44 protein-coding genes and 3 tRNA genes (2 of these 47 only partly in view) are annotated in these 57,671 nt (G+C 33.8%); 23 read left to right on the top strand and 24 right to left on the bottom strand.

Annotated features, from left to right (window positions below; translation table 11 throughout):
- From L0669_RS22820 to L0669_RS22835, 4 genes are all read right to left on the bottom strand, one after another.
- A protein-coding gene (locus L0669_RS22820) for a 2TM domain-containing protein (protein ID WP_263760148.1) crosses the window boundary here: on the bottom strand, positions 1–1,322 show its 5' portion. Its footprint begins 37 nt before the window's first position; 1,322 of the gene's 1,359 nt are visible here — the first part of the coding sequence; it begins with the start codon at positions 1,320–1,322; its stop codon lies off the left edge, out of view.
- A 23-nt stretch (positions 1,323–1,345) separates the two neighbouring features.
- Positions 1,346–1,969 carry a hypothetical protein gene (locus L0669_RS22825; protein WP_173972695.1) on the bottom strand — a complete coding sequence of 208 codons (624 nt, stop codon included), beginning with the start codon at positions 1,967–1,969 and terminating at the stop codon, positions 1,346–1,348.
- A gap of 50 nt (positions 1,970–2,019) precedes the next feature.
- Positions 2,020–2,427, bottom strand: coding sequence for a DUF2141 domain-containing protein (locus tag L0669_RS22830; RefSeq protein ID WP_263760150.1), 408 nt, complete (start codon positions 2,425–2,427; stop codon positions 2,020–2,022).
- 249 nt (positions 2,428–2,676) lie between these two features.
- Positions 2,677–4,842 (bottom strand): TonB-dependent receptor, encoded by a 2,166-nt coding sequence (locus tag L0669_RS22835; RefSeq protein ID WP_263760152.1) that lies wholly within the window; start codon positions 4,840–4,842, stop codon positions 2,677–2,679.
- A gap of 141 nt (positions 4,843–4,983) precedes the next feature.
- Between L0669_RS22835 and L0669_RS22840 the strand changes: the two genes are divergently transcribed.
- From L0669_RS22840 to L0669_RS22880, 9 genes are all read left to right on the top strand, one after another.
- Positions 4,984–5,442, top strand: a complete 459-nt coding sequence (locus tag L0669_RS22840; protein WP_173972698.1) for a DinB family protein — start codon at positions 4,984–4,986, stop codon at positions 5,440–5,442.
- 13 nt (positions 5,443–5,455) lie between these two features.
- Entirely contained in the window at positions 5,456–5,914 is a 459-nt protein-coding gene (locus L0669_RS22845; protein WP_263760154.1) for a YciI family protein, read from the top strand.
- 8 nt (positions 5,915–5,922) lie between these two features.
- Positions 5,923–6,498, top strand: coding sequence for a sugar O-acetyltransferase (locus L0669_RS22850; RefSeq protein WP_263760156.1), 576 nt, complete (start codon positions 5,923–5,925; stop codon positions 6,496–6,498).
- A complete protein-coding gene (gene gloA2, locus L0669_RS22855) occupies positions 6,498–6,887 on the top strand; it encodes an SMU1112c/YaeR family gloxylase I-like metalloprotein (RefSeq protein WP_173972702.1) in 390 nt (129 codons plus the stop codon). The genes L0669_RS22850 and gloA2 overlap by 1 nt, the downstream gene beginning before the upstream one ends.
- Before the next feature lie 389 nt (positions 6,888–7,276).
- Positions 7,277–8,557, top strand: coding sequence for a chloride channel protein (locus L0669_RS22860; protein ID WP_263760158.1), 1,281 nt, complete (start codon positions 7,277–7,279; stop codon positions 8,555–8,557).
- 62 nt (positions 8,558–8,619) lie between these two features.
- Positions 8,620–9,219 carry an HPP family protein gene (locus L0669_RS22865; RefSeq protein ID WP_263760160.1) on the top strand — a complete coding sequence of 200 codons (600 nt, stop codon included), beginning with the start codon at positions 8,620–8,622 and terminating at the stop codon, positions 9,217–9,219.
- 201 nt (positions 9,220–9,420) lie between these two features.
- Complete coding sequence (locus L0669_RS22870) at positions 9,421–9,960, top strand: IS1096 element passenger TnpR family protein (protein WP_173972705.1); 540 nt, start codon at positions 9,421–9,423, stop codon at positions 9,958–9,960.
- 117 nt (positions 9,961–10,077) lie between these two features.
- A complete protein-coding gene (locus L0669_RS22875; protein ID WP_263760162.1) occupies positions 10,078–10,437 on the top strand; it encodes a four helix bundle protein in 360 nt (119 codons plus the stop codon).
- A 45-nt stretch (positions 10,438–10,482) separates the two neighbouring features.
- The gene (locus L0669_RS22880) at positions 10,483–11,541 is read left to right on the top strand and encodes a nucleoid-associated protein (RefSeq protein ID WP_055095663.1); all 1,059 of its coding nucleotides are present in this window, start codon (positions 10,483–10,485) and stop codon (positions 11,539–11,541) included.
- An 89-nt stretch (positions 11,542–11,630) separates the two neighbouring features.
- Here the strand turns inward: L0669_RS22880 and L0669_RS22885 are convergent, their stop codons facing one another.
- Both L0669_RS22885 and L0669_RS22890 read right to left on the bottom strand, forming a co-directional pair.
- Positions 11,631–12,212: a TetR/AcrR family transcriptional regulator gene (locus L0669_RS22885; RefSeq protein WP_263760164.1), complete on the bottom strand. Its 582-nt coding sequence runs from the start codon at positions 12,210–12,212 to the stop codon at positions 11,631–11,633.
- A gap of 71 nt (positions 12,213–12,283) precedes the next feature.
- Positions 12,284–13,036 (bottom strand): SDR family oxidoreductase, encoded by a 753-nt coding sequence (locus L0669_RS22890; protein WP_263760166.1) that lies wholly within the window; start codon positions 13,034–13,036, stop codon positions 12,284–12,286.
- Positions 13,037–13,264: 228 nt separating this feature from the next.
- On the opposite strand from L0669_RS22890, the gene L0669_RS22895 reads away from it, so the two are divergent.
- The gene (locus L0669_RS22895; protein WP_263760168.1) at positions 13,265–15,634 is read left to right on the top strand and encodes a GAF domain-containing protein; all 2,370 of its coding nucleotides are present in this window, start codon (positions 13,265–13,267) and stop codon (positions 15,632–15,634) included.
- A gap of 358 nt (positions 15,635–15,992) precedes the next feature.
- Here the strand turns inward: L0669_RS22895 and L0669_RS22900 are convergent, their stop codons facing one another.
- A complete protein-coding gene (locus L0669_RS22900; protein WP_263760170.1) occupies positions 15,993–17,171 on the bottom strand; it encodes a Pycsar system effector family protein in 1,179 nt (392 codons plus the stop codon).
- A 26-nt stretch (positions 17,172–17,197) separates the two neighbouring features.
- Between L0669_RS22900 and L0669_RS22905 the strand changes: the two genes are divergently transcribed.
- Positions 17,198–20,932, top strand: a complete 3,735-nt coding sequence (locus L0669_RS22905) for a metallophosphoesterase (protein WP_263760172.1) — start codon at positions 17,198–17,200, stop codon at positions 20,930–20,932.
- Positions 20,933–21,130: 198 nt separating this feature from the next.
- Here the strand turns inward: L0669_RS22905 and L0669_RS22910 are convergent, their stop codons facing one another.
- The gene (locus tag L0669_RS22910; protein WP_263760174.1) at positions 21,131–21,994 is read right to left on the bottom strand and encodes an SdiA-regulated/phytase-like domain-containing protein; all 864 of its coding nucleotides are present in this window, start codon (positions 21,992–21,994) and stop codon (positions 21,131–21,133) included.
- Positions 21,995–22,038: 44 nt separating this feature from the next.
- On the bottom strand, positions 22,039–23,091 hold the full coding sequence (locus L0669_RS22915) for a hypothetical protein (RefSeq protein ID WP_173972713.1): 1,053 nt from the start codon (positions 23,089–23,091) through the stop codon (positions 22,039–22,041).
- Between the two features lie 95 nt (positions 23,092–23,186).
- On the opposite strand from L0669_RS22915, the gene L0669_RS22920 reads away from it, so the two are divergent.
- The 4 genes from L0669_RS22920 (at position 23,187) to L0669_RS22935 (ending at position 29,921) form a co-directional block, all read left to right on the top strand.
- A complete protein-coding gene (locus L0669_RS22920; RefSeq protein WP_263760176.1) occupies positions 23,187–24,098 on the top strand; it encodes an ABC transporter ATP-binding protein in 912 nt (303 codons plus the stop codon).
- Between the two features lie 3 nt (positions 24,099–24,101).
- Positions 24,102–24,938, top strand: a complete 837-nt coding sequence (locus L0669_RS22925; RefSeq protein ID WP_263760178.1) for an ABC transporter permease — start codon at positions 24,102–24,104, stop codon at positions 24,936–24,938.
- Between the two features lie 15 nt (positions 24,939–24,953).
- Complete coding sequence (locus L0669_RS22930) at positions 24,954–27,299, top strand: T9SS type B sorting domain-containing protein (RefSeq protein WP_263760180.1); 2,346 nt, start codon at positions 24,954–24,956, stop codon at positions 27,297–27,299.
- Between the two features lie 174 nt (positions 27,300–27,473).
- A complete protein-coding gene (locus L0669_RS22935; protein WP_263760182.1) occupies positions 27,474–29,921 on the top strand; it encodes a T9SS type B sorting domain-containing protein in 2,448 nt (815 codons plus the stop codon).
- A gap of 132 nt (positions 29,922–30,053) precedes the next feature.
- On the opposite strand, the gene typA is transcribed toward L0669_RS22935, so the two are convergent.
- The gene (gene typA / locus L0669_RS22940) at positions 30,054–31,850 is read right to left on the bottom strand and encodes a translational GTPase TypA (protein ID WP_263760184.1); all 1,797 of its coding nucleotides are present in this window, start codon (positions 31,848–31,850) and stop codon (positions 30,054–30,056) included.
- A gap of 168 nt (positions 31,851–32,018) precedes the next feature.
- On the opposite strand from typA, the gene L0669_RS22945 reads away from it, so the two are divergent.
- Both L0669_RS22945 and L0669_RS22950 read left to right on the top strand, forming a co-directional pair.
- Complete coding sequence (locus L0669_RS22945) at positions 32,019–33,728, top strand: PAS domain-containing sensor histidine kinase (RefSeq protein WP_263760186.1); 1,710 nt, start codon at positions 32,019–32,021, stop codon at positions 33,726–33,728.
- A 6-nt stretch (positions 33,729–33,734) separates the two neighbouring features.
- Entirely contained in the window at positions 33,735–34,139 is a 405-nt protein-coding gene (locus tag L0669_RS22950) for a response regulator (protein ID WP_173972720.1), read from the top strand.
- Between the two features lie 355 nt (positions 34,140–34,494).
- Here the strand turns inward: L0669_RS22950 and rpsT are convergent, their stop codons facing one another.
- From rpsT to proS, 5 genes are all read right to left on the bottom strand, one after another.
- Positions 34,495–34,746: a 30S ribosomal protein S20 gene (gene rpsT, locus L0669_RS22955; RefSeq protein WP_041517133.1), complete on the bottom strand. Its 252-nt coding sequence runs from the start codon at positions 34,744–34,746 to the stop codon at positions 34,495–34,497.
- Between the two features lie 154 nt (positions 34,747–34,900).
- Positions 34,901–34,972: transfer RNA gene (locus L0669_RS22960), tRNA-Glu, on the bottom strand.
- 44 nt (positions 34,973–35,016) lie between these two features.
- Positions 35,017–35,088 (bottom strand) — tRNA-Glu (locus tag L0669_RS22965).
- Positions 35,089–35,133: 45 nt separating this feature from the next.
- A tRNA-Glu gene (locus tag L0669_RS22970) sits at positions 35,134–35,205 on the bottom strand.
- A gap of 77 nt (positions 35,206–35,282) precedes the next feature.
- Entirely contained in the window at positions 35,283–36,761 is a 1,479-nt protein-coding gene (gene proS, locus L0669_RS22975) for a proline--tRNA ligase (RefSeq protein WP_263760188.1), read from the bottom strand.
- 101 nt (positions 36,762–36,862) lie between these two features.
- Here proS and L0669_RS22980 point away from each other — a divergent pair, with 101 nt between their 5' ends.
- The 5 genes from L0669_RS22980 (at position 36,863) to L0669_RS23000 (ending at position 42,497) form a co-directional block, all read left to right on the top strand.
- A complete protein-coding gene (locus L0669_RS22980; protein ID WP_263760190.1) occupies positions 36,863–37,873 on the top strand; it encodes a hypothetical protein in 1,011 nt (336 codons plus the stop codon).
- 46 nt (positions 37,874–37,919) lie between these two features.
- Positions 37,920–39,425, top strand: coding sequence for an OmpP1/FadL family transporter (locus tag L0669_RS22985; RefSeq protein WP_263760192.1), 1,506 nt, complete (start codon positions 37,920–37,922; stop codon positions 39,423–39,425).
- Positions 39,426–39,638: 213 nt separating this feature from the next.
- On the top strand, positions 39,639–40,952 hold the full coding sequence (gene rimO, locus L0669_RS22990; protein ID WP_263760194.1) for a 30S ribosomal protein S12 methylthiotransferase RimO: 1,314 nt from the start codon (positions 39,639–39,641) through the stop codon (positions 40,950–40,952).
- Between the two features lie 43 nt (positions 40,953–40,995).
- Positions 40,996–41,559, top strand: a complete 564-nt coding sequence (locus tag L0669_RS22995) for a hypothetical protein (protein ID WP_263760196.1) — start codon at positions 40,996–40,998, stop codon at positions 41,557–41,559.
- Positions 41,560–41,591: 32 nt separating this feature from the next.
- Positions 41,592–42,497 carry an N-acetylmuramoyl-L-alanine amidase gene (locus L0669_RS23000; protein WP_173971071.1) on the top strand — a complete coding sequence of 302 codons (906 nt, stop codon included), beginning with the start codon at positions 41,592–41,594 and terminating at the stop codon, positions 42,495–42,497.
- Between the two features lie 504 nt (positions 42,498–43,001).
- On the opposite strand, the gene L0669_RS23005 is transcribed toward L0669_RS23000, so the two are convergent.
- From L0669_RS23005 to L0669_RS23045, 9 genes are all read right to left on the bottom strand, one after another.
- Positions 43,002–44,096 carry an outer membrane beta-barrel protein gene (locus L0669_RS23005; protein WP_173971072.1) on the bottom strand — a complete coding sequence of 365 codons (1,095 nt, stop codon included), beginning with the start codon at positions 44,094–44,096 and terminating at the stop codon, positions 43,002–43,004.
- Between the two features lie 602 nt (positions 44,097–44,698).
- The gene (locus tag L0669_RS23010) at positions 44,699–45,667 is read right to left on the bottom strand and encodes a glycoside hydrolase family 5 protein (RefSeq protein ID WP_263760198.1); all 969 of its coding nucleotides are present in this window, start codon (positions 45,665–45,667) and stop codon (positions 44,699–44,701) included.
- 3 nt (positions 45,668–45,670) lie between these two features.
- Positions 45,671–46,909: a glycoside hydrolase family 27 protein gene (locus L0669_RS23015; protein WP_263760200.1), complete on the bottom strand. Its 1,239-nt coding sequence runs from the start codon at positions 46,907–46,909 to the stop codon at positions 45,671–45,673.
- Between the two features lie 135 nt (positions 46,910–47,044).
- On the bottom strand, positions 47,045–48,007 hold the full coding sequence (locus L0669_RS23020; RefSeq protein WP_263760202.1) for a T9SS type A sorting domain-containing protein: 963 nt from the start codon (positions 48,005–48,007) through the stop codon (positions 47,045–47,047).
- A gap of 207 nt (positions 48,008–48,214) precedes the next feature.
- A complete protein-coding gene (locus L0669_RS23025) occupies positions 48,215–49,468 on the bottom strand; it encodes a fasciclin domain-containing protein (protein ID WP_263760204.1) in 1,254 nt (417 codons plus the stop codon).
- Between the two features lie 84 nt (positions 49,469–49,552).
- Complete coding sequence (locus L0669_RS23030) at positions 49,553–50,617, bottom strand: IPT/TIG domain-containing protein (protein ID WP_263760206.1); 1,065 nt, start codon at positions 50,615–50,617, stop codon at positions 49,553–49,555.
- Positions 50,618–50,636: 19 nt separating this feature from the next.
- Positions 50,637–52,199 carry a RagB/SusD family nutrient uptake outer membrane protein gene (locus L0669_RS23035; RefSeq protein WP_173971078.1) on the bottom strand — a complete coding sequence of 521 codons (1,563 nt, stop codon included), beginning with the start codon at positions 52,197–52,199 and terminating at the stop codon, positions 50,637–50,639.
- Positions 52,200–52,209: 10 nt separating this feature from the next.
- Positions 52,210–55,377: a SusC/RagA family TonB-linked outer membrane protein gene (locus L0669_RS23040; protein WP_263760208.1), complete on the bottom strand. Its 3,168-nt coding sequence runs from the start codon at positions 55,375–55,377 to the stop codon at positions 52,210–52,212.
- A 313-nt stretch (positions 55,378–55,690) separates the two neighbouring features.
- Positions 55,691–56,569: an AraC family transcriptional regulator gene (locus L0669_RS23045; protein WP_173971080.1), complete on the bottom strand. Its 879-nt coding sequence runs from the start codon at positions 56,567–56,569 to the stop codon at positions 55,691–55,693.
- 305 nt (positions 56,570–56,874) lie between these two features.
- Here L0669_RS23045 and L0669_RS23050 point away from each other — a divergent pair, with 305 nt between their 5' ends.
- Positions 56,875–57,671, top strand: the 5' portion of a protein-coding gene (locus L0669_RS23050; protein ID WP_263760210.1) for a glycoside hydrolase family 26 protein. Its footprint extends 334 nt past the window's final position; 797 of the gene's 1,131 nt are visible here — the first part of the coding sequence; its start codon is at positions 56,875–56,877; the stop codon falls past the right edge of the window.

Consider the following 57,671-nt stretch of genomic DNA (forward strand, 5'->3'; position numbering starts at 1 on the left):
ATCTCTCTAATTTTTCGTTCTTCCCAATCTGAGCTGTAACCAAACACTTTAAAAGCATGCATTACGACTCCAAACCCCCAGCCTAAAGCTGAAAACCAAAACCACTGAAATCCAGGAGAATACCTCAAATTTATAAAAATTAAGAATGGAATTACACAACAATATGAAATAACATTCCCGTAAAAACCTTTTAATTCTTCTACTCTTTTTTTAGCTCTGAAATAAGCCTTATTTTCATCGCTATATTCTGCACTTGTTTCCATAACTGTTATTTGTTTGGTCAAAATTGGAATTTTAACTGTAAACGTTTTTTCATTTTGTTCGATCAAAACTTTTCGGTTTGTTATAATCCCGTATCGGTTTACAATATTTTGCAATCCAACTCCCTGCCTGTCCTGCAAAACTTCTTTCTTCTGATAATCATTCTGAATTGCTAAATAATCTCCGTCAATAAAAATTCTGATATGCAATGGCTTTTGTTCGCTTACGATATTATGCTTCACTGTATTTTCCAGCAAAAGCTGCAAAGACAATGGAACCACTTTTGCATCAGGGTTTATATTTGTAGTGGGCAATTCGTAAAACAAACTATTTTCGAAACGCATCTTCAGCAAATTCATATAGGTTTTTGCGAACGACAATTCATCTTCTACAGATACTAATTCTTTGTCTTTTTGCTCTAAAACGTAGCGGTAAATTTTAGATAATGAAGTTGTAAATCGTTGCGCATTATCCGGATTTTCTTCGATTAAAGAACTTAATACATTTAAACTATTAAAAAGAAAATGCGGATCTATTTGATTTTTTAAACTTTCGAATTTAGCATTTGCCGTTCCTGCAATAATTTTTTGTTGTGTAATCTCGAATTTTGATGCCTGTTTCCACTTTACCATAAAGCTTCTGGCCTGCATAAAAGTCGAAACTCCCAGAGCGAGTATGATATAAAACAAGTGTACCCAAATCATCTTATCGCTAAAAAAAACTTCCAGAGATATATCCTGCAAAATAACATAGATGTAATAATTAATCCCTAAAACGATCGGAACTGTATACAAAACGGTAACTAAAATTCCGTAATATACTCTTAAGTTCGTTTGCTCTAACCAATCCCATTTTTTGTCTAAGTAAACATTAATATATCCGTTACCAAAACCTACAAGGAAGGAATAAAGACAGCTGATAAAAAAAGTAATAAGAACGTTTCGGATATTTAAATCACCACCTAAACAAGCTGAAAATATTACCGTAAAAATCATAGAAATCTTGAACGAAACTATTGTTCCACTTTTTAAATCTCCATAAATAGCTCCGCGATCTTTCATTATATTATCAGCTTAAATTAATTTTATTTTTTACAATTCTTTTGAGTTTCTAAAGCTCTTTCTAATCCCCATTTTGGCGAAAAAGGAGTTTCTGGTTTAAAAGTAGCAAAAAGTTCAACAGCTTTATCAACTTGTGCACAAAGAGGTTTTGTATCAACTCCTGTCCATTTTGCCCCACCTAACTGGTAATCAGCCTCACCAAAAACAATTCTTGGGTTATTTGGATCTATCGCTTTTCCTTTTGCGTAAGCTTCCATCACTTTAGCCGAATATTTCATTCCATTTGTCATAGGATCTGCCACAACCCAGGCCGTGTAAATCAAAGCCTGCATGGCATATAACTCCGCATTATTTTGATCTTTTATCAATTCTACATCCAATGCGTCTTGTGCTTTTGTCAGTAGCAAATCAATTTTTGTTTTGTCTTTTTCAGTAAATGCAGATGTAGTGTTGATTAAAGCGATATAATAATTAGGTAAATAACTTGTTTTTTCTGCCGCCGCGATTCTTTCAAATAAAGCAGACGCTTCTGTATTTTTTCCTTCTTTCCAAAGCCCAAAAGCTTTTCCCATTCCTTGTTCAAACTGTGTTTGTGCAGAACTTATTGCGACTACGAATAATGCGACTAAAGTGATGATTTTTTTCATTTTTTAAGTAATTAAAAAGGTTATTTTTTAAGTTGTTTTGTTCGTTATTATTATAATGTAATTTCAATTTTTGAATCTTTAACTAAATCAAATTTAGCATCTTTATAAGAAGGTGGTCCCATAAATCCTTTTGCATTATTTGAAGCTGCATAATCTTCAGATGGAATTCCCATCATATTTTTATCCAGTTTTCCGTTATTATTTTCATCGTGATACGTTGAAATTGCATAATCTCCCGCCGGAAGATTGTCGAATACTACGACTACTTTGTTGTTTTTAATTTCAGATCCAACACTTTTATAAGTTGTTTTAAGAAATGTACCTTCTGAGTTGTACAAACCTACTTTTACAGTTCCAGCATTATTTTTTATACCCGAAACAGAAACGGTTAGCTTTACATTTTGAGCAGATAATAAACTGCAGATAAATAATGTGATTATGGTAATAATTTTGGTCATGGGTTCTTTTTTTTTTAAGGTTCTAAGTTGCTAAGGTTTTGAGGTTCTAAGTTTTGTTGATTGACGATTGAAGCTCTCTTTGTTAATTTCTATTTCAAAAGTATGTTGGTTTTTAATGTTTTAAAATTAAATGCTACTGAGTTGTTGATTTTTATGACTGAATTGTTTTCTTTTTGAGATTCTAAGGTTCTGAGTTACTAAGATTCTAAGTTTTTACCTTAGTAACTCAGAACCTTAGCACCTTAGCAACTACAAGTTTTTCAATTGATTCTCATTTTTATTATCACTAATCGTCCAGAAGAAACCTACGAAAAAGAATCTGTCTGCGGTTGGTACGACGGCTTGTCTGTTATAAACCCCGTTTGGATCCGGTAATTTTGCATAATCGTAGCCAAAAACATTTTGAGTTCCTAATACATTCGAAACAGAGAAATAAAGGATTTTTTGTGTTGTTAATAAATACGCCCAGTTAAAACTCAAACTGTTGTATGATTTTGTTTTTCCGTTCATGAATTGCGTTTGATTCGGATCATTATACGGGCGACCTGAACTATAACTATTCGTGAAACCAATTTGCGATTTCCAATCGGTGATAAAATATTTGGTTACAATTGATAAACTATGATTGGCTACGAAATTTGGAGTGGCCATAGTCGGGAAATTCTTATACTGTCTTTCTGAATCTATATATGAATATGAAATCCAGTATTCTAAGTTTTTGTACAAATTGCTGTCTCTCCAAAACAAATCCAGTCCTTTTGCATATCCTGAACCATTATTATTGAAAATCGAATTGTACTGAATATCTCTGGTATTATATTGAACCAAATTGCTGTAATCTTTATAATAAGCTTCGGCTCTAAAAGTTTGTCCCGGTTTTGTAAACTGATAGTTTAAAATGTAATGTCTCGCCTTCTCGCTTTCGAACTGATGGTATTTTGAATATTTAATATAATCCACAACAGGAGTTTGAGAAAAATCTCCGTAAGCAAATGAAAACTGACTGTTTTTAGAAACTTTATAAGCGATGGAAGCTCTTGGTGCGATATTCGTTTCGTCAAGCAAACTATTGTTCGAAAGTCTGAAACCTATTTTCATTGCCAGCTTTTTCGAGAATAAAATATCTCCTTCAGTATAAAAAGCAGCAATATTAGAATCGTAACCGTTTGCTGTTTTTATCGCAATATTGTCATCAAAATTTTCATTGTATCTGGTTATAAAATAATCGGCTCCAAAAGACAATTTAAAATAGTTTGAGATGTTTTTTCTTAATTTCAATTTTAGTTGTGCTGCATTTTCATTGCTGTCAACATCATTGATATCGTATTTAACTTTGTTTTTGCTGTACCCGTAACTAATTCCTGAAGTTAATTGCCATCCGGTTCCAAAATCTCCTTTGTAAGAGGCATTCAAATAGAAATTATTATTGTTTAAATCGGTTCTTACAGGATCAACAAAATTGACATTCTTCTGATTCAGATCGAATTTTTCGGCATCAAAAGCAGCGTATAATTTAAAAATTCCTCTTTCAAAATGATATCTGTAAACCGCTTCTCCACCTAAAGATTGATACGGATTATTCCAATCTACATTTTGCGGAATTACAGCCTGATAAGGCGCCAGATTAATATAATTGGTATTAATACTAAAAGAGCTTTTTTTCCATTTTTGTGTATTTCCAACCCCTAAACCTACTGTCATTAAAGCAATATCTGTTTTATTCTGATCAGGTTCATCCTGTGTATTCAATAATAAAACACTTGATAAAGCTTCTCCGTATTCAGCAGAATATCCTCCGGTTGAGAACGCAATTCCGCTAAACAAAAAAGGCGAAAACCTGCTTCGGGTTGGTAAATTATTTGTGGTTGCTCCGTAAGGTTGCGCTACACGAAGTCCGTCTACAAAAGTCTGAGTTTCGCTGGCTTCTCCTCCACGTACAAACAAACGACCATCTTCGCCAACAGTTTGTGTTCCTGGTAAAGTTTGCAAAGCGGCAATGATATTTCCGGCAGATCCTGCAGTAGTAACAATATCAAGAGGTTTTAAAACTGAAACTCTTGCTTTGTCACCAGATTCTAATGTTCCGGCCGTGATTACAACAGCGTCGAGTGCGTTTACATTTTCTCTCAGCTTTACAATTTGATCTTTATAATTGGTAACATCAATTTCTTTTTTGAAGGTATCGTATAATAAAAAACTCACTACTAAAGTCTTATTTCCTGTTTCTGATGTTTCAAACGAAAAATCTCCGGTATCAGAACTTGTCGCTCCGTCGTAGGTTCCGTCGATATAAATATTAGCGCCCGGAACTGGTTTTCCTTTTTGATCTACAACTTTACCCGAAATGGTGTTTTGAGCAAAAATGAATGTTGTAAAAAATAAAAAAGTAATAGTAAAAAGTAATTTGGTTGTCATGGTATTTGATTTTGATGGAGCAAATATATTTTAACAGTTTTTGTTAAAAAATATTAAATAACCCAATTGTAGATTTTTTAGGATGAGTTGTAAATTACTTTTATTTGTATCTTAGCTTTTAAGTTTTAAAAACGATCTATCATGTCAGAAAGCAAAAGAGTTTCGAATTTATATCAATCCATTTATAATGGAAATCCATGGCTGGAGGTTACTTTGGCTCGTACTTTAGAAAATGTAACCGCTGAGCAGGCTTACAGAAAAATAAACCCAAAATTAAATACGATCTGGGAAATTGTCAATCATTTGATACAATGGAGAAGGAATATTTTAAGACGTGTGCAGGGAGAAACAATAACTACTCCTGATCATAATTATTTTGTTCCTATTTTGGATTCGTCCGAAGCATCTTGGGAACAATCGCTACAAAGTCTCGCTAAATCTCAGGAATTATGGAGTGCCTTTTTGAGTGATTTTGATGATGCCGGCTTTGATAAAATAGATCCAAATAACAATCATAATTTCTACGAAGATATTCACGGAATAATTCAGCATGATGTATATCATTTGGGACAAATCGTTATTTTGAAGAAGTTACTTTAAAACACATTTTCATATGAAAAATTCTATATTAAAACTTGCATTTTTATTGATTACTACTATAGGATTTTCTCAGGAAACTGAAATCAAATATGACGAAAATCTGGCTAAATCCCTGAAAGCAGATGAATACGGAATGAAAAAATACGTGTTTTGTCTTTTAAAATCCGGAACCAATACAACCGCATCAAAAGAGGAGAGCAAAAAATTATTCGAAGGTCATATGGCGAATATCGGCAAACTTGCTCAGGAAGGAAAACTGGTTGTTGCCGGACCTTTTATGAAAAACGATCGAAATTATCGGGGTATCTATATTTTTAATGTAGAAACAATAGAGGAAGCAAAAGCCCTTGTAGCAACAGATCCTGCCATAAAAGCCAATTTACTCGAAGCCGAATTAACGCCCTGGTACGCCACGGCCGCTTTGCAGGAAACATTAAAAATACACGAAAAGATAGCGAAGAAGAAAATATAATATCTAATATGAAAACAGAAAAAGAAAAAATGATTGCGGGAGAATATTATATTGCCGGAGATCCGGTTTTGGTAAAAGACCGTCGAAAAGCAAAAAACTTATTGCATCGATTAAATGTTACTGAATACCGCGTAACCAAAAAAGCAAAAGAAATTTTAAAAGAACTAATTCCAAATACAGGGCCGGGTTTTTATATCGAACCTCCTTTTCATTGCGATTATGGTTATAATATTACTTGCGGCGAAAATGTTTATTTTAATGTTAATTGTGTTGTTTTAGATTGTGCTCCGGTAAATATTGGATCGAATGTATTTATTGCACCCAATGTTCAAATTTATACCGCCTCCCATCCGCTTGACGCTGAATTAAGAAAAACTCTAGAGAATGCTTATCCCGTAACTATTGGAGACGATTGCTGGATTGGCGGAAATTCTGTTATTTGTCCAGGCGTAACCATTGGCAAAGGTTGTGTTATTGGCGCCGGATCTGTTGTAACAAAAGATATTCCGGACAATTCACTGGCTGTTGGAAATCCTGCAAAAGTAATTCGAAAATTAAATCAAGAACCTGAATCAAAATCATAATGCTTACCTTAAATAAAGTACATCATATCGCCATTTTATGCTCTGATTATCAAAAATCTAAAACTTTTTATACCGAAGTTTTAGGTTTAACTATTATCAGAGAAATCTACCGAGAAGAACGCCAGTCGTATAAATTAGATTTGGCTTTGAATGGAAGTTACGTCATTGAGCTATTTTCATTTCCTAATCCGCCGCAAAGACCTTCACGGCCAGAAGCTGTTGGTTTGCGTCATTTGGCTTTTGAAGTAATTAACTTAGAAGAAACCATTGCCTTTTTGAATACCAAAAACGTAGCATCAGAACCTATAAGAATTGATGAAACCACAGAAAAGCGATTTACTTTTATTGCTGATCCTGATTTGTTGCCTATCGAGTTTTATGAAAGATAAAGTTTTAAAATAATCTCGCAATCCCGATAGCTATCGGGAGCAGAGTTGCAAAGTTTTTCTTTAAAAATATTGATTAAACGTCCAATTTGTCATTTCGACGAAGGAGAAATCTTCGTGAGTAGCTCCGCAATCAAAATCGCCAATCTTTGTAGAGTTTCTTGCGAAGATTTCTCCTTCGTCGAAATGACATAAAAATGAGAAAAATCCTTTGCACCATCGTGTCTTAGTGGCAAAACCACACCCTAATATTCACAAAAACCAACTGAAAGAATTTTCCTGTTTTTATACGTTTTAACACATTATATTGCATATTTTTCACAAAAAACCGATTTTGATTCTTAATTTTGTAACCCGCATAAAAAAAATGCGATCCAAAAAATCCACATCTGATGAACAAAACGGCGAAAATCAAAAAAAATCATCAATTTATTGTCCTTCAAAAATTAGTTATCGTTTCTATCTTAATTGGCTTTCTTTCGGCCTTTTTAGGAATTTCACTCAAAAAAATCACCGAATATTACGAAGAAATCTTCTTTCATGAAGTCTCGGTAAATCCCATTTTTTATATCATTTTTCCGGTCTTCGGATTATCAGTAATTTATTTCTTAAGGCAATATTTATTCAAGAAAAAAGAAAACAAAGGCATTAAGGAAGTTTTTGAAAGCACCAAATCAACTTCAAAAAATTTACCTTCTTATAAAATTCCATCACACTTTATAAACGGATTACTAACGGTCGCTTTTGGAGGTTCTACCGGAATCGAAGTTTCGACTGTAGTTGCCACCGCCACAATTGGATCTGTAGCACAGCAAAAAGAAAATGTATTTCGTAAATACAAAACCGAATTGATTTGTGCCGGAGTTGCAGCTGGCGTAACTGCCTTATTTAGCAGCCCAATTGCCGGAATTTTATTTGCACTCGAAGTAATTTCCAGAAAAGTAACCCGCGCATTTGTAATTTCAAACTTAATTGCGGTTTCAGTGGCTTTTGGATTACTTACCATATTAAAAGAAGAACCTTTGTTTGCCGTTTCGATTACAACCTGGCATCTAAAAGCGATTCCGTATTTCATTCTTTTAGGAATCCTGGCCGGAATAAATTCGGTTTATTTAACCCGTTGCGTATTATTTTTCAAATCGCAATTCGGAAGAATCGATACCCATTATTACAAAATTTTAATTGGGTCAGTAGTTTTAAGTGTTTCGCTATTTGTTTTCCCTCAATTATATGGCGAAGGTTATCACGCAATAAAAGGGATTTTTAGCAATTCAGCCGAAATTCCGTTAACGCTAACTTTAGCTTTTACGTTTGTTGGAGTTTTATTGCTTAAACCTATTGTAACCTCAATAACATTAGCTTCAGGCGGAGACGGAGGAGTTTTTGCTCCAAGTCTTTTTATTGGCGCTTTTTTAGGATTATTGTTAGCATCAATTCTAAACACATTTTTTCAGGTTCACGTACTTCCGGTTAATTTTATGATTATCGGGATGGCAGCTGTTTTAAGCGCCAGCATACACGCGCCTTTTACCGCAATATTTTTAGTTTGCGGATTAACAAATGATTACACTTTGTTTTTACCCATTTTAGTTGTCTGTTTAATATCAAAATATACAGCAAAAATGATTTACCCTTACACCGTATATAGTTACGCCCCAAGCTTAACTAAATAACATTTTAACAAACAAATCTAAGTATTAATCTTAAACTTATATTCAAGCAAAATACCACACTTATGCCCACTCCTAAAATAAAAAGAAGCTACCGCAAAACACGATATATTCTTTACAAAGAAACTTTAATTGACTCTAAAGAACATTTTTGGTCCTTTGTAGGTTCCTTTATCGGAATTGGAATTCTGGCTTATGTCCAGTCAATTCACTTTTCAGGAAATGATGCCGTTTATTTAATTGGTTCTTTTGGCGCTTCGAGCGTATTGGTTTACGGTATTATTCAAAGTCCGTTCTCACAGCCAAGAAATTTAGTTGGAGGACATGTAATATCAGCATTTATAGGGGTTACAGTTCATAAACTCGCACCAGATATTATTTGGATCGCAGCACCATTAGCCGTTTCGCTTGCCATAATTGCTATGCAAATTACAAAAACACTGCACCCTCCCGGAGGCGCAACTGCTCTAATCGCAGTTATTGGTACAGAAAAAGTAAAGGCTTTGGGATATATGTATGTGATTTCGCCGGTTTTAGTGGGTACTCTGATTTTACTTTTAACTGCTTTAATCTTCAACAATATGACTTCTACAAGAAGTTATCCAAGCCATAGTACTTATCATAAACGTTACCATAAGATTAGAAAAAGATTGATTGGGAGGTAATTTTGACTGTCATTGCGAGGAACGAAGCAATCTCACTTGCTGAATCATTTTACGTTTCTTTGTAGTGTGGTTGCTTCGTTCCTCGCAATGACAAACTAGCCGTCGATATCTCTTTTTAAAATCTTTTCAACAAATCGTAATTCGCAATTCGTATTTCGTTTTTTATATTTTACCTTTGACCTTTCAATAAAAACAAAGATTATGGTTTATAAATTTAGAGTAATTCTAGACGCCGAAGAAGATATTTTTAGAGACATTGCAATTCTTGAAGATGATACGCTTGAAGATTTACACAATGCGATCTTCAACGCTTTTGGTTTTGACGGAATGGAAGTAGCTTCGTTTTATACCTGCGATGAAACTTGGAATCAGGAAGACGAAATTGCACTTTTTGATACCGGAGACGTTCCCGGAGAACAAAAAACCATGAGCGATTATCAATTATCTGATATCTTAGATAAAGATAACACCAAAATCATCTATGTATATGACTTCATCAATATGTGGACTTTCTTAGTTGAACTAGCTGCTATTGAAGATCAAATTTCAGGAGTTCCTTACCCGGAAACGTTATTCTCTCACGGAGAAATGCCTGACGAAGCCACAGAAAAAAACTTCGAAGCCGATATGCACGACGATATCTATGGCGAATTTGAAGATGATCTTGACGAAGACGATCTTGACATGTTCGAAGGAGATGACAGTTTTGAAGATTTTGGATTTGAGGAGAACTGGAATTAGAGGAAAGGTACAAAGGTTCAGAGTAGCAAAGGCTCATAGGTTTTTATTTTTAAATCTTTGATTTAAAAATGTAGGAATATTTTTATTTTTGTATTTATTTTTTTAAATGCACTAAATATGAATACTTTTCGAGACCTTTTAATCTGGCAAAAATCAATGAACTTAGTAACTGAAATTTACCAATTAACAAATTCATTTCCCAAAGAAGAAATTTATGGACTATCTTCACAAATCAGAAGAAGTTCTATATCAATACCTAGTAATATTGCAGAAGGTTATGGCAGGGATGGAAATAATGATTATTTGAGATTTTTAAATATTTCAATGTCATCCTTATTCGAAATCCAAACCCAACTTGAAATCTCATTCAATTTAAAATATTTAAGCGAGAATCAATTTAATAAAATAAATGGAGAAAGCAGAGAAATAGAACGAATGTTAAGTTCTTTTATCAGAAAGATAAAAGACAGAAAATAAACCTTTGTACCTTTGAACCTCTGTCACTCTGAACCTAAATAAAAAATGATCAACCTTTTCAACACCCACATCGAGACGCTTGCGATACACCGCGTAGGAAACAAAAGCAGAAACGAAGCTATTTTTTTATCAGAACAACCATTTAATCTAAATGATGAAATCGTTCCTTTGATAAAAGAGTACTTTTTTAAGCCTTTTAGAGAGAAAGAAGAAAACTATTATCAGTTTGCGCACGAAGTCGATTTGGATTACAACGACATGTTTAAATATGCGACTGAGATTTTTGACAATCCGAATAATTTGCAGGAGATTTCAAAAAGAATCACAACGCATTTATTTGAGCAGTCCAATCACCCGCACATTAAAAACGGAGAGGTTTACGTAACGTATTTAACAAATCTAAGTATTGATAACAACGTTGTCGATGCAATCGGAATTTTTAAAAGTGAGCTACAAGCTGACTTTTTACAATTCGAAGAAAAAAACAGTAACCTTGAAATGATTTTGCAACAAGGTATCAACCTGAGCAAATTAGATAAAGGTTGTTTGATTTTTAATTATAAAAAAGAAGAAGGATACAAAATTCTAACCGTTGATAGCAACCGTTACGACGCGCGTTATTGGTTAGAGCACTTTTTATCTGTTGACGCTTTTGAAGATGAAAACTTCATCACTAAAAAATACTTGAAATTCTGTCAAAACTTCGCAAAAGATGTTGTTTTGCCAGCAGAAGACAAAAAAGAAGAAGTAATGTTTATGAACCGTTCTGTGAATTATTTCGCTAAGAATGATCAGTTCGAAGAGCAAAACTTCCTGAATGAAGTATTAGACAATCCTGACTTGATTCCTGAATTCAAAAACTATAAAGTTGATAAAGGAGAAAAATACAGCATCGAAGATGTAACCTCATTCCCTATTGCCAACGCAGCAGTATCTGACGCCAGAAAATCGATTAAAAACGTTATTAATCTGGATACTCACATTCAGATCAAAATGGATTTTATCAATCCTGAAAGTGCAGAGAAATTTGTTGAAAAAGGCTGGGATGAAGAAAAACAAATGTATTACTACTTAGTTTATTTCAATAAAGAAGAAAAAAGCTAAGAGTCATTCATTTTCTATTACTTACTTAAAACAAAAAACGGCAACTACATTCGTAATTGCCGTTTTTTTATTTCAGAGCTTTTTCTACATTATAACATAGAAAATAAAGCTTTCACAATATCATCGTAAACTTGTTTGTCTCTTTCGCCGCTTCTTGCTAAAACCCTGATTCCGGAATAATTGTTAAAAATAAACCGTGCTAAAACTTTTGCGCTATTTGCTTTCGAAATATCTCCTGAATCCTGCCCTTTCTGTACAGCCTTTGTAAAAACTTCCTCCATTATCTGGCTGTTGTTTTTTACAATTTTGGCAATTTCTTCATCATGCATTGCCAATTCTACAGAAGAATTTACCATAAAACAACCTTTTGTAATTCTGTCTTCCAGGCTTTCTATAACCGCTTGTTTAAAGATATCATGCAAAGTTTCTTTGATATTTTCAGACTGATCAAACAATTCCATGACTTGCTTTTGTGCATTCTTTTGATAGCGCTGCAACGACTGGGCAAAAAGTTTTTGCTTATCGCCAAAGGTATCATACAAACTAGAACGGCTTAAGCCTAAATGCGTTACCAAATCCTGAGCCGATGTTCCGTTATATCCTTTGTGCCAGAAAATTTCGATCGCTTTATCTAAAGCCTGATCTTCGTTAAATTCTTTCGTTCTTGCCATAACTTCAAAATTAAATTCTTTTGCAAAGATACTAAAAATACGGAACGATTGTTCCTGAATTAGTCAAAAAATTATAATACTGTGTTTACAGTAAGTCCACCATCTACTACGATTTCTGTTCCTGTAATGAATGAAGCATCATCTGAAGCTAAGAAACTAACTGTTTTTGCTACTTCTGAAGCCTGTCCAAAACGTTTCAATAAAATCTTTTGTCCTAAAGCAGCTCCCAAACCTTCTACTTCTTCTTTTTCTAAACCAACTTTACCATACAAAGGAGTTTCGATTGGACCAGGAGAAACCGCATTTACTCTGATTTTTCTTGGCGCCAATTCTCCGGCAAATATTCGGTTTAAAGATAAAACAGCTGCTTTACTTGCTCCGTATACACTTGAACCCGGCATTCCTAATTGCGCATTTACTGAAGTATTAAAGATAATAGAACCACCATCGTTTAAAATTGGCAGTACTTTTTGAACTGTAAAATAAACTCCTTTTACATTCACATTCATAATACTGTCATAATGTTCTTCTGTAGCCACATCAACTGGAGCGAAAGCTGCAATTCCTGCATTTAGAAATAAGATATCTACTTTTCCAAACTGAGCTTTTACTTGTTCTACCAAACTATCAATAGATTTTAGATCCGATTGGTCTGCTACAATTCCGGTAACATTCAATTCTTTTTCGGCTTGAGCCAAAGCTTCTTTGTTTCTTCCTGTTACAATTACTTTTGCCCCTTTTGCTACTAAATCTGCAGCAGCTGCGTAGCCAATTCCGCTATTTCCACCAGTTACAATTGCTACTTTGTTTTCTAAATTTTTCATTTTTATTATTATTTAAATTATTGATTATTGAATTATTATGGTACAAAGATACAATAACGGAACGATCGTTCCGTTATTATTAAAGTTAATATTTCGTTAAAATAAAAAATAAACCTGAAAGCACTGATTTACAGACAATAAAACCTATCGAACTATAGAGGAAAGAAATAATAAAATGTCGTACATTCTTAATATTTGCTTAATTTTGTAGTTCAAAAAAAACTTAACATGGATATTCATTTACCTAAAGAAAGTCCCTTTAAAACCATAATTTCATTTCATAAATTAATCGAATCTCTTGAAGAAATTGCTTTATCAAATGTAGATTACCGAGCAAACTACGCCAAGGCCTTATTAAAACAAATAGAAACCATCCCGGAATTTAGAACCGGTATTCAGGATTTTTCGATCATTAAAAACAATGAAGCTTTAATCAAAAATTTATTAGCCGATTTGTTCCCGACTGCTTTAACAAATAATGAAATTAAAGCCGTTACGATTCCGTTTCAAAATGTATCTTTCAATTATACCGACCGTTTCAAAAAAATCCTGCGCAATGCCGGTGATGAGTTTTATATGGAAATTCGTGATTTTGATGATCATCAATTCTATATCAATAATTGCTGTCTTATTTTAGGAGTATATTACAAACAAAGAATAGATTTTAATAAACCATTCTTTTATGATATTCCGGATGAAGAAGGAGTCGAAAAGCATTATCGCATTTTGTACAATGCTGATTTTATGGAAATCATTCCAAATGAAAATTCTATAGATCTTACTCAGGATGAAATCAACTTATTGATTGATAATTATAATGACATTGACCTTTGGAAAGAGAAATTCCCTCCGGGAAGCTGGACTTTAAAAGGATTCGGAATCGTTTCTTTGTTTGACGCAACAATAGAAAGTGCTATTTCAAATTTAAAAAGTAATTTATTAAAACCTGATTCTAAAACCGTTGCAACAGATGAAATTGTTACAAACATTTTTAGATCAATATTTAAAGTTCCAGATTTAAGAGTTGGTTTTATAGTGTATAATCCGGAAGAAGAAAAATTTCTAAGACCGCTTAAATTCGATCATCAGCTACAAAGTTTTCTGCTTACCAGCGATCAGGAAATCGACTGTAAAAATGCTTTTTTTGGCTGTTCATTCGAAAATCTTCTCGACAATAAAGAGCTATTTGTAATTTCTGATGTAAAAAAATTCATCGAAGAATCGTCTAACAAAAAACTGGGCGAACATTTATTAAAACAAGGTATTCAGAGTTGTGTTTTTGCGCCTGTTATAAAAGACGATCATTTATTGGGTGTTGTAGAATTGGTTTCTTCGACTGTTAGGGATTTAAATAGTATAAATGCGACTAAACTCGAATTGGTACTTCCCTACTTAACCGATACCATCGATCGCTATAATACAGATATGCAGCATCAGATTGCATCAATTATTCAGCGTGAATATACTACGATTCACCCAAGTGTGTATTGGAAATTCAAGAAAGAATCTCAAAACTATTTTCAGAATACCAATCAAACAAAAGATTATATTTTTAAAGAAATTGTCTTTAAAAATGTATATCCGTTATACGGTCAGATCGATATCAAAGGTTCGTCTGAACATCGAAATGAAACCGTAAAAAGAGATCTTAAAAATCAATTAACGGCTTTATTGAAGATTTTTGAATCTCAGGATCCTAACACCAACTTAGTCCTTTTAGAACAAAGAAAATTTGAGTTAGAATCGTTCCGCGACGAATTAGATGCTCCGTTAAAAGCGGATACTGAACAATATATTCAGCGTTATATCGAAGAAGAAATTCACCCTCTTTTAAAGAATACAAAAGAAACTCAAAAGAGCGAAAAACTGGAACGTTTGTATTTTGAAAGTCTCGACGAAAAAAGCGGATTGTTCTATCAGGAAAGAAAGAAGTTTGACAACGCTATGTCTATCATCAACAAAAGATTAGCAACTGTACTGGATAAAAAACAAGTTGAAGCGCAGGAAATATATCCGCATTATTACGAGCGTTTTAAAACCGATGGTGTAGAACACAATCTTTATATAGGAGCATCAATTGCGCCAACAAAACCTTTCGATATTATGTATTTGCACAATTTGCGTTTGTGGCAATTACAGACTTTATGCGAAATGGAGCTGGAACATCATCAACTAAAAGAATCGTTGCCTTATGAACTCGATGTAACTTCGCTGATTTTAGTATTTAGTGCGCCGCTTTCTATTCGTTTTAGAATGGATGAAAAACGTTTTGATGTAGACGGAACTTATAATGCAAGATATGAAGTCGTTAAAAAACGTATCGACAAATCGAACATTAAGGGAACAAACGAGCGTATTACAGAAAAAGAAAAAATTACAATTGTATATTCTCAAAACAGCGAAGAAGCCGAATATTTAAAATACATTAAATACCTGCAACATAAAAAAATCCTGGAACCATCAATAGAACAATTTGAGGTCGAAGATCTTCAGGGGGTTTCCGGATTGAGAGCGATTCGCGTAAAAGTGATCAATAACAATGCAAATCCGGTAAAACAAAAAATTACCTATCAGGATTTATTAGACGAGCTTAATTAACTATTGAAGCATATTTAATATGCTCATTTTTGTCATCTCTTCGAACAAGGACAAGGTTTTCGCAATCTTGTCATCCTGACGCAGGAAGGATCACACTAGAAACTCGAAAGAAAATCAACAATCTTTATCGAGTTTTTTGTGTGATCTCTCGTTCCTCGAGATGACAAGATTGTGGTTGTCTTGCGAAATTAATTTTAACACATAGAAACATAGTTTCTGAAACTTAAAAAAGGCGTTTTACTTACCTAAACAAACATAGCTATGTGTTAAGAAACTTGTTTCTTTTTTAAATTCTCTTTTTTAATCTTTAAAAATAAATCTATGTTTCTATGTGTTTAATTGTTCAAAGAATAAGAAATTAAATTGATTTAAAAGCGATTACAAAAGCAATTACCGTAATAATAATTCCTATCATAAAAAAGTTGTAGGCAATGCGCAGTAAATTGTATTTACGCTGCAAAACCAATCCCAGATAATATAAATCTTTAATCATGGTCGAATAAAGATAATCGCGGTCTTTCATCATTTCGTTCATTGCCCAATCGTATTCTTCGAGTGGCATTTTATAGAAATTTCCAAAAAACAATAAGTTTATCTTTTTTGCCTCTATATCTTCACGTGTAAAAACCCCCGTAGTAACTTTTGGTCTTGTAGAAAGAATGGCAAAAATAATAGTGATCACACTCGAAATAAGCATTATAAAAGTCGGAATAACCAAATGCGCATTCTTTGGACTATCTAATTTCGGAATAATCGATGAAAGTGCAATCGAAATAATAATCGCATTTACAGACAATAAAATATTGGCTTTACTATCGGCAATTCCGCTTAAGCGTGTATGATTTCCTAAAGTTACGCGAAACAAAGTATCAACACCACGATCCGGTTTTTCGATCTTATCTTTCTTTTTATTTTCTTCTTCTATTTTGTCTGCTTCTTTCTTTTTTTGCTTTTCGATTTTCTTTTGCACAAGAAGCAAATTTTTCTCTTTTAAAGGCTGCCATTTTCTAATCGCATAATCGGTATAAAATCGATGTTTGTTCATTAAAAAATTAAAATTCTCTTTTGCCCATTCAACATTAGAAAAATTCAAATCCCAGGTATTTTTCAATTCAATACGCAATAACTCACAAGTTGTTTCATATTCTGCTCCCATAATATGGGCAAAATCAGCATCTTTAATAATCTTCTCTAAATGCGTTTTCGGAATATATTCTTTTACGGTAGCCAAAATCAAACTCGAAACCGTTGCGATAAATTCGTCTGATTGTTCTTTTTCTTTCAAAAAAGCTGTGGCAATTTTTACACTTTCTGCTTCGTGATTTTCATAGCCTACTATATAACCTGTATCATGAAACCAAGCAGCAACAAGAAGCATTTCTTTCTCATCTCCTTTAACATCTTCCTTTTTACACAGCTCTTTTACCGCATTTACTACAGTTAAAGTATGGTTAAAATTATGATAAGAATATAGATTAGAAAGTTTATCTTTGAGTAAATTACTGACGAAATCTTCGGATTGTTCTATTAGATTCATGGAGATTTTTTTTATACTACTAAATTATGAAATTGTTTTTGGATAATCATTTTATTACTAAAATTAAAAACCGGTCTTTAGCAATTGTTGCATTGTTACTGGTTTATTCGTGTGCGACGCATAAAGCGCAATACGGAAAAAATGTTAGTGCCAACGAAACGGAAAACGCAACTGATACTATAAAAATTGCACATACCATTTATTTAGTTGGTGATGCCGGAAATGCAGATGAAGAACAAGCGCAGCAAACGCTTGAACTATTGCATCAAAAATTAAAGAAATCGAACAAAAAAGCGACCTTATTATTTTTGGGAGATAACATTTATCCTAAAGGTTTCCCGAGTGATGATAATGCCGCAGAAAAAGCTTTGGCTGAAACAAAACTAACGAACCAACTAAAACTTACTAAAGATTTTAAAGGAAAAACAATCTTTATTCCGGGAAATCATGATTGGTACAACGGTATAAAAGGCCTAGAACGTCAGGCTAGTTTTGTAACGAAATATCTAAACGATAAAAAAGCTTTTTTACCCAGAAAGAGTTGTGCTATAGAAGATGTAAAAATTGACAGTACCACTACGTTGATTACGGTTGATAGCGAATGGTTCCTGGAAGATTGGGACAATCACCCGACTATCAATGACGATTGTGATATTAAAACAAGAGAAGATTTTTTTGATCAATTAGAAAATCTCTTAAATAAAAATCAGGAAAAAACAGTTGTTCTGGCTATTCATCATCCTTTAATGAGTAACGGAACTCACGGCGGGCAATTTTCATTAGAAAAACAATTATTTCCTTTAGAACAAAAAATTCCATTACCCGTAATTGGATCATTTATCAACTTGCTTAGAAAAACATCCGGAGCAAGTCCGCAGGATATTCAGAATAAGCAATATACTATTTATGCAAAGAGAATTAAAACCCTTTTACAAAAACAAAAAAATGTAATCGTTGTTTCCGGACATGATCACAACCTTCAGTATGTAAACAAAGAAAATATTCAGCAAATTATTAGTGGCGCAGGATCGAAATCTGAAGCGGCAAGAGCCATAAATCCTACTGAGTTTTCGTATGGAGGAAATGGATATGTGACGTTAACTTTGTTTAAAAGTGGTGATGCAAAAGTGTCCTTTTTTGGAAATGAAAACAATAAAGAAAAATTACTTTTTGAACATGAAATTATAAAGGCAAAAGAAATTAATTGGGCAGCCACGGTAGATAATAAATTTCCCGCTACTGTAGATACTTCTATTTATTCTGCAAAAATGACCCATAAAAGTATGTTTCATAAATTTTTATTCGGAAATCATTACAGAAAATATTACAGCTTACCAATAGAAGCCAAAACCGCTACTTTAGATACTTTAATGGGCGGCCTGAAACCTATTCGCGAAGGCGGAGGACATCAATCTGTATCCTTAAGAGTATCTGATCCTAAAGGAAGAGAATACGTAATGCGTGCCTTGAAAAAAAGTGCCACCGTATTTTTGCAATCGGTAGCTTTTAAAGATCAATATGTGGTTAATGATTTTGAGGATACGTATGCTGAGAACTTCTTGTTTGATTTTTACACTACTTCTCATCCGTATACTACGTTTGCGATTGGCAGTATGTCGGACCAGATTGGTTTGGCGCACACCAATCCGGTTTTATATTACATCCCAAAACAAAATGCATTAAAAGAGTTTAACTCGAACTTTGGAGATCAGCTTTATATGGTCGAAGAAAGACCAGCTGATAATCATTTGGATGCTAAAAATTTTGGTAATCCAACCAATATTATCAGTACGGAGGATATGATGAAAAATCTTCATAAAGATGAGAAATACAGCGTTGATGAAGATGCATACATAAAAGCACGTTTGTTTGACATGCTTATTGGCGATTGGGACAGACATAGTGATCAATGGCGTTGGGCAGAACATAAAAAAGGCAATAAAGTGATTTATGAGCCAATTCCTCGTGACCGTGATCAGGCTTTTGTAAAATATGACGGAACTTTACTTTCGCTTTTAATGAATATTCCGGCGCTACGCCACATGAGAACTTTCAAAAATAAAATTGATAACGTAAAGTGGCTCAACAGAGAACCTTATCCTATGGATTTGGCTTTTTTAAGAACTGCCGAAGAGAAAGACTGGATTGCTCAGGCGAAATACATTCAGGAAAACTTATCGGATAGTGATATCGACAAAGCTTTTAAAAATTTACCAAAAGAAGTTCAGGACGCCACAATTGACGATATCAAGAACAAATTAAAAAACAGAAAGAAAGATCTTCAAAAATATGCTTCAGAGTATTTTGATGTTTTAAGCCATACGGTAATGATTGCCGGAACGGATAAAAAAGATAAATTCGTCATTAACCACAATGCTAAAAAAAGCATCGAAATTCAGGTTTACCGAGTTAAGAAAGAAGGCGATGAATTAGTATACACAAAAACGGTAACGGATTCTAAAACTAAAAATCTTTGGATTTATGGTTTAGATGATAATGATGTTTTTGAAGTAATTGGCGATCAGAAATCAAACATAAAAATTCGTCTGATTGGTGGTCAGAACAATGATACGTACAACATCAAAAACGGAAAAAGGGTTATTGTTTATGATTTTAAATCAAAAGAAAACACCTATAATCTGGATGCTAAAACGAGAACGCAACTAACAGATGATTATGACGTAAACTTATACAATTACGAAAGACCTAAATACAATGTTGTGTCCGGATTACCAAATATTGGGTACAACCCTGATGATGGTGTAAAAGTGGGTATTAATTTAAATTATACGGTAAACAACTTCAAACAGAATCCTTATACGCAAAGACACGTTTTAAACGCTTTCTATTATTTTGCAACTGGAGGTTTAGAGTTTAATTATGTAGCACATTTTCCTGGTTTGTTAGGTAAATGGGTGATTGATGTTGAATCGCAATATACTACGCCAAATTTTGCCGTAAACTATTTTGGATACGGAAATGAATCTGTAAATAATACGGAAGAATTTGGAATGGATTATAACCGTGTTCGCATTCAGAGATTTAATCTTTCGGGAGCTATTAGACATGTTGGCAGATACGGAAGCGAATTTAGTATTCAGCCAATGCTACAACAAATGAGAGTGGAAGAAACGGATAACAGATATATTGATACTCCAAACATTATTAACCCGATCGTTTTTGATAGTCAGGTTTATGGTGGTGCAAAAATTAAATACCTGTTTAAAAATGCCGATTTTGCTGCTAAGCCTACTTTAGGCGTTGCTTTTATGGCTTCGGCAACATGGTTGTCTAATTTAGATAATACGAAACAAAACTTCCCTACGATTGAAAGCTTTTTAGGATTTACTCATAAAATTGACCATAACGGAAAATTAGTTTTGGCTACAATTTTAAAAGGGAAAGCGATCTTAAACAACAATTACGAATTTTATCAAGGGGCTACTTTAGGTGGAGATACTGATTTGCGTGGTTATAGAAATGAGCGCTTTTTAGGAAGTTCTTATTTCTCTCAAAGTACTGATTTACGATTAAGTCTTGGAAAAATACGCAAGACAATTGCTCCTCTAACTTACGGAATTCTTGGTGGTTTTGATTACGGAAGGGTTTGGCTTGATGGCGAAAGTTCAAGAAAATGGCATCAGGATTATGGTGGCGGAATCTGGATGAATGCCATAAATGTTTTAACCGCAAGAGTTTCGTACTTTAAATCTCCTGACGAAGAAGGAAGAGTTATTTTTGGAGCGGCATATAGTTTTTAAGAAAGGCACTAAGGTTCTGAGGCGCCAAGAGGCTAAGATTCTTAATAAAGGTTCAAAGTAGCAGAGGCTCAAAGGAACAAAGCTATAGCCACGAAATCACGAATTATTTGTAATTAAAATTCGTGAATTCGTGGCTATTTTTTTTTAGATTTCTTAGTTTTCAAATTAAAAAACTTAGCAACTTAGTATCTTAGACACTTAGCGGCTTAAAGTAAACTCATAAACATTCCCTCCTACTTTATTTGTTTTTTCGTCGGCAATCAATAATGTGTTGTTGTCTTTGAAAACTATTGCTTCTTTTTGCGAAAAGTGATTCAGTTTTATTTCGGTTTGAGATCCTTTATGAAATAAATCTCCTTTGTAACCTTTAAATAAAACAATTTTATCGTGACTTAATAAAACTACTTTTTTCCCGTCAGGGCTAATGGTAGCACTTGTCAGAACACAATGATTGTAATTATTACAAGTTTTAAATTCGCCTATTTTAGTTGCTTTTTGAGTTCCGGGAGCGTTTAGAATTTTGTATATAAAAGCTGTTCCGTCGAAACCTTTACTTCTGTTTTTTGTAAAAAGGTAAAAGTAATTTCCGTGTTCAAAAAAACCTTCTACATCATAGAACATTTCTTTTTTCTTTGGCGGAAATTCGGTTTGTTCCGGATAAGAAAATGAGATTTTATATTCGGCTACAGCCGCATCTTTATTCAACTGATTTTTATTGACTTTGTAAATACACAAATCTTTACGTTCGTTGTCATTATTTCCAAAATCTCCAATATAAATATTACCGCTTTTATCTTTGGTAATATCCTCCCAATCTACGTTTGTAGCGTTTGTAATGGTAATAGTTTTAGCCACTTTACCTTGAGAATTTATAGCATAGATTGCGTTTTTATTTCCGCTGTCTTCTAAGGTATGAATGAGATTTGTTTCCGGGAAATACGTAATTCCTGAAACCTCTTTTAACTTTTTAGGTAGCGAATAAAGCGTTTTAAAATTATCATTTGATTGTTGCTGACAAGCTAGTAAAGCAATAGAAACTCCAAGTAAAAAAAACTTTTTCATATGATTATTTTTATTTTTTCAACCACATATTAAATGATTAAAAACTAGATTAAATGTGTATTTTTAAAATTGCGCGTGATAAACTCAAATGCTGCGAACATAACGTGCCCCATTGATTTGGCATTTTTAAATTTCATATCATTGGTATAACGGTATAATTCCATTTTTAGTTGATTTAAATGATCAACTGTCGAAATGGTATCATGACACATAATGTTCAATAATTTTGTAATTCTGGCTTCGGCAGAATGAATTCGTTTCGCCAAAATAGCTCTTTCTTCGTCTTTATATTGAATAACGGAACGATCCTCTAATTTCTCTTTAATCAGTTTCATCATTTGATAGTTCTCCTTAAAAAACTGCGGACGATACACTTTAAAATTCCCCTCATAACATTGCTGATCAAAATCTATCGCGCGAATTCGATACACGACCTGGTCAAAATCATGAATAGGAACAATTACATAATTATACGAACGCATATCGCCTAAAAGCCTGATCATGCAGCGTTCGTTAAATTTTACAAACTCTTTTGCTATTTGTGATTTTTCGGTTTCGGTAGAAGTATGCAGCAAAGTTTCCATAAAAATATCACCCGGAATCCCTACGATATGTTCTTCTATCAAAGTATCTCCAAAAACCAAAAAGTTTATTTTATCAGGCGATAAAATATCTTCCAGTTCCAGTCCGTAAATTCGGGAAGCATCTGCTTTTTTTATATAAAAATGAACGTAGTTATCATTGAGAATATTACGCACTTTTACTCTGAAGGGTTTTGAGTTTCCAAACGTACAAAAATCGATAGCATCAACATTTAAGTACTGAATGATATCATTATTTCCGTCAGAATGCAGCAGCGAATAAATCTTTTTTAAATTCAAATCAATTTCCTCACGGTCAAATTCCCCGTAATAAACACGAGTCCATAAAGTATCTTCTCCGTTTTTATCATATAAATTGATAGCACCAGAAAATCGTAATAAATCATCATAGAACACTGATACTTTCGAAATACGCTCATATCGATCTAAATAACTTATAAGAGCTGGTGTCAAAGGGTACGATGGTTTTTTTAAAACCATTAAAGGTTCGCTCATTTTGAATATCTTTATTACAAATTTACATTAAATAAAATTTAGCGTAACAATAAACAACTTGAATCGTCATACTTAAAACTAAAACCGAAATAAATTTGGAAACCATACTTACTATTGAGAATCTTCATAAAAGATACGGGCGTATTCAGGCCTTAAAAAATGTTTCTTTTGAAATACAAAAAGGCCGTGTTTATGGCATTTTAGGTCCTAACGGAAGCGGAAAATCGACTACTTTAGGAATTGTCCTGAACGTTGTAAATCGTACCTCCGGGAACTACAGCTGGTTTGGAGGGAAAGTTCAGACTCATGAAGCCTTAAAAAAAGTGGGCGCAATTATCGAAAGACCTAACTTTTACCCGTACATGACGGCCGAAGAAAACCTGAAACTGGTTTGTAAAATAAAAAGCATTAATTATGCTAAAATCAACGAAAAACTGGATCTGGTTGGTTTAACTGAAAGAAAAGACAGCAAGTTCAGTACTTTTTCGTTAGGGATGAAACAGCGTTTGGCCATTGCATCGGCGCTTTTAAACGATCCTGAAATTTTAATTTTAGATGAACCTACCAATGGTTTGGATCCGCAGGGAATTCATCAGATTAGGGATATCATTAAAAAAATTGCTTCACAAGGAACAACTATTTTATTGGCTTCGCACTTATTAGATGAAGTCGAAAAAGTATGTTCGCATGTAATTGTTTTAAGAAAAGGAGAAATTTTATATTCAGGTTCTGTTGATGGAATGTCAGCAAATGAAGGCTTTTTTGAAATTATGGCTGATGATAATCTAACACTTAAAAATGCTTTACCCCTACATCCTTCGATAGACAGAATAACTGAAGAAGACGGGAAAATTTTAGTTTATTTAAAATCAGATTTATCAGCAGCAGAACTTAATCAGTTTTTATTTTCTAAAAACATTACGTTGAGCCATTTAGTAAAACGTAAAAATAGTTTAGAAGCTCAATTTTTAGAATTAACCAAAAACGCCACTACCCAAAACAACTAAACCATGAACAGACTTATCTCTATAGAATTACAAAAAATCTGGAAAAACAAAGCCAGTCGTGTCCTTACTTTAACCTATTTCATTTTACTTTCGTTTATTGCATTAATTGCTTCTATAAAATTTGATATAGGACCAATTCATATCGATCCTTCAGAAATGGGAATTTTTAATTTTCCGTTTATCTGGCATTTTAATACTTATTTTGCCGCCTGGCTTAAATTTTTCCTGGCCATTGTTATCGTATCAATGATGGCAAATGAATATAGTTACGGCACTTTAAAACAAAATTTAATTGACGGTTTAAGCAAAAAAGAATTTATTTTATCCAAATTCTTAACTGTTGTACTTTTTGCATTAGGCTCTACAGTTTTCGTTTTCATCATGACTTTAATTCTGGGATATTCTTTTTCATCTTACACTGAATTTGGTATCGTTTTTAGTGAATTACAATACTTACTAGCCTTTTTCGTAAAATTACTAGGATTCTTTTCTTTTTGTCTATTTTTAGGTATCTTAGTAAAACGATCTGCTTTTGCCTTGGGTTTTTTATTAGTGTGGATTTTTATTGAATCGATAATAAAAGGTCTTTTAGTATTTCAAATCTTCCCGGAAAGCAATATAGGGTATAAGATTATCCAGTTTTTACCGTTAGAAGCGATGTCTAATTTAATTGTTGAACCCGTTTCAAGATTATCGTTAATAAAAAGTATCGGAACGCAAATGGGAGTAGAAAACACTAAAGATTATGGCGTACACTTTCTTTCGATTTTGATCGTTTTAGTATGGACTTTCTTATTTATATATTTTTCTTACAAATTACTAAAAAAACGGGATTTGTAGTATATTTGTCGGGCTATGAATTATTTTAAAATTTGTTTTTTTGTTTTATCTATGTGCTTTATATCCGTAAAGATAAAAGCACAGAATATAACTATTGACGATACAAAAACTCCTCAGCAGCTAATTGAGAATATTTTAATAAATAGCTCATGTGCTGCTGCTTCAAACTCGACAGGCAATGGAGATACATTTAGACCCGGCAGACAAAGTTTTGCTTATTTTAATCGAAACGGAAGCAATTTCCCATTTGAAGAAGGTATAGTCTTAGTATCATCAACAAGTCAAAGTGCAATCGGACCGTTTATTAGTGACCCCAACGAGGGGCAGAATGACAGTGATATGTGGAGGGGCGACAGCGATCTCGACGAAATACTTGGTATTACTTCTTTAAATACAACAGTCTTAGAATTTGATTTTATTGCTTATACAACTTCATTAAGCTTTAACTATATTTTTGCTTCGAATGAATATCAATACAATTATCCTTGTGAGTTTTCTGATGGATTTGCATTTTTAATCAAAGAAGCCGGCACTACTGATCCTTATAAAAATTTAGCTGTACTACCTAATACGAGTACCCCTATTTCTTCTATAAATATTCGCCCAAAAATTGAACCTGGAACAAGACCTGGTGGTCTTAAATACACAGGATGTGATGCTTCAAACCTCAATTATTTTAATGGCACAAATAATAATAACAGCCCTGTAAATTATGCTGGGCAAACTGTCATTATGACTGCAGAAGGCACAGTTGATACGGGAAAAACATATCATGTAAAGCTAGTAATAGGAGATGCTTCATATAAATTTCAGAATTCAGCAATTTTTCTCGAGGCCGGAAGTTTTGCATCAAAAATTGTTCTTGGTCAAGACCGTACAATTGCCACCGATAATCCTGCTTGTTTTGGTGAAAAAATTCTATTAGATAGCAAATTAACAACTGCTGATTACACTTTTAAATGGTATAAAAAAGATGACCCAAGCACTATCTTGAGTACAAATTCAACTTTTGAAGTCACAGAGTCCGGAAATTATAAAATTGAAGCTACGGTAAAAGGTACCACATGTATATTATCTGGACAAATTAAAATTGAATACGCACCGGAAATATTAACAACTAATACTCCTTTATTACAATGCGATGATGATACTGACGGGATTACTGTTTTTAACCTGACAAAAGTTAATGACATTGTAAAAAACAATGTTGCAGAAATCTTAAACAAAGGTTATTACGAATCATTAGCAGATGCTCAAACCAAAACAAATCCAATTTTAGTACCTGAAAAATATACGAATAAAACGCTTGATCAAATTGTTTTTGCAAGAATTGAAAATAAATACGGCTGTTTTGCAACTGCCGAAGTAACACTAAAAGTATCTACCGAAATAATTCCGGATCAAAATCCTATTGAAACTTGTGATCGTGATGATAAACAAGACGGACTCTATCAATTTGATCTGAATGCACAAGTAACGCCTCAAGTCTCAACAGGGTTACCTGCAGGGTTAGTTTTTAATTATTTTTTAAATACTGATGATGCGTTGAACGACGCCAATAAACTACCTAATATTTTTAAAAACACTGTCGCTTTTAGCCAGACTATTTACGCTAAAGCTACAAACGGAGCCGACTGTTTTGACATTGTTCCTGTTACTCTTGTTGTAAATACTTTTGATCCTCCTAATTTTGAAGATGAAGCAAAAATATTATGCAAAGGAGACCAAATCACCTTAAGTGTTGCTATAGGCTTTGTAAGTTATTTATGGAACACAGGAAGCACCGATACTTCTATAGAAGTTAATACTGCGGGAGATTATTCTGTAATCGTTACCGATACAAAAGGTTGCGAAAAAACAAAGAAATTTAAAGTCATTTTATCTGAACCTGCCTTGGTAACCGATGCCGTTGTTAAAGACTTTTCAGGAGTAGATAACTCTGTATTAATAAAATATACAGGAGTTGGTAATTATGAATTTTCATTAGACGGAAATGTTTTTCAGGACGATGCGTTATTTACTGGTGTCAGACCAGGAATTTACAACGCAATTGCCCGCGATAAAAACGGATGCGGATTGTCGAATACATTTTTATTCTATGTTGTAGATTATCCCCGATTTTTTACCCCTAACGGAGATGGATATAATGACTTATGGTTTATTACCAAACTAATTGAACTTCCTGACTACAAAATTTTAATTTTCGATCGCTACGGAAAATTACTAAAAGAAACGAATCAAAACAGTGCAGGATGGAATGGCATCTACAATGGTCAACAACTACCAGCAGATGACTATTGGTTCACACTTCAATTTGTTGATGGCAAAATTGTAAAAGGTCATTTTAGTTTAAAAAGATGATACTAAATATCAGTCGCAACAAAGAAATAAGATTCATTTTTAACACAAATAAAAACTTATAACAACATAAAGCTTGTTTTTAAAATAAAATTCGCAAAAAACAAGAAAAACAAAACGCTTTATAAATAATAAAAAACTGGATATTATCTTATATTTACCTCTTAATCCTATAAGATGAATCTAGTTAAAATTGCATTTGTTTTATTTTTATTTTCTACTAATTTTTATGCCCAAAATGATTGTAAAGATGCAATTATAGTATGCGGTAATTCAGGATTTCAAGGCCTGAACGCAAATGGTCCGGGTGAAATTGTAGAATATACCCCATCAGACAATAGTTGTTTCGCTACTGAAAACAATAGCATTTGGTTAAAACTCTCTATAAAAACCTCTGGTACTTTAGGTTTTATTTTAACCCCCGAAAGCCATAATATTGTTGTCGATTTTGATTTTTTGGTTTTTGGTCCAAATGCAAGTTGCAATTTTTTGGGTCAATCTATTCGTTGCTCAACAACAAATCCGGCTGCAGCCAGATTGCCAGATAATACCACCGGTATGACAGGCGAATATTTTGACACAGTCGAAGGTCCGGCAGAAAAGGGAAATGGTTTTGTAAAATGGCTGGATGTTAATGCCGGCGAAAGTTATTTTATTGTAATTGACAGATTTACAGGAAACAGTAACTTTTCGTTAGAATGGTTGGGTACAGCAACATTTGACGATCCTCCGAGTATTAATGTGCCATCCGCAGATGCAATGAATCTTGAAAAGTCAGATTTCAGCGGAGAAACTAATCCAGAATTAAGTTTTGATTTAACCCAAAATACTCCCACAATAATAGGATCTCAAAATGACGTGGAAGTTACCTACCACACTTCTTCTAATGATGCGATACTTAATTTGAACGCAATCGAAAATCCGGCAGATTTTAAAAATACAAGCAGTCCGCAAATTGTATATGCCCGTATCACTAATACCAAAACAAAATGTTATAATTGGACTTCATTCAATCTAAAAATAAGTGACAAACTAGTTTTCCCGAATACAAAAATAAACATCTGCGATAACAACGATTCAAACTCAACTGATGGGAAAACAGCATTTAATTTGAATGAAGTAACTACTGGCATTTTTGGCAATCAGAGTACAAAAGAATTAACGTTCAAATACTACCTGACAAAAAATGATGCCGAAACTGATACAAATTCATTAGCAAGTCCTTTCTTAAACACAATACCGTACCAACAGTCGATATTTTTAAAAGCAGCAAACAGCAAGACCAATGTTGCAATACAAGAAATTCAGATCATTATAAATACTCCTCCGGAAATAACTAATACAACTTTAATTCAGTGTGATGCAGGCAAAAACACGAATGGTTTGGTATTATTTAATTTAAAAGAGGCTAACGCATCTCTAACAAATAATAATTCTGATCTCGAAACACTTTTCTTTTTAACTAATGACGACGCAGCAAATAACAACAATTCATTAGCAACTGAATATAAAAACATTAGCAACCCTCAAAATCTTTTTGTCAGGGTTACGAATACAAAAACAAAATGTTACAGCATAAGTACTTTAACATTAAAAACTAATGTAATTACGGAATCAATATACAATCTCGATGCAGTTTGCGATGATGACGGAATTGAAGATGGAATACATTTATTTAATTTAACAAATGCCAACATTCCATTAGCAGCTTCACAAACTATAAAATATTACGCCAGTGAAGACGATGCATTATTAGAAAAAAATGCTATCGAAACACCCGCTTCTTATTTAAACCAAATACCGTACAATCAAGATGTCTATGCAAGAATAGAAGAAGGAAATGATTGTTATGGTATTAATACCATAAAATTACAAGTAAACAAATTACCAAAAATCGAACCTGACACTGTAACCAATGTATGCGAAAATCTTCCGTTATATAAAGCGCATTTAAAAGCAGGAATAACTGATATTGCCTCTATTACTGATTTTACCTTTAAATGGTATAGAGATGGCATAAATATACCTGATGAGATCGCTTCTGTATTAGATGTCAACCAAATTGGTAGTTACGCAGTAGAAATAACCAACAAAACAAATTGCACAAAAACCAGAACCATTGAAGTAACTGCATCAAACGCGGCAAGCATTAAAAATATAGAAGTAATCGATTTATTAGAAAGCGATTCAAATCAAATAACGGTTAATGTATCAGGAAAAGGCGATTATGAATATAGTTTAAATGAGCCAAACGGCCCTTTTCAGGAGTCAAATACTTTTAGCAATCTTAAACCCGGATTTTATGAAGTATATGTCAATGATAAAAAAAATTGCGGAACGGTACATAAAACCGCTGCACTTATAGGCGCCCCGAAATTCTTTACTCCAAATGCCGATGGGTACAACGATAACTGGAATTTAATAGGCCTGGATACCTCTATTAACAAAAATGCAATTATTTATATATACGACAGATTTGGAAAACTATTAAAACAAATAGGTACTTCTGATACAGGTTGGGATGGTACGTTTGCAGGAACTCCTCTTCCATCAGATGATTATTGGTATACTATAAAATTAGACGATAACAGAGAAGCTAAAGGTCATTTTAGTTTAAAAAGATAACACTTTAAACAAACTTCAAATTTTTAAAATTCCAAATTCCAAATTATCACTTAGAACTTATTTTATAGAAAAAATCCCAAACTTCTGAAGGAATTTGGGATTTTTATATTGAATTATTCCGAAATTTCGAAATTAGATTTTAAATCTTTTTCTATCAGTTTCTGTCAAATAGATTTTTCTCAAACGAATAGATTTTGGAGTTACCTCTACATATTCATCTTTTTGAATGTACTCTAAAGCTTCCTCTAATGAGAAAATAATTGGAGGGATAATTCTTGCTTTTTCATCATTTCCAGAAGAACGAACGTTAGATTGTTTTTTCTCTTTCGTTACGTTTACACACATATCATCAGCACGAGAGTTTTCACCAATTACCTGACCTTCGTAAATTTCGGTATTTGGTTCAACAAAAAACTTACCACGATCTTGTAATTTATCGATAGAGTAAGGAATAGCTTTTCCTTTTTCCATAGAAATCAACGAACCTTTGTTACGTCCTGCAATTTCTCCTTTGTAAGGCTCATATCCAATAAAACGGTGTGCCATAATAGCCTCACCAGCTGTTGCAGTAAGCAATTGGTTACGTAATCCGATAATTCCACGAGATGGAATATTAAATTTCACAATCATACGGTCACCTTTAGTTTCCATAGAAAGCATTTCTCCTTTACGAATTGTAACGAATTCAACTGCTCTACCTGAAAGTGATTCTGGTAAATCGATTGTTAATTCCTCAATTGGCTCACATTTTTTACCATCAATTTCTTTGATGATAACTTGTGGCTGACCAATTTGTAACTCATACCCTTCTCTTCTCATTGTTTCAATAAGAACAGATAAGTGAAGTACTCCACGACCAAAAACCATGAATTTATCTGCAGAATCAGTTTCACCTAACTTCATCGCTAAGTTTTTCTCTAATTCTTTTGTCAATCTTTCTCTAATATGACGAGATGTTACAAATTTACCCTCTTTACCAAAGAAAGGAGAGTCATTAATTGTAAACAACATACTCATTGTAGGCTCATCGATATCAATCGTTTTTAGACCTTCTGGATTTTCAAAATCAGCGATAGTATCACCAATTTCAAAACCTTCAACTCCAATGATTGCACAAATATCTCCAGCAATTACCTGAGATACTTTCTTACGGCCTAAACCTTCAAAAGTATGTAGTTCCTTGATACGAGATTTAGATACAGTACCATCTCTTTTTACTAATGAGATTGGCATCCCTTCGTTAAGAACTCCTCTTTCAAGACGACCAATAGCGATACGACCTGTAAAAGCAGAGAAATCTAAAGATGTAATCAACATTTGTGGTGTTCCTTCAGAAACTTTAGGAGCTGGTACATTTTCAACAACCATATCCAATAATGCTTCAACATTATCAGTTACGTTTTCCCAATGATCAGACATCCAGTTATTTTTAGCAGAACCATAAACTGTTGGGAAATCCAACTGCCATTCTTCAGCACCTAATTCAAACATTAAGTCAAAAACTTTCTCATGAACTTCTTCAGGAGTACAGTTTTCCTTATCAACTTTGTTGATAACTACACAAGGCTTCAAACCTAAGTCAATCGCTTTTTGTAATACAAAACGCGTTTGTGGCATTGGACCTTCAAAAGCATCAACTAGCAAACATACACCATCGGCCATGTTTAATACACGTTCTACTTCACCACCAAAATCGGCGTGGCCAGGAGTGTCAATAATATTGATTTTTGTTCCTTTATATTGAACTGATACGTTCTTTGAAGTAATTGTAATACCTCTCTCGCGCTCTAAATCGTTATTATCAAGAATTAAATCACCTGTGTTTTCGTTGTCACGAAATAATTGACAGTGATACATAATTTTATCAACCAAAGTGGTTTTACCGTGATCGACGTGGGCAATAATTGCAATGTTTCTAATAGATTCCATCTGTGATTTTTAATGGGTGCAAAGGTACACTTTATTTTGATATAAAAAACGTTTCTGCGATAGTTTGCGTATAGACAAGTAATTAGTTCGTTAAAACAATGTAAATTTTACCCTCAAATTGAACTTTCGTTATTGTTTAATTATAGTTAATTTAACTATATTTGAGTAATGAAAAGTAAAACTCTCCAAATTACTCTAGTTTACGTTATCATATCGCTAATTATGGCAATTCTCTGTCATAAAATACTTACTACCTACTTTTCTAAAATAGAATATTTTTATTTATTCTTCGTAAAAGACATCCTTTTTATACTTGCTACAGGATTTATTTTCAAATACATATTAGCTAAAAACGAGAACAGAAATATTTCTATTTTCGAAAAATTAAAGAGAACGAACGAAGAAATTAAAGAATCGAACGAAAAATACGACATAGTTGCAAAAGCAACAAGTGATACCATTTGGGATTGGAAAATTCAGGAAGACAGCATTAACTGGAACAAAGGAATCGAAAGTGTATTTGGTTATAATCCGGCAGACGTTGGAAAAACATCAAAATGGTGGTTTGACAAAATACATCCCGAAGACAGCATCAGAATGTCTATTAAACTATACTCCTTTATCGAGCAAAAAACTGAAAAATGGCAAGATCAATACCGCTTTAGATGCGCAGACGGAACTTATAAATATGTTCTTGACCGGGGATTTTTATTAAAAGACGAAAACGGAAGAGCCATAAGAATGATTGGAGCCATTCAGGATATCACCAAACAAAAAGAAGAAGAACAGCGACTAAAACTTCTTGAAACTGTAATTACACAATCTAAAGATTCTATACTAATTACTGAGGCAAACTCAGTAGATCGCAGAATTCCTAAAATTGTTTACGTAAATCCTGCCTTTTCGCACATGTCCGGATATCTTTCTCATGAAATAATCGGAAAATCTCCAAACATTTTCAAAGGACCAAAATCAGATTCAGAAGAATTAAAAAAACTATTAAGAGCCATAAAAAATAAAGAAGAGTGCTTAATAGAAACCATTAGTTATACCAAGAAAAAAGAAGAATATTGGGTTCGTTTTTCGATGATTCCTATTTTCAACAACGAAGAAAATATTTCACACTGGATCTCTATTCAAAGAGACATCACCGACGAGAAAAAATTAGAAACAGAAAAAGAACATCTTATTCGTGAACTTACCCAAAATAATAAAGACCTAAAACAATTCTCGTATATAACATCACACAATCTCAGAGCTCCTTTATCTAATTTAATCGGACTTCTCAATCTAATAGAAGATATTCCTGTAGAAAATCCGGAACTTCAGGAAATTCTTTCAGGCTTTACAAAATCAACTCATTTATTAAATGAAACTATCAATGATTTAGTAAAAGTTATTATCATCAAAGACAATCCTTCAATGCAAAAAGAGGAAGTCTCATTAAAAGAAGTTTTTGAAAATGTTTTTAGCCAATTATCTTTTCAAATCGAATTACACAAACCCATTATTAAACTCAAATTCGACAGAGTTCCGTTATTAAATACCAATAAAGCTTACATCGAAAGTATTTTACTTAATTTACTAACGAATTCTATAAAGTACAAATCAGAAAATAGAAAACTAAAAATCTCTATTACTGCCGAACAAGTAGACCATAAAGCAATCTTAACTTTTAAGGATAACGGAATTGGAATTGATCTGGAAAGAAACGGCGATAAAGTTTTCGGGCTATATCAAAGATTCCATAATTATCCCGACAGCAAAGGCTTAGGTTTGTATTTAGTAAAATCTCAGGTCGAAACGATGGGAGGAACAATTAGTATCGAAAGCGAAGTCAATAAAGGAACAACATTTACAATAACATTTAAAAATTAATTTATCATGCTCGAGCAAATTTTATGCATTGACGATGACCCAATCACGTTAATGTTATGCAAAAAAGTAATTTCGAAATCTTCATTTTCTAAAGAAATTATCACTGCTCAAAATGGCGAAGAAGCATTACACCATTTCAACACCTTAAAATACAACAAAAATAAGGCAAGCAAACCCGAATTAATTTTTTTAGATTTAAACATGCCGGTTATGGGCGGTTGGGAATTTCTAGATCATTTTACCTCTTCAGATTATACTGAATTCAACAGCGCTCGCGTAATTGTACTTTCTTCTACAATTGACCCTGATGATTTAGCCAAAGCAAAAAAGTACCCGATTATTATCGATTTCCTTTCAAAACCCATCACGCAACCAATGCTTGAATATCTTAAAAAGAAAATGGATCTTTAAAATAATAATGGCGTTTCCCTCCGGGCCGGGCTGTCTACTAAATCTTTTGTTCCGGAAAATCCGGCATAAGCCAGAACATTTTTTCCAATCACAAAAGGATACCGTTCCCATCCCTAACGCAAATAACAAAACTTAAAAAAAAATTAAAATTCCAAATCCCAAAAAACAGCACTCATAAATATAAAAAAACGCTACTCCACTAAGCTATTACGACAAAATAAAAAAATCCAAATTCCAACAACGCAAAGCTATTGGAATTTGTTTTTTTTTTATTTGGAATTTCTCCAGTTTTGTTCAAACGCAAAAAAGTCCTCTAAAAGAGGACTTTTTATATATTTTAGGAAATTGTAATTAATTACAATTTAGCAACATGCTTAGTTAATTTAGACTTCAAGTTAGAAGCTTTATTATCATGAATGATGTTCTTTTTAGCTAATTTATCAATCATAGAAATTACAGTTGATAATTTTGAAGCTGCATCAGATTTATCAGTAGCTAATCTTAATGCTTTAATAGCGTTACGAGTAGTTTTATGTTGGTATCTGTTAAGAACTCTTCTTTTTTCGTTACTTCTGATTCTTTTTAATGCTGACTTATGATTTGCCATTTTGTTTTAATTTTAGATGTAATAATTATTATAAATACTAGTTAAAAAAGAAAAACCTCCCACAATTGTAAAACAATCACTTTGGTTTTAACTAATAAAACAAAAATCGAGACACCAATTTTTATTTTACAAAACTTATTTACAACTAATTTTGTAGTCTGTAAGGGAATCGAACCCCTGTTACCAGGACGAAAGCCTGGAGTCCTAACCCCTAGACGAACAGACCATTATCGTTCTAAGTTTTTCTATATTTAAATAGAGGTATTATTGTAGCCCGTAGCGGAATCGAACCGCTCTTACATGGATGAAAACCATGCGTCCTAACCGATAGACGAACGGGCCATTTTAATTCTCATTATTTAAAGAACAATTTCGCAAAAAAAGTAGTAGCCCGTAGCGGAATCGAACCGCTCTTACATGGATGAAAACCATGCGTCCTAACCGATAGACGAACGGGCCTGCTTCTCTAATGCGGATGCAAAAATACAACTATTTTTAAGATGTACAATACCTGATGCAAAAAAAATTAAAAAAAATTAATATGCCTTTGCAAACAACACTCTTTTTGAGGATGGATTACCAGTAAACACACAGGTTCCCGCCTCTTCTTTACTATCCAAAGGAATACAACGAATTGTCGCTTTTGTCAAGTCTTTTATTTTCTCTTCAGTCTTAGCAGTACCGTCCCAATGAGCCGATACAAACCCTGCTTTACCGTCTAAAACTTCTTTAAATTCCTCAAAACTATTTACTTCCGTAATATGTGTATTACGATAGTCTAATGCTTTATTAAATAAATCAGTTTGAATCTGCTCTAACAAGTCATTTATATAAGTAACAATTCCTTCGCCGGAAACCGTCTCTTTTGTCAACGTATCTCGTCTTGCAACTTCAAAAGTTCCGTTTTCTAAATCTTTTGGTCCTACGGCAATTCTAACAGGAACTCCTTTTAATTCCCATTCAGCAAATTTGAATCCGGGTTTTTGAGTTGTTCTGTCGTCATATTTAACAGAGATTCTTAATTTCTTAAGTTTAGCCGTTAAATCATTTACTGCAGCTGTAATTTCAGCCAATTGCTCGTCTGTTTTATAAATAGGCACAATTACAACTTGTATTGGCGCTAAATTTGGAGGCAACACTAATCCCTGATCATCAGAATGCGTCATAACCAAAGCTCCCATTAAACGAGTAGAAACTCCCCAAGAGGTTCCCCACACGTGTTCTTGTTTCCCTTCAGCATTTGCAAACTTCACATCAAAAGCTTTTGCAAAGTTCTGACCTAAAAAGTGCGATGTTCCAGCTTGTAACGCTTTACCATCCTGCATCAAAGCCTCAATACAATAAGTTTCATCAGCTCCTGCAAAACGTTCTGTTTCTGTTTTAATACCTTTAACAACCGGAATCGCCATAAAGTCCTGAACAAAATCAGCATAAACATTCATCATCTTTTCAGATTCTTCTAATGCTTCTGCCTTTGTAGCATGCGCCGTATGTCCTTCCTGCCATAAAAACTCAGCAGTTCTTAAAAACAAACGCGTACGCATTTCCCAACGTACCACATTCGCCCATTGATTGATTAGCAAAGGTAAATCTCTATAAGATTGCACCCATCCTTTATAAGTAGACCAGATGATAGCCTCACTAGTAGGACGAACAATAAGCTCTTCCTCTAATTTAGCATTAGGATCCACCATTAGTTTTCCGGGTTTATCCGGATCATTTTTTAATCTATAATGTGTTACGATAGCACACTCTTTTGCAAATCCTTCTGCATTTTTCTCTTCAGCTTCAAACATGCTTTTCGGCACGAATAAAGGGAAGTACGCATTTTGATGTCCTGTTTCTTTAAACATTCGATCTAACTCCGCCTGTATTTTTTCCCAAATAGCATATCCGTATGGCTTAATAACCATACATCCTCTAACGCCTGAATTTTCGGCTAGATCTGCCTTTACAACCAGCTCGTTATACCATTTCGAATAATCTTCTGATCTTGTAGTGAGGTTCTTACTCATATTGAATAGTTTGGCACAAATTTTGTTTTATTAATTTTAACTAAATAGTTTGACAAAACTAACTATTTTTGTAATGTGCAACAATAAAAAACACCACAGATATGAAAACTTCTACATCTCTCCGCCAAAACTCAAGTCATTTTTACTTAATTGGAATATTGAGTTTTCTACTAGCATCGTGTGGTTCTTACCAAAATACTTCATATGGCGATAATGATGGAGTATATGGTGGTTCGACAAGAACGTATGCTCAAACAAATACCACAAGCACAAATAATCAATATAGAGATTACTTTAGATCATTGCAAGATGACAATCAGCCAACTGAAATTTTTACAGATGTTGACTCTTACGGCAATTATGCCGATAACGACAGCACACAAGCAGTTGCAACGGCTTACCCTGCCTGGGGAAGCGCGAATACAGATGTTTCTGTAAATGTTTACACTACTCCTACATGGTCAATGGGATTCGGACTTGGTTTCGGATATCCTTATTATGGATGGGGTTACGGAGGCGGCTATTGGGGCTACCCTGCATACGGTTGGGGTTACCCAGGATATTGGGGACCAGGATGGGGCTACCCAGGATACAGACCTTATTACGGATACAACAACTACTCTTATAGCTATGGAAGAAGAGGTTCTGCTGCTTATTACGGAGGAAGAAACTACGGCTACGACAGAAGCTATAGCAACAGAAACTACAGCAATAGAAGCTATAATAGCAACGGAAACTTTACTAACAGAAATTATAGCAACAGAAACTATACTACAAACAGAGGAAGTTACACCACAAACAGACAAAACAACGGATATTCTGACTTTAGAAGAAGTTCTACAAACGGAAGAACATACAATTCTTCGAGCCCAACTTTTACAAACAGAAGAAGCGATGCGCAAGGGCAAAGCAATAGCTATGACTATTCTAACAGAAGATCAACCAATACAAATTCAACAAGAAACTACAATAGCGGTAGCAACAACGCACCAACAAGAAGTTACTCTCCTAGCCCATCTCGTTCTATGAACAGCGGCGGAGGAAGCATGAGATCATCTGGCGGCGGCGGCGGCGGAAGATCATACGGAGGAGGCGGAGGTGGAAGAAGATAACATCTTCTTTCACAAATCGAACAAATCACATTAAAAACTTATCCCAATGAAAAAAATACTATTCCTCCTTATTACAGGACTAACTGTTAGCGTCTCACATTCACAAGAAGTATCAGATGCAGTTCGTTATGCGCAAGACAACTTAACCGGAACAGCACGCTTTAGAGCAATGAGTGGTGCATTTGGAGCAGTTGGTGGAGACCTATCTTCTATCAGCGTGAATCCTGCAGGATCTGCCATTTTTCTAAATAACCAAACAGGAATAACTTTTAGCAACCAAAACATTAAGAATAATTCTAATTATTTTGGAACGCAAACAAGTGATAAAGAAAATTCGTTCATATTAAACCAAGCTGGAGTTGTTTTTGTTTTTAATGATCACAATCCAAGCAACAACTGGAAAAAGATAGTAATTGGAGCGAATTATGAAAACACTAACAATTTCAACAATTCTGTTTTTTCAGCAGGAACGAATCCAACAAATTCTATTGATAAATACTTTTTATCTTGGGCAAATGGAATACCTTTAAAAGATGTAACACAAATTGATTATAGAGATCAGTTTTACGGCGAGCAACAAGCTGCTTTTGGATATTATGGAAAGGTGATAATACCCGCAAACCCAAGCGATATTAATGGAACTCAATACCTAAGCAATGTACCTCCCGGCGGTAAATACTATCAGGAAAACGGATATTCTACTAGTGGATACAATAGCAAATTAAGCTTTAACATAGCAACATCTTATAAAGACAGACTTTATTTTGGAGCTAATTTAAACGTACATATAACTGACTACAGAAAAACAAGCACTTTTTATGAAGCCAATGACAATGCATTACAAGCTAGAGAAACAATAACAGATTTAACCTTTAACAACGACCTTTACACATACGGTAACGGATTCTCATTTCAGCTTGGAGCCATTGCTAAAGTAACAGACTCTTTCAGACTTGGTTTAGCATACGAATCTAATACCTGGTATGAATTATATGATGAATTATCACAAAGTTTATATACTACAACAGATGTTATCGGAGGACAAACTAAATATTATAACGATAATCCAAATATTGTAAACGTTTACGAATCATACACTTTACAAACCCCTGGAAAAACAACCTTTAGCGCTGCCTATGTATTTGGAAAATCAGGATTAATTAGTGTTGACTATTCTATTAAAGATTACAGCAATTCTAAATTTAAACCAACAAGTGATCCAAAATTTAGAGATTTAAACAACGACATTAGCAATCAATTAACTACTGCCGGCGAATTAAGAGTTGGTGCTGAATATAAAATAAAACAATTGAGCCTACGTGGCGGATATCGTTTTGAAGCAAGCCCTTATAAAAACGGAACAACAATTGGAGATCTAAACAGTTACTCTGGTGGTTTAGGTTATAATTTTGGAGGAACAAGAGTAGATTTAGCTTACTCTTACTTAGAAAGAAAATCGAATCAGGGATTTTTCGCACAAGGATTTACCGATGGCGCGAACATTACATCGAAACTAAATAATGTTTCTTTGACTTTATTATTTGAATTGTAATTAAGAATAAATAGATGAATGGAAATTTCCGTCAGGTGTTACTTGACGGATTTTTTTTTGCCCCGATGGAAGCGGCATCCTTTTTCTTGCTCCTTTAGCAAGAAAAAGATATAGCGGACAGCGGGAATAGCTTCATAAAAAACACGTAAAAGAAAAGGAAACAAGCGGTGTTTGAATAAAAAAGTGTAATTTTGCACTCCAATTTATAAAAGTATGAGAACCAAGTCTTTAAAAAAGAACAAAATTAACGTAATCACTCTTGGGTGTTCGAAAAATGTATATGACAGTGAAGTGCTAATGGGACAACTTCGTGCAAACGGAAAAGAAGTTGAACATGAAGCGCCAGCAGAAAGAGAAGGAAACATTATCGTAATTAACACTTGTGGCTTTATTGATAACGCTAAAGCGGAATCAGTAAACATGATTTTGGAATATGCAGACAAAAAAGACAGAGGATTAGTTGACAAAGTTTTTGTGACTGGATGCTTATCTGAACGTTACAGACCAGATTTAGAAAAAGAGATTCCTAATGTAGATCAATATTTTGGTACAACAGAATTACCTCAATTATTGAAAGCTTTAGGAGCCGACTATAAACATGAATTATTAGGAGAGCGTTTGACTACTACTCCTAAAAATTATGCTTACCTGAAAATTGCTGAAGGTTGCGACAGACCTTGTAGTTTTTGCGCTATTCCGTTAATGAGAGGATCGCATGTTTCGCAGCCAATTGAAAAATTAGTTAAGGAAGCACAAGGTTTAGCTAAAAATGGCGTTAAAGAATTAATCTTAATTGCTCAGGATTTAACGTATTATGGTCTTGATATCTATAAAAAGAGAAATCTTGCTGAACTTCTAGAAGAATTAGCAAAAGTAGAAGGTATTGAATGGATTCGTTTGCATTATGCTTATCCTACCGGTTTCCCGATGGATGTTTTGGAATTAATGAAACGCGAACCTAAGATTTGTAATTATATTGATATTCCGTTACAACACATTTCTGATTCTATTTTGAAATCAATGCGTCGTGGTACTACTCAGGCTAAAACAACTCAGTTATTGAAAGATTTTAGAGCTGCAGTTCCGGGAATGGCTATCAGAACAACTTTAATCGTTGGATATCCTGGAGAAACTCAGGAAGATTTTGAAATTTTGAAAGATTTTGTTCAGGAAATGAAATTTGACAGAATGGGATGTTTTGCTTATTCTCACGAAGAAAATACACATGCTTACCTATTAGAAGATGATGTTCCGGATGATGTAAAACAAGCCAGAGCAAATGAAATAATGGAATTGCAATCGCAAATTTCATGGGACCTGAATCAGGAAAAAATTGGTCAGGTTTACAAATGTATTATTGACAGAAAAGAAGGTGCTCATTTTGTTGGAAGAACAGAGTTTGATAGTCCGGATGTTGATAATGAAGTTTTGATCGATGCCTCTAAACATTACGTAAAAACAGGTGAATTTGTTAATATAAAAATAATAGAAGCAACAGAATTTGATTTATACGGAGAACCTGCTTAAATTTACGCTAAACAATTATCAATTTAAGATAAAAACATTTTTTATGAAACCTACTCAATCTTTATTTCTTTTGGTTTTTACCTTATTCTGTTTCAATTTTGCTTCGGCTCAATACGGAAACGGATATAATAATGGCTATGGCGGCGGCGGTTACGGAAATGGTTATGGACGCGGTGGCGGAATGGGAATGGACAGAAGTATGATGTCAGGACCTCAACCTAATACAAGCAAACCTAAAGAAACTCCACCCGAAGAGATGGCGGCTAAAATTGTAGAACAAATGAAGCCGGTGGTTAATCTTGATGAACTTCAGGCAATTGCAATTGCAAATGTTTTTGCTGACAGCATGAGAGAACAAGGAATTCTTTTGAAAAATGAAAGCAGTAGTCAGGATCAAAAAGTAGAGCAAATTAAAGCATTAAGAGAAAGCACTACTAAAAAAGTGACTTCTTACCTTAATCCGGATCAGGTAGAAAAATACACTGCCTTTATGGCTGACTTTAAAGAAATTAAAAAACCTTCGAAGTCAAAAAAGAAAAAAGATTCTAAAGATAAAGACACAAAAGAAGTAAAAGAAGAAACTGAAGCAGCTAAAATTCAAGAATAATTGTTTCAACCTCATCTTAAAATATAAGCACTATGACAAAAAAACACTTTTGTTATCTGATTTTAGCACTTGTTATTACCGCTTGTTCGACAAACCCATATAAGACCACAGAAAAGGTCTACGATCAGCAGCTTAAAACTTTAGAAACCCAAATTACGAGCAAAGAAGCTAAGCCAATACCTGCTGTTAGTCCGGTAGTTATCGACACCAGTTACGCAGCCCAACTGGGTATTGTAAAAGATACTTTATCGAAAACGGGTTCGACTTATTTGCTTAATGGCGTTAATACAGAATGGGTTGGAACGGTAAACTTTAATTTAAGAAAACCGAGTTTCATCATTATTCATCATACTGCTCAGGATTCAATCCAGCAGACAATAAAAACTTTTACCTTAACGAGAACTCAGGTTAGTGCTCATTATATCATTTCTGAAAACGGAAAAGTAGTTCAGATGTTAAATGATTATTTGAGAGCATGGCATGCAGGAGCTGCAACTTGGGGAAAGAATACAGATATAAACTCTTCGTCTATAGGAATAGAACTTGACAATAACGGTTTTAAACCTTTTACAGAAGCACAGATTAGCAGTTTGGTTGCTCTTTTAACAAAATTAAAGAAAGACTACAACATTCCTACTCAAAACATATTAGGACATTCTGATATTGCGCCAGGCAGAAAGCAAGATCCAAGTGCTTTGTTTCCGTGGAAAACCCTGGCAGAAAAAGGATTTGGTATATGGCCGGATCCGATTTTAGAAGAAGCTCCATTTGATTTTAAAATTGAGCCTGCTTTGAGAATTATTGGTTATAATACCAAGAATCTTTCGGCAGCAATTCAGGCTTTTAAATTACATTATATTCAAACTGATGTAACGCCTACTTTAGATCGAAAAACAATAGATACTATTTATTCGATTTATAAAAAGCAAGTTCAGTAAAAAATAAAACACAAAAAATATAAAACGCGTTTCTAAAATTTAGGAACGCGTTTTTTTTTATGTAGTGTATTAAATAAAGAACATTTTTTTCAGGAGCTAATCCCGCTATCCGTTTCAATCTTTTGTGGCGAACACCGCCACAAAAGGATTTCCACTTCTATCGGGGCTAGGACAATCATTTTCATAACAATGTTTTGTCTATTTTGTCATTTCAAGGAGATTTGAGCGATGTGAACAAACGAAGCAAATCTTCGTGAATAATTCTACGAAGCCTGGATTCTCTTTGCGGAGTTTCTCGTGGGGATTTTTCCTTCGTAGAAATGACAAAATTCTGTTTAAAGCTTTCGTTTTTAATACTTACGGGATTAATATTGCTTTTTAAAAAACTTAATAAGATTGAACTATTCGCAGCAACAAAAAATAACGATCAAATAAAAAAGCTGCCAAAACATTAGTGTGTTTTGACAGCTCCAAAAAAAAAAAAAAAAATATCAATCTTTATCTCTAGAAAGAGTATGTTGTAGCAATTAGAGCGTAGAATGATCCGCCTGTTGGTAAAGCATCTTTATCTAAAAAGATATCTTCTGAGGCTGCATCGTATCTTAACTCAGGAATTATAGTTAGTTTTCCAACTTTATAGTTTAAAGAAACTGTATTAGCAAAAACACTTGATCCCATTAATGTTCCCACATTAGCGGCAGCATCTTTTGCATCAAAATATTCCATTCTGTACGCTAAGCTCAATGACGGCTTGAAAGCATAGTTAGCATATCCTACTAATGAAAACCAATCACCGTCTAAACTGCTGTCAAAATCATTTTTAGTTTTAGCATAAGTAGCATTAAATCCTAAAGAAAATGCATCTGTTATTGTTTTTGATGCCACAAAGTCAATTTGTGTTTTATTTTCATCCGATGGCACTACTAAAGTTCCCGGAGTAGGATTTGTGCTTCCTGATGTAAAATTCAAATATGCGCTTCCCGTTTCTCCAATATAACCCAACTGAGCTATAAATGTTTTTTGAGTTGAACCGGCATCCATAGCTGATTTAAAATCAGTAGGATTTGTAATTCCTGCCATGGCAGTAAATTTTCCTGAGGTATATTGCGCTTTTACCCCTGTATTAAAGAACGGACCATAAGAAAAAGCGTATGACATACTATAGTTTTTATTTCCTATCGCATCTAATACCTCATATCCTATATGTGTACCAAAACTACCTGCGACTACTTTAAATTCATCTGTAATCTGATAAGTGAAAAACAATTGTTTAATTAAAAATTTTGCATCAATATCTTTATCTGTTGTTTCATTATACGAAAATTCTCCTGCTCTTTTTCCGAAACCTAAGTCTACAAAAACAGAGGCTTTTCCGAAAGTATGTGCTGCCTGAACTGAGGCCATTCCTAATTCGAATGAATCTTGTGAGTTGGTAAAGCTCGTTAAGCCATTCATTTGTTTTGAAAAATCATATTTATAATAAGCATCTGCTGATCCTCCCCAAGTTGTTGCTGGCGAAGTCGTGGTTTCAGTATCATCTTGAGCAAAAGCAAAAGAACTCGTTAACATCGCGGCAAAAATGTGTAATACTTTTTTCATGTGTAATTGGTTTTTGGTTATTAATTGATTCTGGTTAGTTAATCTTTTATATATGTATTGTAATACTATAAGTCCCTTTTTAAAACCTCTTTTCTGCCTCTAAATCATCTTCATTTTCATTAGCGAATTTATTAACTTTTGTATGAGTAGAATAATTGCAAACTACTTTTTTGATGTTTTGACAGCAGAATTATGGATTACAAAAATTAAATTAACAATAATCGTGATTTGACATAAATAGAGAATCATTTTTGAAAAATCAATAACCAAATTTTACATTTTAAACCATAAAAAATAGGGTCAAAACATAAAATACACTCAAAAATAAGATTAAACCCTCATAAAAACTAACACAAAAACACTACTACCCATTAAAAAATAGGGGTAACCAAAAATTAAACATGAAAAGAACTTAAAAACCCCTGAACTTAAAAATCAAAAACTAAGCAAAAACAAACCTCGATAATTCCTACAAAAACAAAACTGTAAAAAGCCCGGTTTCAACTTAAACTTAAGGAATAAACATTCACTATTTTTTGTGATTAAAACGAAAAAAGCCCGTTCGATAACGAACAGGCTTTTCTTAAATTAAACAAGTAATACTACTCTTGCGTATTGTACTTTCTTAAAAACTCACGCACTTTAATTCCGGACTCTTTTAGATCTTCTTCTTTCCAATTTCTTTCTGATTTAGCTGATTTTTTTAAAATAGAGCAGGTTTCATCTTTATCAGATACAGACCACGTAATCCAGCTTAGTTTTCTGGCTTCCATCCAATCGATATATTCCTGCCATGCTTTTAAATCAAGAGGCCCATCACCGGAAGCTTCCATTCCGGCAGATTCAGATATAAAAACAGGCAGACCGCTTTGAATTGCTTTATCGGTTTTATCTCTTAAATCTTTGCCATGCGTGGCAGCATAAAAATGCATAGTATACATTATATTATGATAACCCAAGATAGGATCGGCTGCGGCAAGGTCAACATCCTGATCCCAATGTGGTGAGCCAACGAGAATAATATTTTTAGGATCATTTTCTCTGATCACTTTAATTATCTCTTGAGAATAAGCTTTCACCTCAGCCCAGCTTTCATGATCAGGTTCGTTGAATATCTCATATATAATGTTGGGATATTTAGAATACTTTTTTGAAATCTCTGCAAAAAAACCTTTGGCCTCGTTGAGATTAATATTATGACTGTGCCAATCTACAATTACATAAATATCAGCTTTAATTGCTCCTTTTATAACGGCTTCAATTTTTTCTTTTGAAAATTTCGGATCTTTCATATAGGAATGTTCTCCAAGCTCAATACCCATTGCAGCTCTGACAACATTACAATTAAAATCTTTTTTTAGCCAACTTACTGCTTTCTCATTATAAAATCTGGGCCACATACTATGCCAGCCAAAACTCATTCCGCGCAAAACGATTGGGTTATTGTTTTTATCCACTAATTGTGTTCCTCTTACACCCAACTGGCCATGATGTTTAACAAATTGTGCATTCGATATAAAAAACATCAATAATAAGGTAAGGGTAAAAAAATATGTTTTTGCTTTCATCATCAATTACAATTGAGGAGTTAATTTTAAAGTAATAACATCATGAGATCCGAGTTCTGCAACAAAATTCTTTTTTGTGTTTCCGATTTCTTTATTCTTCCAAAGATCTTTCAATTTATAAACTGTTTTACTAAAATTCGCTTCATAACCAAAATCTGCGTCTTTTATCAGGTGTTTCTTCCATTCAAAATTGATCTTTTTACTCACTTCACTTCTATTTAAAAAAGTAACAGCCCAATTTCCATCTGACAAAGGTTTTACCCAAACTTCTAAACCATCTTCGGCTGAATACTTAAAACCCTGAATTCCTAATTTATCCTGATTGATTGCAATCAGATCTTTGTTCGTTAAAATAGCCAGAGTTTCTTTAGACATTTTTCTAAAATCATTTCCGGCAACAAGCGGAGACGAAAGCATGCACCAAATGGCAAAATGCGATTTATCTTCGGTATCATTCATTTCATTTCCAACTTCCATCATATCAAAATCATTCCAATGATCCGGACCTGAATATTTACGAATGTCTTTTCTCATTTCGGCTATTTTCATAAAGCCCCAAGACGACCAATTTTCAGGATGTTTGAATTCACAATCAAAACAAGGATAAATATCACCTGAGATTCTCCATAAATTCCCAACGGGCTTACCCCACTCCCACGGCTGATTATCTCCCCATTCGCAAAGACTAAAAACAATAGGTCTTCCGGCAGTTTTTAGCGCATTACTCATTGTGGTATACGCTTCTGGTGCTGTGATTCCTTTTGTATTACACCAGTCATATTTAAGAAAGTCAATTTCTAATTTAGCATAAAATCTTGCATCCTGATATTCATAACCACGAGTTCCTGGATAGCCCGCACAGGTTTGCGTTCCTGCACAATTGTACAAACCAAACTTCAAGCCTTTGCTATGCACATAATCAACTACAGCTTTCATTCCGTTTGGAAACTTAACAGGATCCGGAACTAAATCTCCGTTAGCATCGCGCTCTCTTGTCATCCAGCCATCATCAAGTACAATATAATTGTATCCGGCAGCAGCCATCCCTGACGATACCATGATATCAGCGGTTTCTTTTACTAATTTTTCGTCGATACTTGTGCCGAAGGTATTCCATGAATTCCATCCCATAGGTGGCGTCATGGCCAAACCTTCAAATTTTCCTGCTGATTGTGTATGTGTATTTCCCTGGCCAAAACTAAAGTTGCACCAGATTGTAAGGGCTAATAATATTGTTTTTTTCATTATAATTTATTTTGATATTTTTTTTATTCTTTCTGGTTATTAAAGAATATTTAAACTTAATAATTAATGATATAAAAAACTCCAAATCGATGATCTCGAAATGGAGTTCTTTGTTTTAAGAAGAACATTTTTTTTTTAATTCACAACTAAATTTTTAGTCTTAACCGTTCCATTTGGATAGGTAACCTGAACAATATAAATTCCCGGTGTCAAAGACGGCCCTACCGCTGTTTTAAGCGGAATATAAGTACTTGGTCCTAGCAAGGAAAATGTAAGTTTTAAAGCGCCTGAACTATTATAAATCCTGCAAGTCGCTGTAGCTTGCGAAGAAACGGCAGTCGCCACTATCGTTATATAGCCATCGCTATACGGATTTGGTGATACTGTAAAATCATAATTTGTTCCCGGATTAGGCGTGTTATTAGCACAACCTGTTAAATTTAAAGAAACCGAATTACCATAAGCGGTACTTGACACCGTATTCGACTGACATCCTGCTACTGAAGTTGTTCGTGTTACATCATACAAAAAGTAAGGCTCTCCATTTAATGGCAGTTTTAATTCGAATACATTTTTCGATGTTTGTGTTACTACAATACTCGCATCTGCTATTCTTGGCGCGATTGAAAAATTGGTATTTGAGCTTGGATTTGGATCCGGTGTTACAGTTAATGTTATAATATGATATTGATAAGTACAGTAATCATTTGTTTTTGTTACCAAATAATTAGGCTGTACCGGTACTTCCGGTGCGATAAATGTAATTTGCTTTACTGCGACAACCGTTCCTGCATTTTTAAACTCTACTTTGAGAATTTCTCCTCCGGCAATACCCCCCGGATGTTTATACAAAACTTTAGAAAGTGTCAACGGCGATGGATTTCCTGAAAATGTTACTAATGGATCTGTACAAGACCACACTACTTCATCATAAGGCACGCTTGGCGCCACTACTGAATAAGATGGATTTGACGCTACACAATAAGGATTTAAACCTGAAATTTCCTGAGCATTTACTCGATAGCCCATTAAAATCAGAATAAAACCTAATAAACAAAGTTTTTGCTTTGTTGAAAATTGAAAGTCATTTTTTTTCATAAATTCTTTTTTTTGGTTTGTTAATATGAAATAAATTTAACCAGAAAAACAGATGAAAAAAGATACTATTTCCTCAAATAACAATACTAAAAAATCATATAACAAATTGATTATCAATAAATAAAACCAAAAATACATAAAAAAAGTATTCCCTAATTGAGTGAATTAGGGAATACTTAAAATACAACTCAAAATAAAAACTTTCTTTTATAAGAAACCTATATCATCAAGATATACGGTTCCCGGTAATCCTGAATATTCTTTCATAAATAAAGAATTAAATTCTCCATTGGTAAGCAATTCAGTATGAAGGCTTGAAAATGGTATCGAGATATTATTCCATTGTCCGGCTTTAATATCAACAGCAATACCTGTAGGATCATCCTGACCTGCTATTGAAAATAAAATTCTAGTAGAAGCTGTAGAATAAATCGAGATTTTTAAATATTGATAATCAGCAACTTTAAGACTATTAAACCCAATCATAAGACCACTCCATCCATCTTTATTTTCTCTTTTAATAGATTTGGTTCCTCTGCTCACCATTTCAGTATTTTGAAAATCTTCTGTTCCACCCCAATTCCATGTCCAGCTTGGAGCAGGCGAACCATTAAAATCATCTCCAAACAACAGGTACTTAACCCCAAGAGTAGCAACATTCGAAGTTCCGTAAACTGTTTGTACTTTTACAAGAGCATTAGAACCATAATCTGCCGGAACCGTTACTTGTATTTCTGTTTTAGACAATACTTTAAACGTAACTGCTTTGTCGTCAAACTTAACCGTTTGTACTTGTACAAAATTTGAACCTTTTATAATTATATCTTCTCCCGGAGATGGAGACGCATTAGACACTCCGTCAATTACCGGAGCCGGAGGATCTAAAGATATTACATTGTCTAAAACATTCACAAAACCATTTGTTCCGTAATAATCAACTCCCGGAGCCGGTTTATCAGAGCCATTTACTTTTAATACTCCATTGGTAACATTTACACCCAATAAATAAAGATCAGCATCTTCTGCATTGGCCATGGTAGCCAATTCTCCTGTGGTTAAATAATCTGCCTGAACCCCGTCTAAATATCCTACTCTCTTTTTTACTCCTTTTACAACATGGCTCAAAACCACTTCTCTTAAAACATCTACCGGAACCAAATTAATATCAGGATATCCAAGCGAATTTACATAACCGGATTTTACCAGATAAGCATCAAAAGCTGCATCGGTTGGAATGAAAAAGGTAAAATCATCCGGTTTATCAAACGTAGATTTTAATCCAGTTAACTCTACAGCTTTATTAAAAGTTGATAAATTGGTATTTGCAGCTATTAAACCATAAACCGTATTATAATTCTGCTCTGCACCACCAACATCCTCAATCGTATCGTCGCAAGAATAGGCTGCGGCAAGCAAAAATGCACCTAAGGCAATTTGTTTTAATTTATATAGTATTTTCATAAGTTTTCTTTTTAATAATGTTTACATCTCAAGAATTAGAAGCATCATTTTAAATGTCGAAATGATACTTCTAAAACCTATTCACTATTTTAATATCAGACCTAAATCATCAATAAAAATCGTATTTCCTCCTACTTTACCTCCAAATTCCTGAATAGAAATTTTATTCAGTTCTGCAGGATTATTAAAAGCACTAAACGGAATTTCAACATACGTCCAGTCTGATGAAAAACTATATGATGGTTTAATTGCATCGCTGCCATTTAAGAAAACACCAATCTTACCCGCATTTTGCCCTCTAAGACTTACTCTGATACCTTTATATTTAGAAAGATCAATTTTAGAATTCGCCACTTTAAATTCTAATCCACCCCATTGATTGGCTTTCCATGAAATACATTTTGAGCCTTGTTTAGGATCTTTAGTATAAGCATCATTATAAGGATCCTCTGCATTCCATAAAGCATATCCATCACTTATCGAAGTATACGAATCGTCGTAAATGGCACTTCCAAAAGATTGTCCTGCAACGGTAGTTCCCGATACATTAGTAATCGATAAACTTTTGTACTGAATATTATCTGGCACTTGTACAGTAAGTTCTGTCAACGAAGAAGTAATAGGTTCAACTTTTGTGGTTCCAAAATTCACAACCGGACGAAGGAAATAATCACCGGTAATTGTAATAATATCCCCCGGAGTAGGATTGATAGGAAATCCTGTAATACTCGGAAATGGAGGTCTTACTTTTACAGAGTAAACCAACGTTCCGATATTCGTAACCAGTTTCATCTCATCCATTTCGTTATAATAAGGAGTAGCGGCATCAACATTTATCACAATCGCATTATCAGTAACCAAAGTTGGATTGAATATTGTTTCTAAACCATTAAACGAAATTGATTTTAAAGTCGAAAAACCTGAACCTCTAATAATATAGGTATTACCCGCATTGATAACATCAGTTGGCACATCTACCTGTCTGTCACCTTCGACCAAAGGATCATCGATAACCGATTTGCTAATTCCTGTAATGGCCAATGTACCCGAAGAACCTCCGTCATCATTAGAACAGGAATTAAGTAAGAAAATTGAAATTGAAGCCAGTAAATAAAACTTCAATGCCATTATATTTTTTATATTTTTCATAATTGTTTTTCTTTAAGGTTTATTTAAAAACGTAAGGAACCGGAGCTTCTTTTAATTTTGGATTTTTCCTAACATCGTTGGCCGGTTTTGGAAAAATAAAATCAGTTTCTACCGGTGTATAATGTTTTTCTCCCTCATAATCAGAACCTCTGTCTTGTTTTGAAACGATATCTATAGCTTCAGCTCTTGGCAATCTGCCCAGGTCATACCAGAATTCTCCCTCAAAAGCAAACTCTACTCTACGTTCCTGAAACAATGCTTTTTTCGTTAATGGAATATTATTATCCAATTGACTTAAGCCTGCTCTTTTTCTCACTTTATTAAATGATGCTTTCGCAGAAGGATCACTGGTTTCATTAGCTCCTGCTAAAATTGCTTCGGCATGAATTAATAAAAGATCAGCGTAACGCATAATATAATTACAGTTGCTCATAGCGCCCCAATTGTCAGCCGGACCCGTTTCGCCGGTTTCCTGGCCTACAACATATTTTTTTACCGCTGCACCTGTCGCATCTAAAACATTTGGATATTTTGTTTTATCTAAAGTAAAACCTACTACATCATCTCCTTTTAATGCAGGATATGTATCTCCATAAATCATATAAGATTCTTTTCTTCTTAAATCTCCTACTTCAAAAGCTTCCTGAATATCATTAGAAGGCACATAAACTGCTCCGTAAGATACCCTGTCGTTTAGAATATCCAGACCATATTGTACATTAGAAAAATTTCCTGCCTGATATTCATTAACAGCACCAGACCATTGCCATGAGTAAATAGATTCTTCGTTATTGTTTTTACTTGTCAGGAACAAATCGGCGTAATTAGGCAAAAGACCAAATTCTCCTGAATTAATTACTTTCTCTGCCATTAATTTGGCGTTTGGATAATCCTTTTCATAAAGATAAACTTTAGCCAAAAACGACTCAGCGGTTCCTTGCGAAACAAAAACATTCTCTGTACTTCCCCCTCTCAATCTCACTTTTGATTTAAGATTTGCTGCAGCATATTTTAAATCATTTTCGATGAATTTATACACGTCTTCAATTCTGTTCGTATTCACCATTGGATTTTTAGCTAATGCTAAATTATCTTCAATAATAGGCACAGGCCCAAATAAACGAACTAAATAGAAATAGGAAACGGCTCTAAAAAAGTGCGCTTCGGCAATTGTATTTTTAATAACAGCAGGACTTACGCCCGCTTTTGCATTACTATTTAAATTATTAATTAAATCATTGGATTGAGCAATAACACCAAAACACGATCTCCAAGGATCAGATAAAATAAAACTATCCGACGTTAATTTAAATTGAATCACTTCATTTCCATCTACATTCGACCAGCAGTTTCCTGATGACATTTCTGAAAGAGCAAAGAAACATTTTGTAAAAAACGGCGCCCACATTCTTCCGTACATTCCGTAAGTAGTACGTTGTACCTGCTCGTCCGAAGTGTAAAAGTTATCACTAACATAACCATCCTGAGTAGGTCGATCTAAATAATCATCACTACATGAAGCAGATAAAGCCAGTAAAACAAAAACCGCTACGCTTTTAAAATTTATTTTATATATTTTCATAATCGTTTTATTAAAATTCAACATTCATTCCGAAAGTAATGGTACGGTTTGTTGGGTAACGTCCCGAATCAATTCCACTCAATAAAGCATTTTGATTATAGTCTCCAATTTCAGGATCATAACCTGTGTATTTTGTGAAAGTGTATAAGTTCTGAACACTTGCATAAAATCTCAACTTGCTTAATTTGGCTTTAGAAATCACATCTGATGGTAAATTATATCCAAAAGTTAACTGCGAAATTTTCAGGTAAGAACCATCTTCTACATAACGATCTGATATAGCGATGTTAGGATGTCCGTCTCCGCCATCAGGTCTTGGATATTTAGCATTCGGATTATCCGGTGTCCAGAAATCAGCCGCTTCTGCTAATTGATTTTCGTATAAACGTTGGTTTTTTGTTGCAGCTCTTCTCGTCAAATTCATTACTTTATTTCCCTGAGAACCTGTTAAGAAAATAGAAAGATCAAGATTTTTGTATCTGAATTGATTGTTGAAACTATAGATAAAATCAGCCTGAGGATTTCCTATGTATGTTAAATCCTTCTCGTCGATTAACCCATCTTTATTTTGATCTACATATTCTACATCACCCAAAACACTTTTTACCGCTTTGTTTCCTGTATACGGAATTGGCGCATTGGCTAATTGTTCGTTTGTTCTGATGATTCCAACAGTTTCATAGCCATAAAACTGACCAATTGGCTGACCCACTTCGCTTTTCGTAACGGTTTTTGTAGTATATCCGTTAACCTGAACATCTTTAATCAAATCAAAATTATCAACTAAGCTCAACAGTTTATTGTTGTTTTTAGAAAACATAAGAGTAGCATCCCAAGAGAAATTTTTAGAAAAACTATTCGAATATTTAAGCGTTGCCTCAATACCCTGATTTCTCATACTTCCTAAGTTTACTGTTGGCGCTGCCAAACCACCCTGATATTGCTCTAAACCGGTAACATAAGTTGGTAAAGGCAATACAAATAAAAATCCAGAAGATTGTTTTCTGTACACATCTACAGTAGCAAACAGTTTCGCTTTAAACAAACTAAAATCAAGACCTAAGTTGGTATCTTCGGCTTTTTGCCATGTAAGATCCGGATTGGCAATATTACCCGCTGTAAAGAAATTCCCTAAAGCAGATTTAATGGTTTGAATATTTGAACTGTACAATCCACCGCCAATGTTTTGGTTTCCTGTTTCACCGTATCCCACTCTAAATTTAATATTGTCGATATAATCTTTGGTACCTTCCATGAATTTTTCGTTAGAAAGTTTCCAGGATCCGGAAATCGAAGGAAAGTAACCCCATCTTTTATCTTCGGCAAAATTAGAACTACCGTCAGCTCTTATTGTCGCCTGTAAAAAGTACTTGTTATCGAAATTATAATTTAAAGATCCTAAGAAAGAGTACAAAGCATTTTCGCCTTTGTATTCGCTGGCAACCAATGTTTTTTGATCTCCAAGATTTATCGAGTGAACATCATTACTCAACAAACCACTTATAGACTGACTCCCTCCAAACCAATGTGAATCATTAGCTTCCTGAAGTCCCATAAGCGTAAAATTATGTTTTCCTGTAGCAAAGCTGTACGTCAGCATATTTTTAAGATTCAGTCCGTACCATGTATTTGATCTTTCCTGAAGTTGGTTGACTTTATTTACAGCGGCTCCCCAAGCATAAGTAGGCTGAAATCCTTCGAAATTTTGAATGTTGGTTGAGCCTCCAAAATCGAAACGATAATCCAATCCTTTTGCTAGCTTAATACTAGCATAAAAATTACCCTGAAAATTCTTTTGTACCAAATAATTGGTGTTCATTAAAGTACTTGCAACCGGATTAATCCAGGCTCCTTGCGTACCATTTTTAGGCGGTCCTGCATAAGTACCATCTAAATTTCTAACCGCAACATCAGGAGTAGATAATATCGTAGTACCAATAATACCATCGCTGTAACCTTCTATAGTAATATTTTGGTTCGTAATACCTGTATTAAGCGTAACTCCAACTGTTAACCAGTCTTTAATTTTTGTATCCAAATTAACTTTAAAAGTATATCTTTTAAAATCAGAACCAATAACAACCCCGTCCTGATTTAGGTATCCGCCAGAAATATAATAACTTGTATTATCCTTTGCTCCTGAAAAAGACAATTGGTGACTATTCATCAAAGCCGTTCTGTATATTTCGTCCTGCCAGTTTGTTCCTTTACCCAAAACCGAAGGTACCGCAAACTCATCTCTTGGTGCTACACCATAATATTCAGCCAATGCCGTTTGTTGTTTAGCATATTGGCTTAGATCCATAGTTTTAAGTAATCGTGTCACATTTTGAGTAGAAAAGGCAGTATCGTAGGTTATTCTTCCTGTTCCTTTTTTACCTTTTTTAGTTGTAATAATCACCACTCCATTCGACGCCCTGGAACCATATACCGCAGCTGAAGCCGCATCTTTTAAGATATCCATCGTTTCAATATCATTAGGGTTCAAAAATGCCAATGGACTATTGGTTACGCTTCCTGTATTGGTACCAATATAACCACTAACAATTGTTCCTCCTGTAGCCTGGTTTGTAGCGTCTCCAGAGATAGGAATACCATCTACAATATATAACGGTTCATTACTACCACCCAGCGATGCACTACCACGAATCTTAACAGAAACACTTCCTCCGGGTTTACCCGAGTTATTGGTCACAACAACACCGGCAGCTCTACCTTGCAGTAATTGCTCTACCGTTACTTGCTGAGAATCTTTAAAATCTTTTGCTGTTACTGATGAAATTGCACCTGTTACATCTTTTCTTTTCTGGTTACGATATCCCACGTTTACCAGTACTTCACGCAAATCCTCAGCACTAAGCTTTAAGACTACGTTTATTTTACCTCCATTTTTTACATTGATTGTTTGAGTAACATATCCTATAAATGAAACTGAAATACTAGCGTTTGCTGGCGCATCAATAGCATAGTTTCCGTCAAAATCTGTTGAAACTGATTTTTTAGTTCCTGTTACCATGACATTTGCGCCCGGTATCGAAAGTCCCTTATCATCAGATACTACTCCTGTTACCTTAACCTGAGCCGTAATAAAATTACTGGTCAGTAACAAAAATAAAATCAAAGGAACCGCTCTGTGGTTAGCGTTCCAATGAATGAAGTTAGTCATTAGTTTTTTCATAATAAATGTTTGGTTAGTTTAAATTTGTTGTTCTAATTCAAGTCATAAAAAAGGGTTGTATTTATTTCTTAAATTATTTAACAAATCTATAACACAAGGAAACATTAAATCGATAGTATTATATCATTTGATGATAATATTTTTACTATAACGTTTTAAAAAAACACATATGAAAATAAAAAGTGTAAAAAATTACATTATTCGCAAATCAACCCCAGTAAACTACTTGATCTTATAAATAAAAATTAGCGAATTCGCCGAAAAGCAAACGATTTCGTTAAAAATAATATTTGTTTGTGCAAAAAAAGTATCACTACAAAATACGTTTTAACCCAGAAAAATCTTCTCTATATTGACTAGGAGTACAATTTTTAATAGCCTTAAAACTACGATTGAAATTGGCGATGTTATTAAATCCGGATTTAAAAGCTACTTCAGAAACGCTCATATCTTTTTCTACAAGCCAACGTGCCGCATACCCAATACGGATATCATTGATATAATTAACGAAAGTTTTTCCGGTGCGTTTTTTAATAAAACGATTAAATGAAATTATCGACATACTCGCAATATTCGCCACATCCTCTAAAGTGATTTTTTCTGCAAAATGTTTCTGCACATATTCATACACGAGCTTCATTTTATCGTAATCATCAAACGTATCATAATCTACCGTATAAGTCGAAAGCAAGCGCTGATTTCTTGAATTGGCTAAATCATAAAGCAATGAAGTAATTTCTAAAAAGTAATCCATACCGTCTAATTTAGAAAGCTTTACCAGCCTTGGAGTCAATTCTTCGGCTACTTTTTTCGAAAATAAAATACCATGAATAGATCTGTTAAACATATCACGAATAGGATTCATAATACGTCTTGACAATAAAGATTCATGAAAAAGATCGTTATGAAACTGAATCGTTATTTCGTGAATTTTTTTACTTGTACATTTATTTAATTCCCAACCGTGATATAAATTCGGACCAATTAAAACCAGTTCGACATTATCTATTTCTTCAATATTATCGCCCACAACACGCTTTACTCCTTTTCCGTTTAAAATAAAATTGATCTCAAATTCCGGATGATAATGCACCGGAAAATCAAAACTATCTTTCACTCTGTCGAAAACCAAAAAACTGTCTCCCGCCGAAAGCGGAGCAATTTCTCTGTAAAAATTTTTAGTGTTACTCATCTTTAAAAACTATTTTAGGAAGTACTATTCGTTTTTTTATTTGCAATAATATGATATATAATTGATAAAATAATATTAATTAGACGATAAACATCCGATTATCTTTGAAAAATAGAATTATCATTTTTACAAAAAGAATATTGATATTAAACATTAATCACTTTTAATAGAATATCTTTTTAAAGTTTTGATAATTTTAATCAAAAATTAATACTGATAAACAGATTGCAAAAATTAAGGTTTTGCAAGACTTGTTTCAATTGTTACTTTTACACTTATTACACTGAAAAACAACCATTTTCCTAATGAAAAAAAACATACTAACACTAATCGCCTCGATATTTATAGGAACTTCTTGTTCATCACAGCAAATTATAAGTAATACTAATTTGTCACTTTCAGATAAAAAAGCAACACCAGAAACGGTTTCTTTATATAAAAAACTCAATCAGTTGACTCAAAAAGGATATTTATTCGGGCATCAGGACGATCTTGCTTATGGTGTAAACTGGAAATACGAAGACGGTAGAAGTGATATAAAAGATGTTGTTGGCGATTATCCAGCGGTGTATGGCTGGGATCTTGCCGGCTTAGAAAAAGACAGTCCGGATAATATAGATGGTATTCCGTTTACAAAAATGAAACAATATATAGAAGAAAGCCATGAAAGAGGCGGTATCACAACCATCAGCTGGCATTCTGACAATCCTGCAACCGGAAAAAGTGCCTGGGACAATACACCAAATTCACTTAAAACAGTTTTACCTGGTGGAGAAAACCATCAAAAATATACAATTTGGTTAGACAAAGCCGCAAAATATCTGCTTTCCTTAAAGGATAAAAAAGGAAAAAATATTCCGATACTTTTTAGGCCGTATCACGAACTTACAGGCGGATGGTTTTGGTGGGGAAAAGGAAATGGCACACCGGACGAGTTTAAAACTTTATGGAAATTCACTTTTAATTATTTGCAAAAAAAAGGAGTTCATAATTTAATTTACATTTATAATACCAGTAGTTTCAGCTCTCAGGAAGATTTTCTGGCCAATTATCCCGGTGATAATTATGCTGATATGATAAGTTTTGATTCTTATCAGAACAA

The organism is Flavobacterium bizetiae (assembly GCF_024271895.1).
Lineage (GTDB): Bacteria > Bacteroidota > Bacteroidia > Flavobacteriales > Flavobacteriaceae > Flavobacterium > Flavobacterium bizetiae.

What these genes read in the sequence shown, in the direction of transcription:
- L0669_RS22835 (WP_263760152.1), bottom strand. Translation starts at nt 4,842, where the DNA reads ATGACAACCAAATTACTTTTTACTATTACTTTTTTATTTTTTACAACA.
- L0669_RS22945 (WP_263760186.1), top strand. Translation starts at nt 32,019, where the DNA reads ATGAAAAGTAAAACTCTCCAAATTACTCTAGTTTACGTTATCATATCG.
- L0669_RS22900 (WP_263760170.1), bottom strand. Translation starts at nt 17,171, where the DNA reads ATGAATCTAATAGAACAATCCGAAGATTTCGTCAGTAATTTACTCAAA.
- L0669_RS23025 (WP_263760204.1), bottom strand. Translation starts at nt 49,468, where the DNA reads ATGAAAATACTATATAAATTAAAACAAATTGCCTTAGGTGCATTTTTG.
- L0669_RS22870 (WP_173972705.1), top strand. Translation starts at nt 9,421, where the DNA reads ATGGTTTATAAATTTAGAGTAATTCTAGACGCCGAAGAAGATATTTTT.
- L0669_RS23000 (WP_173971071.1), top strand. Translation starts at nt 41,592, where the DNA reads ATGACAAAAAAACACTTTTGTTATCTGATTTTAGCACTTGTTATTACC.
- L0669_RS22950 (WP_173972720.1), top strand. Translation starts at nt 33,735, where the DNA reads ATGCTCGAGCAAATTTTATGCATTGACGATGACCCAATCACGTTAATG.
- L0669_RS22830 (WP_263760150.1), bottom strand. Translation starts at nt 2,427, where the DNA reads ATGACCAAAATTATTACCATAATCACATTATTTATCTGCAGTTTATTA.
- proS (WP_263760188.1), bottom strand. Translation starts at nt 36,761, where the DNA reads ATGAGTAAGAACCTCACTACAAGATCAGAAGATTATTCGAAATGGTAT.
- L0669_RS23035 (WP_173971078.1), bottom strand. Translation starts at nt 52,199, where the DNA reads ATGAAAATATATAAAATAAATTTTAAAAGCGTAGCGGTTTTTGTTTTA.
- L0669_RS22980 (WP_263760190.1), top strand. Translation starts at nt 36,863, where the DNA reads ATGAAAACTTCTACATCTCTCCGCCAAAACTCAAGTCATTTTTACTTA.
- L0669_RS22910 (WP_263760174.1), bottom strand. Translation starts at nt 21,994, where the DNA reads ATGAAAAAGTTTTTTTTACTTGGAGTTTCTATTGCTTTACTAGCTTGT.
- L0669_RS23040 (WP_263760208.1), bottom strand. Translation starts at nt 55,377, where the DNA reads ATGAAAAAACTAATGACTAACTTCATTCATTGGAACGCTAACCACAGA.
- rpsT (WP_041517133.1), bottom strand. Translation starts at nt 34,746, where the DNA reads ATGGCAAATCATAAGTCAGCATTAAAAAGAATCAGAAGTAACGAAAAA.
- typA (WP_263760184.1), bottom strand. Translation starts at nt 31,850, where the DNA reads ATGGAATCTATTAGAAACATTGCAATTATTGCCCACGTCGATCACGGT.
- L0669_RS22880 (WP_055095663.1), top strand. Translation starts at nt 10,483, where the DNA reads ATGATCAACCTTTTCAACACCCACATCGAGACGCTTGCGATACACCGC.
- L0669_RS23005 (WP_173971072.1), bottom strand. Translation starts at nt 44,096, where the DNA reads ATGAAAAAAGTATTACACATTTTTGCCGCGATGTTAACGAGTTCTTTT.
- L0669_RS22985 (WP_263760192.1), top strand. Translation starts at nt 37,920, where the DNA reads ATGAAAAAAATACTATTCCTCCTTATTACAGGACTAACTGTTAGCGTC.
- L0669_RS22885 (WP_263760164.1), bottom strand. Translation starts at nt 12,212, where the DNA reads ATGGCAAGAACGAAAGAATTTAACGAAGATCAGGCTTTAGATAAAGCG.
- L0669_RS22840 (WP_173972698.1), top strand. Translation starts at nt 4,984, where the DNA reads ATGTCAGAAAGCAAAAGAGTTTCGAATTTATATCAATCCATTTATAAT.
- gloA2 (WP_173972702.1), top strand. Translation starts at nt 6,498, where the DNA reads ATGCTTACCTTAAATAAAGTACATCATATCGCCATTTTATGCTCTGAT.
- L0669_RS22905 (WP_263760172.1), top strand. Translation starts at nt 17,198, where the DNA reads ATGAAATTGTTTTTGGATAATCATTTTATTACTAAAATTAAAAACCGG.
- L0669_RS22915 (WP_173972713.1), bottom strand. Translation starts at nt 23,091, where the DNA reads ATGAGCGAACCTTTAATGGTTTTAAAAAAACCATCGTACCCTTTGACA.
- L0669_RS22935 (WP_263760182.1), top strand. Translation starts at nt 27,474, where the DNA reads ATGAATCTAGTTAAAATTGCATTTGTTTTATTTTTATTTTCTACTAAT.
- L0669_RS22845 (WP_263760154.1), top strand. Translation starts at nt 5,456, where the DNA reads ATGAAAAATTCTATATTAAAACTTGCATTTTTATTGATTACTACTATA.
- L0669_RS23015 (WP_263760200.1), bottom strand. Translation starts at nt 46,909, where the DNA reads ATGAAAAAAACAATATTATTAGCCCTTACAATCTGGTGCAACTTTAGT.
- rimO (WP_263760194.1), top strand. Translation starts at nt 39,639, where the DNA reads ATGAGAACCAAGTCTTTAAAAAAGAACAAAATTAACGTAATCACTCTT.
- L0669_RS22925 (WP_263760178.1), top strand. Translation starts at nt 24,102, where the DNA reads ATGAACAGACTTATCTCTATAGAATTACAAAAAATCTGGAAAAACAAA.
- L0669_RS22930 (WP_263760180.1), top strand. Translation starts at nt 24,954, where the DNA reads ATGAATTATTTTAAAATTTGTTTTTTTGTTTTATCTATGTGCTTTATA.
- L0669_RS22890 (WP_263760166.1), bottom strand. Translation starts at nt 13,036, where the DNA reads ATGAAAAATTTAGAAAACAAAGTAGCAATTGTAACTGGTGGAAATAGC.
- L0669_RS23045 (WP_173971080.1), bottom strand. Translation starts at nt 56,569, where the DNA reads ATGAGTAACACTAAAAATTTTTACAGAGAAATTGCTCCGCTTTCGGCG.
- L0669_RS22895 (WP_263760168.1), top strand. Translation starts at nt 13,265, where the DNA reads ATGGATATTCATTTACCTAAAGAAAGTCCCTTTAAAACCATAATTTCA.
- L0669_RS22865 (WP_263760160.1), top strand. Translation starts at nt 8,620, where the DNA reads ATGCCCACTCCTAAAATAAAAAGAAGCTACCGCAAAACACGATATATT.
- L0669_RS22875 (WP_263760162.1), top strand. Translation starts at nt 10,078, where the DNA reads ATGAATACTTTTCGAGACCTTTTAATCTGGCAAAAATCAATGAACTTA.
- L0669_RS23010 (WP_263760198.1), bottom strand. Translation starts at nt 45,667, where the DNA reads ATGATGAAAGCAAAAACATATTTTTTTACCCTTACCTTATTATTGATG.
- L0669_RS22850 (WP_263760156.1), top strand. Translation starts at nt 5,923, where the DNA reads ATGAAAACAGAAAAAGAAAAAATGATTGCGGGAGAATATTATATTGCC.
- L0669_RS23030 (WP_263760206.1), bottom strand. Translation starts at nt 50,617, where the DNA reads ATGAAAAATATAAAAAATATAATGGCATTGAAGTTTTATTTACTGGCT.
- L0669_RS22825 (WP_173972695.1), bottom strand. Translation starts at nt 1,969, where the DNA reads ATGAAAAAAATCATCACTTTAGTCGCATTATTCGTAGTCGCAATAAGT.
- L0669_RS22995 (WP_263760196.1), top strand. Translation starts at nt 40,996, where the DNA reads ATGAAACCTACTCAATCTTTATTTCTTTTGGTTTTTACCTTATTCTGT.
- L0669_RS23020 (WP_263760202.1), bottom strand. Translation starts at nt 48,007, where the DNA reads ATGAAAAAAAATGACTTTCAATTTTCAACAAAGCAAAAACTTTGTTTA.
- L0669_RS22860 (WP_263760158.1), top strand. Translation starts at nt 7,277, where the DNA reads ATGAACAAAACGGCGAAAATCAAAAAAAATCATCAATTTATTGTCCTT.